This is a genomic window from Thermasporomyces composti, from assembly GCF_003386795.1.
GTDB classification, from domain to species: domain Bacteria; phylum Actinomycetota; class Actinomycetes; order Propionibacteriales; family Actinopolymorphaceae; genus Thermasporomyces; species Thermasporomyces composti.
Map to the genome: position 1 here is coordinate 3,909,556 of NZ_QTUC01000001.1, position 57,671 is coordinate 3,967,226.

General features: G+C 69.5%; 48 protein-coding genes, 1 tRNA gene, 2 rRNA genes, 1 other RNA gene and 1 pseudogene (2 of these 53 only partly in view). 42 read left to right on the forward strand and 11 right to left on the reverse strand.

The genetic code is table 11. From position 1 onward, the window contains the following. The 4 genes from DFJ64_RS16980 to DFJ64_RS16995 form a co-directional block, all read left to right on the forward strand. Positions 1–31, forward strand: the end of a protein-coding gene (locus tag DFJ64_RS16980; RefSeq protein WP_115852189.1) for a secondary thiamine-phosphate synthase enzyme YjbQ. 383 nt of this gene lie to the left of the window's left edge; only the last 31 of its 414 coding nucleotides appear in the window; its start codon lies off the left edge, out of view; it ends in the stop codon at positions 29–31. A gap of 413 nt (positions 32–444) precedes the next feature. Further along, the gene (locus tag DFJ64_RS16985; RefSeq protein ID WP_115852190.1) at positions 445–879 is read left to right on the forward strand and encodes a DUF3052 domain-containing protein; all 435 of its coding nucleotides are present in this window, start codon (positions 445–447) and stop codon (positions 877–879) included. A gap of 85 nt (positions 880–964) precedes the next feature. Beyond that, on the forward strand, positions 965–1,417 hold the full coding sequence (locus DFJ64_RS16990; protein WP_245941191.1) for a peroxiredoxin: 453 nt from the start codon (positions 965–967) through the stop codon (positions 1,415–1,417). Between the two features lie 72 nt (positions 1,418–1,489). Continuing rightward, positions 1,490–1,561 (forward strand) — tRNA-Val (locus tag DFJ64_RS16995). Positions 1,562–1,637: 76 nt separating this feature from the next. Here DFJ64_RS16995 and DFJ64_RS17000 read toward each other — a convergent pair. Further along, positions 1,638–2,666 (reverse strand): Gfo/Idh/MocA family protein, encoded by a 1,029-nt coding sequence (locus tag DFJ64_RS17000; RefSeq protein ID WP_115851336.1) that lies wholly within the window; start codon positions 2,664–2,666, stop codon positions 1,638–1,640. Between the two features lie 300 nt (positions 2,667–2,966). Between DFJ64_RS17000 and DFJ64_RS17005 the strand changes: the two genes are divergently transcribed. Both DFJ64_RS17005 and DFJ64_RS19565 read left to right on the forward strand, forming a co-directional pair. Then, complete coding sequence (locus tag DFJ64_RS17005) at positions 2,967–4,109, forward strand: Gfo/Idh/MocA family protein (RefSeq protein ID WP_115851337.1); 1,143 nt, start codon at positions 2,967–2,969, stop codon at positions 4,107–4,109. A 136-nt stretch (positions 4,110–4,245) separates the two neighbouring features. Continuing rightward, entirely contained in the window at positions 4,246–4,407 is a 162-nt protein-coding gene (locus DFJ64_RS19565) for a hypothetical protein (RefSeq protein WP_170152653.1), read from the forward strand. Between the two features lie 71 nt (positions 4,408–4,478). Here the strand turns inward: DFJ64_RS19565 and DFJ64_RS17010 are convergent, their stop codons facing one another. From DFJ64_RS17010 to DFJ64_RS17025, 4 genes are all read right to left on the reverse strand, one after another. Then, positions 4,479–5,846 carry a mannitol dehydrogenase family protein gene (locus DFJ64_RS17010; protein ID WP_115851338.1) on the reverse strand — a complete coding sequence of 456 codons (1,368 nt, stop codon included), beginning with the start codon at positions 5,844–5,846 and terminating at the stop codon, positions 4,479–4,481. Then, a complete protein-coding gene (gene uxaC, locus DFJ64_RS17015; RefSeq protein WP_115851339.1) occupies positions 5,843–7,261 on the reverse strand; it encodes a glucuronate isomerase in 1,419 nt (472 codons plus the stop codon). Before uxaC ends, DFJ64_RS17010 begins: the two co-directional genes overlap by 4 nt. Positions 7,262–7,362: 101 nt before the next feature. Continuing rightward, positions 7,363–8,196 carry a sugar phosphate isomerase/epimerase family protein gene (locus DFJ64_RS17020; protein WP_170152654.1) on the reverse strand — a complete coding sequence of 278 codons (834 nt, stop codon included), beginning with the start codon at positions 8,194–8,196 and terminating at the stop codon, positions 7,363–7,365. Between the two features lie 74 nt (positions 8,197–8,270). Then, positions 8,271–9,377 carry a LacI family DNA-binding transcriptional regulator gene (locus DFJ64_RS17025; RefSeq protein WP_245941192.1) on the reverse strand — a complete coding sequence of 369 codons (1,107 nt, stop codon included), beginning with the start codon at positions 9,375–9,377 and terminating at the stop codon, positions 8,271–8,273. Between the two features lie 328 nt (positions 9,378–9,705). Here DFJ64_RS17025 and DFJ64_RS17030 point away from each other — a divergent pair, with 328 nt between their 5' ends. From DFJ64_RS17030 to DFJ64_RS17040, 3 genes are all read left to right on the forward strand, one after another. After that, a complete protein-coding gene (locus tag DFJ64_RS17030) occupies positions 9,706–10,533 on the forward strand; it encodes a sugar phosphate isomerase/epimerase family protein (RefSeq protein ID WP_115851341.1) in 828 nt (275 codons plus the stop codon). Positions 10,534–10,601: 68 nt separating this feature from the next. Then, positions 10,602–11,690 (forward strand): Gfo/Idh/MocA family protein, encoded by a 1,089-nt coding sequence (locus DFJ64_RS17035; RefSeq protein ID WP_115851342.1) that lies wholly within the window; start codon positions 10,602–10,604, stop codon positions 11,688–11,690. Then, positions 11,687–12,532: a sugar phosphate isomerase/epimerase family protein gene (locus DFJ64_RS17040; protein WP_115851343.1), complete on the forward strand. Its 846-nt coding sequence runs from the start codon at positions 11,687–11,689 to the stop codon at positions 12,530–12,532. The genes DFJ64_RS17035 and DFJ64_RS17040 overlap by 4 nt, the downstream gene beginning before the upstream one ends. Before the next feature lie 11 nt (positions 12,533–12,543). Here DFJ64_RS17040 and DFJ64_RS17045 read toward each other — a convergent pair whose 3' ends face one another. Further along, positions 12,544–12,894, reverse strand: a complete 351-nt coding sequence (locus DFJ64_RS17045) for an alpha/beta fold hydrolase (RefSeq protein WP_115851344.1) — start codon at positions 12,892–12,894, stop codon at positions 12,544–12,546. Between the two features lie 35 nt (positions 12,895–12,929). Between DFJ64_RS17045 and DFJ64_RS17050 the strand changes: the two genes are divergently transcribed. From DFJ64_RS17050 to DFJ64_RS19290, 8 genes are all read left to right on the forward strand, one after another. Beyond that, the gene (locus DFJ64_RS17050; RefSeq protein WP_115851345.1) at positions 12,930–14,261 is read left to right on the forward strand and encodes a lactate racemase domain-containing protein; all 1,332 of its coding nucleotides are present in this window, start codon (positions 12,930–12,932) and stop codon (positions 14,259–14,261) included. Positions 14,262–14,270: 9 nt separating this feature from the next. Continuing rightward, positions 14,271–15,203, forward strand: a complete 933-nt coding sequence (locus tag DFJ64_RS17055) for a Nif3-like dinuclear metal center hexameric protein (RefSeq protein WP_115851346.1) — start codon at positions 14,271–14,273, stop codon at positions 15,201–15,203. Between the two features lie 26 nt (positions 15,204–15,229). After that, positions 15,230–15,943 carry a zinc ribbon domain-containing protein gene (locus DFJ64_RS17060; RefSeq protein WP_211310849.1) on the forward strand — a complete coding sequence of 238 codons (714 nt, stop codon included), beginning with the start codon at positions 15,230–15,232 and terminating at the stop codon, positions 15,941–15,943. A gap of 7 nt (positions 15,944–15,950) precedes the next feature. Further along, positions 15,951–17,072, forward strand: coding sequence for a bifunctional RNase H/acid phosphatase (locus DFJ64_RS17065; RefSeq protein ID WP_115851348.1), 1,122 nt, complete (start codon positions 15,951–15,953; stop codon positions 17,070–17,072). Between the two features lie 60 nt (positions 17,073–17,132). After that, on the forward strand, positions 17,133–17,909 hold the full coding sequence (locus DFJ64_RS17070; protein WP_115851349.1) for an NAD-dependent epimerase/dehydratase family protein: 777 nt from the start codon (positions 17,133–17,135) through the stop codon (positions 17,907–17,909). Positions 17,910–18,105: 196 nt separating this feature from the next. Next, an RNA gene (rnpB, locus tag DFJ64_RS17075) (RNase P RNA component class A) lies at positions 18,106–18,515 on the forward strand. 470 nt (positions 18,516–18,985) lie between these two features. Then, the gene (locus DFJ64_RS20120) at positions 18,986–19,336 is read left to right on the forward strand and encodes a thermonuclease family protein (protein WP_115851351.1); all 351 of its coding nucleotides are present in this window, start codon (positions 18,986–18,988) and stop codon (positions 19,334–19,336) included. A gap of 11 nt (positions 19,337–19,347) precedes the next feature. After that, on the forward strand, positions 19,348–19,470 hold the full coding sequence (locus DFJ64_RS19290) for an excalibur calcium-binding domain-containing protein (protein ID WP_147304746.1): 123 nt from the start codon (positions 19,348–19,350) through the stop codon (positions 19,468–19,470). Positions 19,471–19,576: 106 nt separating this feature from the next. Here DFJ64_RS19290 and DFJ64_RS17090 read toward each other — a convergent pair whose 3' ends face one another. Then, complete coding sequence (locus DFJ64_RS17090) at positions 19,577–20,212, reverse strand: DoxX family membrane protein (protein ID WP_245941195.1); 636 nt, start codon at positions 20,210–20,212, stop codon at positions 19,577–19,579. A 326-nt stretch (positions 20,213–20,538) separates the two neighbouring features. Here DFJ64_RS17090 and DFJ64_RS17095 point away from each other — a divergent pair, with 326 nt between their 5' ends. Both DFJ64_RS17095 and DFJ64_RS17100 read left to right on the forward strand, forming a co-directional pair. Beyond that, positions 20,539–21,213: a response regulator gene (locus DFJ64_RS17095; protein ID WP_115852193.1), complete on the forward strand. Its 675-nt coding sequence runs from the start codon at positions 20,539–20,541 to the stop codon at positions 21,211–21,213. Between the two features lie 183 nt (positions 21,214–21,396). Further along, entirely contained in the window at positions 21,397–23,109 is a 1,713-nt protein-coding gene (locus DFJ64_RS17100) for a sensor histidine kinase (protein WP_245941196.1), read from the forward strand. 6 nt (positions 23,110–23,115) lie between these two features. On the opposite strand, the gene DFJ64_RS17105 is transcribed toward DFJ64_RS17100, so the two are convergent. The 3 genes from DFJ64_RS17105 to DFJ64_RS17115 form a co-directional block, all read right to left on the reverse strand. Then, a complete protein-coding gene (locus DFJ64_RS17105) occupies positions 23,116–23,592 on the reverse strand; it encodes a pyridoxamine 5'-phosphate oxidase family protein (RefSeq protein WP_115851352.1) in 477 nt (158 codons plus the stop codon). A 123-nt stretch (positions 23,593–23,715) separates the two neighbouring features. Beyond that, complete coding sequence (locus DFJ64_RS17110; protein WP_115851353.1) at positions 23,716–25,500, reverse strand: ABC transporter ATP-binding protein; 1,785 nt, start codon at positions 25,498–25,500, stop codon at positions 23,716–23,718. Further along, on the reverse strand, positions 25,493–27,448 hold the full coding sequence (locus DFJ64_RS17115) for an ABC transporter ATP-binding protein (protein ID WP_245941197.1): 1,956 nt from the start codon (positions 27,446–27,448) through the stop codon (positions 25,493–25,495). The genes DFJ64_RS17110 and DFJ64_RS17115 overlap by 8 nt, the downstream gene beginning before the upstream one ends. 296 nt (positions 27,449–27,744) lie before the next feature. Between DFJ64_RS17115 and DFJ64_RS17120 the strand changes: the two genes are divergently transcribed. Then, entirely contained in the window at positions 27,745–28,857 is a 1,113-nt protein-coding gene (locus DFJ64_RS17120; protein ID WP_170152656.1) for a glycosyltransferase family 4 protein, read from the forward strand. Positions 28,858–28,904: 47 nt separating this feature from the next. On the opposite strand, the gene DFJ64_RS17125 is transcribed toward DFJ64_RS17120, so the two are convergent. Beyond that, entirely contained in the window at positions 28,905–29,633 is a 729-nt protein-coding gene (locus DFJ64_RS17125) for a nucleoside/nucleotide kinase family protein (RefSeq protein WP_211310647.1), read from the reverse strand. Positions 29,634–30,069: 436 nt separating this feature from the next. Between DFJ64_RS17125 and infC the strand changes: the two genes are divergently transcribed. From infC to DFJ64_RS17240, 22 genes and pseudogenes are all read left to right on the forward strand, one after another. Next, complete coding sequence (infC, locus tag DFJ64_RS17130; protein WP_115851355.1) at positions 30,070–30,720, forward strand: translation initiation factor IF-3; 651 nt, start codon at positions 30,070–30,072, stop codon at positions 30,718–30,720. Between the two features lie 127 nt (positions 30,721–30,847). Beyond that, complete coding sequence (gene rpmI / locus DFJ64_RS17135) at positions 30,848–31,042, forward strand: 50S ribosomal protein L35 (protein ID WP_115851356.1); 195 nt, start codon at positions 30,848–30,850, stop codon at positions 31,040–31,042. Positions 31,043–31,152: 110 nt separating this feature from the next. Further along, on the forward strand, positions 31,153–31,530 hold the full coding sequence (rplT, locus tag DFJ64_RS17140; protein WP_115851357.1) for a 50S ribosomal protein L20: 378 nt from the start codon (positions 31,153–31,155) through the stop codon (positions 31,528–31,530). A gap of 28 nt (positions 31,531–31,558) precedes the next feature. Continuing rightward, positions 31,559–32,422 (forward strand): TrmH family RNA methyltransferase, encoded by an 864-nt coding sequence (locus tag DFJ64_RS17145; RefSeq protein WP_245941198.1) that lies wholly within the window; start codon positions 31,559–31,561, stop codon positions 32,420–32,422. Between the two features lie 119 nt (positions 32,423–32,541). Next, positions 32,542–33,651, forward strand: coding sequence for a phenylalanine--tRNA ligase subunit alpha (gene pheS / locus DFJ64_RS17150; protein ID WP_115851359.1), 1,110 nt, complete (start codon positions 32,542–32,544; stop codon positions 33,649–33,651). Between the two features lie 4 nt (positions 33,652–33,655). Continuing rightward, entirely contained in the window at positions 33,656–36,142 is a 2,487-nt protein-coding gene (pheT, locus tag DFJ64_RS17155; RefSeq protein WP_115851360.1) for a phenylalanine--tRNA ligase subunit beta, read from the forward strand. Between the two features lie 325 nt (positions 36,143–36,467). Further along, positions 36,468–38,042 (forward strand): Rieske 2Fe-2S domain-containing protein, encoded by a 1,575-nt coding sequence (locus DFJ64_RS17160; protein ID WP_115851361.1) that lies wholly within the window; start codon positions 36,468–36,470, stop codon positions 38,040–38,042. A 1,135-nt stretch (positions 38,043–39,177) separates the two neighbouring features. Further along, a complete protein-coding gene (locus tag DFJ64_RS17170) occupies positions 39,178–40,170 on the forward strand; it encodes an ABC transporter permease (protein ID WP_115851363.1) in 993 nt (330 codons plus the stop codon). Positions 40,171–40,182: 12 nt separating this feature from the next. Continuing rightward, complete coding sequence (locus DFJ64_RS17175) at positions 40,183–41,349, forward strand: ABC transporter permease (RefSeq protein WP_115851364.1); 1,167 nt, start codon at positions 40,183–40,185, stop codon at positions 41,347–41,349. Between the two features lie 22 nt (positions 41,350–41,371). Continuing rightward, positions 41,372–43,660, forward strand: coding sequence for an ABC transporter ATP-binding protein (locus DFJ64_RS17180; protein WP_115851365.1), 2,289 nt, complete (start codon positions 41,372–41,374; stop codon positions 43,658–43,660). Positions 43,661–43,748: 88 nt separating this feature from the next. Further along, positions 43,749–44,780 (forward strand): N-acetyl-gamma-glutamyl-phosphate reductase, encoded by a 1,032-nt coding sequence (argC, locus tag DFJ64_RS17185; RefSeq protein ID WP_115851366.1) that lies wholly within the window; start codon positions 43,749–43,751, stop codon positions 44,778–44,780. A gap of 99 nt (positions 44,781–44,879) precedes the next feature. After that, on the forward strand, positions 44,880–46,037 hold the full coding sequence (argJ, locus tag DFJ64_RS17190) for a bifunctional glutamate N-acetyltransferase/amino-acid acetyltransferase ArgJ (RefSeq protein ID WP_115851367.1): 1,158 nt from the start codon (positions 44,880–44,882) through the stop codon (positions 46,035–46,037). Positions 46,038–46,055: 18 nt separating this feature from the next. After that, positions 46,056–46,976, forward strand: a complete 921-nt coding sequence (gene argB, locus DFJ64_RS17195) for an acetylglutamate kinase (protein WP_115851368.1) — start codon at positions 46,056–46,058, stop codon at positions 46,974–46,976. Beyond that, positions 46,973–48,181 carry an acetylornithine transaminase gene (locus tag DFJ64_RS17200; RefSeq protein ID WP_115851369.1) on the forward strand — a complete coding sequence of 403 codons (1,209 nt, stop codon included), beginning with the start codon at positions 46,973–46,975 and terminating at the stop codon, positions 48,179–48,181. The genes argB and DFJ64_RS17200 overlap by 4 nt, the downstream gene beginning before the upstream one ends. Continuing rightward, positions 48,181–49,125, forward strand: coding sequence for an ornithine carbamoyltransferase (gene argF / locus DFJ64_RS17205; protein WP_115851370.1), 945 nt, complete (start codon positions 48,181–48,183; stop codon positions 49,123–49,125). The genes DFJ64_RS17200 and argF overlap by 1 nt, the downstream gene beginning before the upstream one ends. Beyond that, on the forward strand, positions 49,122–49,832 hold the full coding sequence (locus DFJ64_RS17210; protein ID WP_115851371.1) for an arginine repressor: 711 nt from the start codon (positions 49,122–49,124) through the stop codon (positions 49,830–49,832). Before argF ends, DFJ64_RS17210 begins: the two co-directional genes overlap by 4 nt. 24 nt (positions 49,833–49,856) lie before the next feature. Beyond that, entirely contained in the window at positions 49,857–51,053 is a 1,197-nt protein-coding gene (locus tag DFJ64_RS17215) for an argininosuccinate synthase (protein WP_115851372.1), read from the forward strand. 65 nt (positions 51,054–51,118) lie between these two features. Then, on the forward strand, positions 51,119–52,540 hold the full coding sequence (gene argH / locus DFJ64_RS17220) for an argininosuccinate lyase (protein WP_211310648.1): 1,422 nt from the start codon (positions 51,119–51,121) through the stop codon (positions 52,538–52,540). After that, positions 52,537–53,112, forward strand: a pseudogene (locus DFJ64_RS17225) (DNA-3-methyladenine glycosylase); the annotation flags it as partial. The gene argH and the pseudogene DFJ64_RS17225, both read left to right, overlap by 4 nt. A 173-nt stretch (positions 53,113–53,285) precedes the next feature. Beyond that, positions 53,286–54,554 (forward strand): tyrosine--tRNA ligase, encoded by a 1,269-nt coding sequence (gene tyrS / locus DFJ64_RS17230; RefSeq protein ID WP_115852197.1) that lies wholly within the window; start codon positions 53,286–53,288, stop codon positions 54,552–54,554. 787 nt (positions 54,555–55,341) lie between these two features. Beyond that, positions 55,342–56,866: ribosomal RNA gene (locus DFJ64_RS17235) — 16S ribosomal RNA — on the forward strand. A 367-nt stretch (positions 56,867–57,233) separates the two neighbouring features. Beyond that, positions 57,234–57,671, forward strand: a 23S ribosomal RNA gene (locus DFJ64_RS17240); it runs 2,708 nt beyond the window's last position. The 16S and 23S rRNA genes sit together here, the layout of an rRNA operon.

The window sequence follows — 57,671 nt, forward strand, 5'->3', positions numbered from 1 at the left end:
GAAGGTACGGCTGTCGTTCCTGTCGGGTTGACCTGGGTGAACCGGTCTCGCAGCGGCTGTCCCGGCGGAGCGCCCTCTGCGGCGAGGGCTCCGCGACACGATCGCCGCGACGCGCGCGTGCGACACTCCGTGGGCACTTGCCTTCGACGCGCTCGGCACGCTGAACTACGGGCCAGCAGATGGCGTGATCCAGCGGATGTGTGGGAGGACCAGGTCTGACCTGCGTTCCGCGAGGTCCGGGTGCCTCGACGGGCCGACGCGGCGGCGCGGGTGCGGAAGGATCGAGACGTCCGGGGTACCACATCTCCCGGGGGATCTCCCGGGGACGGGTACTCGGGACAGACGCGAGGAGCCGTCCTGGGCCGGAGGTGCCAGGCGGTGGCGGAGGGTCCAGACGGGACCGACGAGCACGAAAGCATGATGGGAGAACAGGAGGACGGCGTCGTGAGTGCGACCGCAGGCCAGGCCGAGGGCCAGTCCGGCGGGCCGGCAGAGCGGCTTGGTTTGCAGCCGGGCATGGTGGTGCAGGAGCTCGGCTGGGACGAGGACGTCGACGAGGACCTGCGCCGGTCGATCGAGGAACACACCGGGAACGAGCTGGTCGACGAGGACTACGACGACGTCGTCGACGCGGTCATCTTGTGGTGGCGCGAGGACGACGGTGACCTGGTGGATGCGCTCGTCGACACCAAGACCGACCTGACTGATGGTGGTGTGATCTGGCTGCTGACGCCGAAGGTCGGTCGCCCTGGCTACGTCGACGCCAGCGAGATCGGTGAGGCCGCGCCGACCGCCGGTCTGTCGACCACGACGACACTTTCGGTGGCGCCGGATTGGCTGGCGACGAAGTTGGTGACACCACGCGCCCGCCAGCGCTGACGTCGCGTGCGTCGACGCCGAGCGCGAGGGTGACTCCGCGACAGTGAGAGGCCGCAGGGACGTGTCCAGGGCCACGCCCGTGGGTGTGGGAGAGCAGGCGCCGGACTTCGTGCGCGCCGACCACCACGGAACGCAGGTACGCCTCCGGGACGTGTGGTCGGCCAGCACGGTCGTGTTGGTCTTCTATCCTTTCGCCTTCACTGGCGTCTGCACCGGAGAGCTGCGGGCTCTCGCGGGCGCGTTGCCGAGGTTCGAGGTGGCGGAGGCGCGCGTGCTGGCGGTCTCCTGTGACTCGATGTTCACTCTCCGCGCCTTCGCCGATCAAGAGGGGCTGGCGTTCCCGCTCGTGAGCGACTTCTGGCCGCATGGGGAGGTGGCTCGGTCCTACGGTGTCTTCGACGAGGAGCGGGGCTGCGCCCGTCGCGGCACCTTCGTCATCGACCGGTCAGGCGTCGTGCGGTGGAGTGTCGTCAACGACATTTTCGACGCCCGTGATGTCGACGACTACCTCGAGGCGGTGGAGCGGCTGCGCACGTGAGACGTGGGTACCGGTAGCCTGTCGCCTCAGCTCCTGCGGAAGCCCTGCTGGTTTGGGAGGGCTTGGAGGTCCGGGGCCGTAGCTCAGTGGTAGAGCATCGCGTTTACACCGCGAGTGTCGGCGGTTCGATCCCGTCCGGCCCCACAACTCTCTCGCCTAGCCGGACGCCGCTCCGGGGACCACGTCAGCTGTGGGTTGTGAGGCATGGCTCGCGACCCGGTTAGGCGGGTAGTCGGGCCGGCTCCACAGGCTTGCCCACGGCGCAGGAGCGGTAGAACGCCTCGCAGATGGCGAGGTTCTCCCAGGCGTCCTCGACGCTCGCCAACGGCTCGCCCTCGCCCCGCACCGTTGCGATCACGTCGTCCACGCTGGAGGGGTGGCTCGGCGGAGCCGCCACCTGGACCCAGCCGCCGTAGTCGGGGTCGGTGATGGCGAGCTTGCCCGTGAGGGTGTCGTGGTAGAGCGCCCCGTCGCTGCCCTGCAGCGTCGTCGTCTGCCGTGACCCACCAGCCGGCGCCGTCCAGGTGTCCTCGACCGTGGCGACGAGTCCGGAGTCGAACTCGATCGTGGCGTGGCCGTAGTCCTCGACGCCGAGCGAGTGGCGCAGGTTACCGCTGACTCCGAAGACCTTGGTGACCCTGGCGCCGGTGAGCCAGCGCAGCAGGTCGATGTGGTAGATGCTGTGGTCGATCCAGCCGCCGCCGGGCGCCCGCTCGGGGTCGACCCACCAGCCCGGGTCGTCGGCGTCCGGCCAGGCGCGTGGAAGCCCGCTGAGGGTCTGGAAGTTCGCGGTGAGGATCCGACCGAACCGTCCTTCGTCGAGCCAGCGGCGCACCTGCTGAGCGAACGCCGAGGCGCGTGGACGCGACTCGCCAGGCAGGAACCGGACACCAGCACGGCGGACGGCGGTCAGGATCTGGGTCGCCTCGTCGAGCGTGCGTGCCATCGGCTTGATCGAGACGATGTGCTTGCCGTTCTCAGCCGCGGTCACGCAGACGGCGGGGTTCTTCTCACAGCTGCCGAAGGCCGCGATCGCCTGGACTCGCGGATCCTCGAGGAGCTCCTTCTCGGTGGCGATGGGGGCGTTGAGGCCTGTCCTGGCGAGGACGTCCATCGCTCGGTTCCGGTCGGCGTCGGCGATCCCGACGACCTCGATCTCGGGGTGCTCGGCGAAAGCTCGCGCGAGAGGCAGGGCGGTGTACCAGTGATCGAAGCCGATCATCGCGACTCGGACGGGCGTCGAGCCCATGGGGGCCTCCTTGTGTCGTGGCCGTACGCCCGCGGTGGTGTGGGCGTCCTTGTGCGTCGTCTGTCCGGACAAGCGCGAGGGCGGGCTGGATCGCCGCCGACGATCGTCGACCGTATCTGGCAGGGACGTTAACAATTACGTCGGAGCGTGACAAGGTTGCACCAGCCGCACCAGACGGGACGAGAGGTCACCGGGTCGCGGGTGCCCCGGGGACGAGGTGACCGGCCCCCGGGCCGGATCGCGAGGCCTGGGTCACACGTCGGATCACGAGAGTGGAGAGCCGAGAGTGGAGAGCAAGGCATGACAGCGCAGGCCACCGCGGAGAGCGAAGCGCCGCTACGGATCGGCATCTTGGGCGCGGGCATGATCGCGACGACGTCGTACGGCGTCCTTCCCAACCTGCACTGGATACGAGACAAGGCGACGGTCGTGGCGATCGCGGACCCGGTGAGCGAACGGGCGAAGGAGGCGGCGCAGGAGTTCGACATCCCCGAGGTCTACGACTCCCTGGACGCCATGCTCGAGCGAGCGGACATCCAGGCCGTGGTCAACCTGACGCCCATCGGGGTGCACGGCCAGACCTGTCGCCGCATCCTCGAGGCGGGCAAGCACCTGGCGACTGAGAAGCCGATCGCGACGTCGATGGAGGACGCCGACGCGATCGTCGAAACCGCTGCCGCACGCGGGCTGACGGTCGTCTGCGCTCCCCCCGACGCGCTGTTCCCCGCCTACCAAGAGGCTCGGCGTCTGATCGACGAGGGCACGATCGGCAAGGTGGCGTTCGCTCGGGTCCGAAGCTCGCACGCTGGTCCCGGTGGTAGCGCGTGGGGATGGCCCACCGACCCGTCCTGGTTCTACCAGCGAGGGTCGGGTCCGCTGCTGGACATGGGCGTCTACGGCATCCACGAGATCACCGCGCTGCTCGGCCCGGCCCGGCGAGTCGTGGCGTTCTCGGGCATCACCGAGCCGACCCGCGTCGTCCGAGGCGGTCCGTTCGCGGGCACGGTGATGGAGGTCACCGCCGACGACAACACGTTGTTCATGTTGGACTTCGGCGGCGCCACGTTCGCGGTGGTGGACGGGACCTTCAACGTGCACGCGGCGAAGAGCCCCAAGATCGAGATCTTCGGGCGGAAGGGCACGCTCAACATTCGCGACGGTCACACTGGTGGCGAGGCGCCGCTCGAGGTGTACCGCACCGACGTCTTGCCTGGTGTCGACGGATGGGTCGTCCCAGAGGTGTGGCCCACGCTGCGCGGGCAGCAGGAGTGGCTGGACAAGCTGAAGCGCGCTGTCTTGGTCGACCACCTCGTCGACTGCGTACGGTCGAACCGGCAGCCCGTGCTGAGTGCGCACCATGCCCGCCACGCGCTGGAGATCATGTTGAAGGTCGCGGAGTCAGCGCGCACGGGGCGCGCGCTCGACCTCACGACGACCTTCTGAGCGCCGCCACTCGTCTCACGAGCCGGGTGAGCGCGCGGCCGAGACGGACAGGACTCCGCCGCGTCGCCGCGACGAGCACGCGTCCGCCGGAGGCGAGGGCCGCCAGCGGCGGCCGCACGGAAGACTGCGGCAGGCGATGACGACCGGGTCGCGCGACGCCACGGTCAGCCTGGCCAGCGGCATGTGGCTGGTGCGGTCGTGGAACGACGAAGGGCGAGGACGTCACTTCCAGCTCCTGGCTGTCTTGAGACACTGCGACGGCATCGCCGGGAACCAGGGCAACACCAGCGGAAGGTAGCTGGGATATTACCTTTCGTGACGGGTGTTGTACGCCGAAGTGACAACTCGCCCTTCGTCGTCCCTCCGCCTTCAGGCTCCGAGCTCTCGCGCCGTCTCCGTGACGGCGTGCACGAGCTCGACGTCCTCTCCGAGATTGGCGTCCAGTGCGAGCAGCACCCGACGCACCGCGGTGGGCAGACTCGTGTCCACGGCCGCGGTGAGCTCACTGGCTCGTGGGTCCCGCACCGCCGTCCCCTCCCGGAGATGACGGATCCAACCGGAGAGCGCCCGGATCCCACCCTCAGGAAGGAGCCCGTTCGCCCGTTCGCGCGCCACGACCGGCACCACGCGAATCGGCAGCTTCTGTGAGCCGTCCATCGCGATCTGGTTGAGCGCGTGCCGGATGCGGGGGTTGGCGAAGCGTTCCATGAGCTCGGCGCGGTAGCGAGCGACGTCGGCGGCGTCCAAGGGCAAGTGCCGCGTCGCCTCGTCCCACCATGCCTCGACCCAGCCTCGACAGACCGGATCGGCCACGGCCTCCGCCACCGTGCTGTGTCCACGCGCCGGCGCGGCGTACGCCAGGAGGGAGTGGGCTCCGTTGAGCAACCACAGCTTGCGCTGCTCGAACGGCTTCACATCGGTGACGAGGCGTGCCCCCGCGCGCTCCCAGTCGGGGCGGCCAGCTGGGAAGTCGCCCGCCAACACCCACTCGCTGAACGGCTCGGTCACCACGGGCGCGGCGTCGGCGTAGCCGGTCAGCTCCGCGACCACTGCCCTGTCGTCGTCCGTCGTCGCCGGTGTGATCCGGTCGATCGTCGTCGACACGAACGACACCGAGCTCGCGATCCAGTCCGCGAGGTCGCGGTCGACGGCGGCGGCGAAGTCGGTGACCACACGCGCCACCGTCGGCCCGTTGTCGACCAGGTTGTCGCAGGGGACGACGGCGAGGGGCCCCGCGTCGGCGGCCCGGCGCGCCACGAGCCCACTCACGATGCGGCCTGGGGCTGTGGTGACGTGAGGGTCGCCCGCCCGCAGCCGAGCGACGTCCGCGGCGACGTCCGGGTCGTCCAGGTCGAGCCCGCCGTCCGCCGCTCGGCGGTATCCCGCTTCCGTCACGGTCAGGGTGAGGACACCGACGTCGGGGGAGGCGAGGGTGGCCCGCCACGTCCCGGCGTCCGCGCCGTCGTGCGCACCGACGAGGCACGTGACGAGCTCGGTCCGGTCGCCGCCAGCGTCGCGCACCAGGACGTGGTAGAGGCCGTCCTGGTTCCGCAAGGGGATGGCGGCGTCCGGTCGTCGACCGGTGAACGCGGCGATCCCGGTCGGCTGGTCCGATTCCGCGTTGGCGGCCTGCGTGTACCACGCCTGGTGCGCCCGAAAGAACGCACCGAGTCCGAGGTGGGCGGCGCGGATCGGAGCGGGATCGGCGGCGACCGCCGCTCGCGTCAACGGCTTCATGACGCGATCCTGAAGGTCGAGGCGGGCAGGTGGTAGGCGAGGTCACGAGCGGTCTCGATGGCCTCGTCCTCAGGCAGTCGGTGCTCCGCGACGAGTCGCGCCAGGAAGGCGCAGTCCAGACGGCGGGCCATGTCGTGACGCGCCGGGATCGAGCAGTACGCCCGGGTGTCGTCGACGAAGCCGGCGGTCTTGTGGAATCCCACGGTGTCGGTCACCGCCGCGCGGAAGCGCAGGATCGCGTCCGGCGTGTCGATGAACCACCACGGCGCCCCGACGAAGACCGAGGGGTAGAAGCCCGCCAACGGTGCGATCTCGCGCGAGAAGACGTCCTCGTCGGTGGTGAACAGCACGATCCGGAAGTTGGGGTGGGTGCCGTACCGCTCCAGCAGCGGGCGCAGCGCCCGGGTGTACTCCGCGGCGGTCGGGATGTCGCACCCCACGTCCGGACCGAACCGTTCGTACGTCGCCGTGTGGTGGTTCCGAAGGACCGCGGGGTGGAGCTGCATGACCAGGCCGTCGTCGCACGCCATCCGCGCCATCTCGGTGAGCATGTGGCGGCGGAACGCCGTCGCCTCCTCAGGTGTCGCGGTTCCCTTCAACGCGGCGGCGAAGATGCGGCTCGCCTCGGAGGGCGTGAGCGGCTCGCTCCCGGCGTCGGGTGCCCCATGGTCCGAGGCGGTCGCGCCATGGGCCTTGAAGTACGCGCGGCGCTTCTCCAACGCCTCGATGTAGCCCGCATACGACGTGGTGTCCACGTCGCTCACCGCACCCAGTCGCTCGATGGCTCGGGGCCAGTCTGGCCGGGTGGGATCCACGTAGGCGTCAGGTCGGAAGGTCGGGATGACGCGACCCTTCCAGGTGGGATCCTCGGCGAGCGCCTTGTGGTCGGCGAGGTCCGAGGCCGGGTCGTCCGTGGTCGCCAGCACCTCGATGCCGAACCGCTCGTACAGCGCGCGTGGCCGGAACTCCGGCCGGGCGAGGCGTTCGGACAACTCGTCGAACAACCTGTCGGCGTTCTCAGCGCTCGGACGGAGTCGGATGCCGAACACCTCGACGAGCTCGCTCTCAAGCCAGTAGCGCGACGGGGTGCCGCGGAACGCCCACCAGTGCTCGCACAGGGTGCGCCAGATCTCGCGAGGCTCGACGGGGGTGACGGGATTTCCGGGCGGGACCCCCAACCGGTCCAGGGGAACACCGTGAGCATGCAGGAGACGGGTGACGTAGTGGTCGGGGACCACGAAGAGGCTCGCCGGATCGGGGAAGGGTTCGTCCCGGGCCAAGATGCCGGGGTCGACGTGGCCATGAGGCGAAATGATCGGCAGCCGGGCCACCGCGTCGTACAGCCGACGGGCGATCGACCGCTGCCGTGGGTCGGTCGGCAGCAATCGGTCGGGGTGCAGCTCGATCTCGCTCATTGCTCTCCTGTCGTGCGTGTCCTCGGTCTCGCGGTGACGTGACCGGCGTGACGGCCGGGTGAGATGCCGCCACCGCGAGTCGTCAGGTCTCGGTCTCGCTGTCAGCTGGCCGGTCGGTTGAGAAGCGGCCGGAGGTAGTCCGCGAACTGTGGGATGGCCACCTCAGGCTCCTCGATCTCGGGGTGCCAGGCCTTCTCCCACTCGAAGCTCACATAGCCCTGGTAGTCGACGCGTCGGAGCAGGTCGACGACCTCGCCGAGCGGCACGGCGCCCTGTCCGGCCAGCCGGGGCTGGAACGAGGTGGGGGAGAGGTTGTCCGCGTCCTTGAGGTGGACGTGCCGGATACGCGGCCCCAACCCGCGCCACGTCTCCTCGAACGACTCGCCAGTGCGGTAGGAGTGCAGGACGTCCCACAGGATGCCGAGGTCATCGCTCGACGCGTACGAGAAGAGCTCACGGATCTGCGCCGCGGTGCAGAAGCTGTCGTGGGTTTCGAGCACCGCCGTGACGCCTTCGGAGGCAGCGATGGCGGCCGCCTCGGCGAGACCTTCGGCGATTCGCCGGGTCGTCTCTTCGCGTTCCGGCGAGGCTTCCGGGACGGCGCCACCGAAGAGCCGGATGTACGGCGCGCCCAGCTCGGCGGCGATCCGCGCGTACGTCTTGGTCTGCTCCAGCTGCGTGGTCCGCTCCGCCGGATCCGGTGAGGTGAACCGCACGCTGGTGTCGACACAGGACACCGCGACGCCATGGCGTTCGAACAGCTCGCGGGTGCGGCGGATACCCGACGGGCTGAACTCCTCCAGCGTCTCCAAGGCGACCTGACCGCGCAGGAACCGCAGCTCGACCCCGTCGTAGCCGTGCCTCGTGGCGGTCGAGATCACCTGGTCGAGGGTGTACTGGGGGCAGCCCAGAGTGCTGAAGCTGAGCTTGATCACGTGCTCCTCCGCGAGGTGCTTGGATCGGATCGGGTCGCTGTGCTGGCCGACTGCTGGACGCGGCTCTCGGCAGGTCAGGACGTGGCGGTGACCTGGGTCGGCTCGTTCCTCCTCTCATCTCGACGTCGTACGGGTGCGGGACCAGTCGAGTCGCGGACGGTCAGCGTGGCCGGGAGGACCACGTCGCGGTGCCGCCCGCCGGACGGGCCGGAGTCGAGTCTGCGGAGCAGGAGGTCGACTGCGGCTCGTCCAGCCCGCTCGATGGGCGCCGCGAGGGTGGTCAGGGGAGGGTCGCAGAAGTCGGCGCCGAAGATGTCGTCACACCCGAGCACGCTGACCTCGCCCGGAACGGAGACGCCCAGCTCCCGCAGCCGGCGGAGGACACCGATCGCCAGCAAGTCGTTGAACGCCACCACCGCGGTCACGCCCTCGGCCAGCACGGCGTCGGCGGCGGCGACACCACCGTCGACCGTCGGAGGCAGCGGGCCGAGTCGCACGACGTCCAAGTCTCCCCGGCGGGCGACGGACTGCAGGGCTCGCCAGCGTCGGGCGTCCGACCACGACGCGCGCGGGCCCGACAGGTAGGCGAATCGCGTGTGTCCGAGGGAGGCCAGGTGCTCGACGGCTCGCTTGGTGGCGGGCGCCGAGTCGATGAGGACGCTCGGCACGGGAGGCACGCGTCGGTTGACGACGACGAGGGGAACGGCGCTGTCGGCCTCCCGCAACCGCGCGTCCGACAGCCGGGAGGAGGCGAGGACGAAACCGTCGACCGCACGGGTCAGCCGGTCGAGGGCGGTCAGCTCCGTCTCGTCGCACTCGTCGCTGTCGGCGAGGACGATGGTGTAACCGGCCGCGGCGGCCGCGCGCTGGGCGCCACGGATCAGCCCGAGGAAGAACGGGTTGGTGATGTCCGGGACGAGCAGGCCGAGCATGCGCGTCTGACCCGATGGGAGAGCGCGGGCGAGGGGATGCGGGCGGTATCCCATCTCCGCCGCGGTGGCCAGGATGCGTTCCCGCGTCGCCGCGTTGACGCGCTCGGGATGGCTGAAGGCCCGCGACACCGTGGAGGCGGCGACCGCGCAGCGCGCGGCGACGTCGTGGATGGTCGGAGCGCGCGCGGGACGACCCTCGCGGGCACGCCTCGCGGACCGGTTGGCGCGGTCCGGCTCCTGCGCGGCCACTCCGTGAGCCCTCCCTTCGTTCGATGTCCGGGTGCGTTGAGACCCGGCGTGCGTCAACCCGGTGTGCCCGTGCCTCGACGCGTCGTGGCGGCGGCAGCCGGTGTCGGACGCCTCAGTGTCGTCCCCTTGACAACCTTTGGCAACCGGTTGCCATAGTGGCCAGCACCGGATCTGTGCCTCTGGCACGCGAGCTGGCTGGCCGGTCGAGCCGGCTGGGGTGGCCAGTGGCGATCCGTCGGCCAGGTGAACCAACGTGACGACACAGCCGAGAGGCGGTGACCGAACCCGGTCGCCGGCAGCGCGAGCAGATGAGGAGCCGAGCACCCCGATGTGGACCCTCTCCGGATTCGCTGACGAGATCGACCCCGATCCCCACATCCAGTTCCAGACGTTGAACGAGCTCGGCATCCGGTACGTCGAGTTCCGCAGCGCGTGGGGCACCAACGTTCTCGACCTCAGCGATGAGCAGATCGCCGAGATCAAGCGTCTCCTCGCGCGCTACGGCATCAGCGTCTCGGCTGTCGGCTCGCCGATCGGGAAGGTCGGTATCCACGACGACTTCGACGAGCACCTCGCACGCTTCGACCGAGCGCTGTGGGTCGCCCGGGAGCTGAGCGCGCCGTACATCCGGCTCTTCTCGTTCTGGATCCCCGAGGGAGACGACCCGGCCAAGCACCGCGATGAGGTGCTGCGTCGCATGTCGGCATTGGCCGAGCGAGCCCGGGGTCACGACGTCGTCCTCGCGCACGAGAACGAGCGGAAGATCTACGGCGACATCCCGTCCCGCTGCCTCGACATCGTCGAGTCGGTTGGCTCCGACAACCTTCGGCTGGTGTGGGACGCCGCGAACTTCGTGCTGTGTGACGTGGCTCCGTTCACCGACGGGTACGCCAGCCTCCGTCCCTACATCGAGTACCTCCAGATCAAGGACGCGGTCGCGGCGGACGGGCGCATCGTCCCAGCGGGCGAGGGCGACGGTGAGATCCCGGAGACCATCCGCGCCTTGCGTGACGACGGCTTCGACGGCTTCTTCTCGATGGAGCCCCACCTGGCGACCGCGGGACACGCCGGCGGCTTCTCCGGCCCTGAGCTGTTCGCCAAGGCGACGCGAGCGTTCACCGGTTTGTTGGAAGCCGAGGGCATCTCCTACCAGTAGGGCGAGCCAGGAGTGTCGGTCCGCCAGGAGGCCGCTGGACCACCGAGTACGCAACAGAAGGGGCAACGATGCGATTCGCAGTGATCGGGGCTGGTGTGATCGGCCGCCTCCACGCGCAGACGATCCAGTCCTTCAAGCCGCGAGCCGAGGTCGCTGTGGTGGTCGACACCGTCGCTGAGCGAGCTCAGAGCGTCGCGCGCGAGGTGGGAGCCGAGGCGACCACCTCGCTGGCCGAGGCGCTGGCCCGCTCCGACGTGGACGCGGTGACCATCGGCACGCCGAGCGGTCTGCACGCCGACGCCGCTGTCGCGGCGATCGAGGCGGGCAAGCACGTCATCATCGAGAAGCCGATCGACATCCGACTCGACGCGGCGCGTCGCATCCTCGAGGCCGAGAAGCGGTCTGACCGCACGGTCATGGTGGTGAGCCAGCACCGGCACGACCCGGCGAGCCTGATCATCCACGACGCGGTCAAGAACGGGAAGTTCGGCAAGCTCACCTCGGGCAACGCGATCATCTCGTGGTGGCGGAGCCAGAGCTACTACGACTCCGGCGACTGGCGGGGTACCTGGGCGCTCGACGGCGGCGGCGCGCTGATGAACCAGGGCATCCACACCATCGACCTGTTCACCTGGTTCCTGGGCGAGCCGCTCGAGGTCTACGCCTGGACCGGTTGCCTGGCGCACGAGCGGATCGAGGTCGAGGACACCGCGGTGGCCACGGTTCGCTTCGCCAACGGCGCGCTCGGGGTGATCCACGGCACCACGGCCGCCTACCCCGGCATCGCCACACGCGTTCAGGTGCACGGGGACCGCGGCTCGGCGATCATCGACCGCAACAAGCTCGTCTACTACCACGCGGCCAAGGACAGCGGCGAGGACTACCCGTACGGCGCCGGCCCGGAGGCGAACCAGGCGGCGGAGGTGCTCGCCGAATACGGCTACAGCGAACCCTCCGAGGAGGCCAAGCCAACGGTCGCCGGCCTGACCGCCACCTCGCACACCACCCAGTTCCAGGACTTCCTCGACGCGGTCGAGCAGGGACGCCCGCCGCTGGTGACCGCCGAGGAGGCGACCCGGACCCTCGCGGTCATCCGGGGCATCTACGAGTCGGCCCGTCTGCAGAGGCCGGTGTCCATCAAGGAGCTGACCTCATGAAGTTCGCCGTGTTCACCGCCAGCCTGCCGGAGTGGACACCGGAGGAGGCGGTCAGCAAGCTCGCCGAGCAGGGCTGGGACGGGATCGAGTGGCGGGTGGTGGACCAACCGCCCGCGCCTGGCGGCGTCGCCAGCTTCTGGCAGGGCAACAGGTGCACCTGGCCGCTGTCCACCTTCGAGCAGGACGTCCCTCGCATCAGGGAGCTCACCGGGAAGGCCGGCCTCGGCATGCCGTCGCTGGGCGCCTACGCCAGCTCCGACCAGCTCGAGGATGTCGAGCGACTCATGCGGGGCGCGGCGGCGCTGGGTGTGCCGCAGATGCGGGTCACGGTCGGCAAGCCAGGTCCGGAGGGGTACCGCGCCGCCTTCGAACGACGCCGTCGGGAGTACCGAGAGGTGGCGAAGCTCGCGCGCCACTACGGCGTGAAGGCGCTCATCGAGCTGCACCACCAGTCGCTGATCTCGAGCGCCTCGGCGGCGGCGCGGTTCGTCGAAGGTCTCGACCCCGACTGCGTGGGCGTGATCCACGACATCGGCAACATGCTGCACGAGGGGTACGAGTACGACCCGTGGAGCCTCGAGATCCTCGGTGAGTACCTCGCCCACGTCCACGTGAAGAACGCCGCGCCGGTCCCCCAGCGGGTCGAGGGTGCCAACCGCACGGACTGGACGTGGCGGTGGGCACCGTTGCGGCACGGTGTGGCGAACCTGCCGCGACTGTTCGAGCACCTCAAGAAGATCGGCTACGACGGCTGGGTATCCGTCGAGGACTTCAGCACCGAGGTCCCGTTGGAGGAGCGCGTACGTGACAACCTCGCGTACCTGAGGGAGATCGCCGGCTGACCCGGCGAGACTCACGATCGCGCGCGAAGGTCACGCACCGCGGAGACGAACGCGTCCGGTCGCTCCAGGACGAGGAAATGACCGGCACCTCGCTCGATACGCAGCTCCGCGTGCGGTAACGCTGCCGTCAGCTCACGGGCGTCCGACACCGACGTCTGGCGGTCGTGGTCGCCCACGAGCACGATCACCGGTATGTCGATCGTGCTGAGCGTCGGCGAGAGGTGGAAGTCGAGGACCGAGATCGGTGCAGTGCGCTTCGCGATCGACGGTGCCGAGGCGATCGTCCGGCGTGCCTCCTCGAGATGTCGGGCGTTGCGTCGGGTCCGATGAGCGAGCGGACGAAGCGGCGGCGGAACCCCCATGACCGCGGGCGAGAACGCGTCGGCACACTGTCGGCATGGGGAGTGCCGTGACAGGTGCTGGGCTCGACGCCGGCCAGGTCGGCGGGCCCGGTGTCGAGCTGTCGTCAGAGGAGGCGCGGCGGTTCGTCCGAGAACGCCTGCGCTCGGTGCCGCTGGAGGGACGCAGCCTCTGCGTCGTCGTGCCGGACTCCACGCGATCCTGTCCGCTTCCCCTCCTGCTACGGGGCGTCCACGAGGCGGTGCACGGCCGCGTCAGCAGACTCACCGTGCTCATCGCGCTCGGCACCCATCCGCCGATGAGCGACGCCCAGCTCGCGACGCACCTCGGGTACGCCGAGAGCGGGCTCGCGGCGACGTACCCGGGCACCAGCGTCGTCAATCACGAGTGGTGGGACCCCGACGCCCTGGTCGAGGTGGGTGTGATCCCCGCGGCGGAGGTGGCCGAGCTGTCCGGCGGACGTCTGACCGAGTCCGTCGTCGTGCGGGTCAACCGACACGTCGTGGAGCACGACGTCGTCCTCGTGGTCGGGCCGGTCTTCCCCCACGAGGTGGTCGGGTTCTCCGGCGGCAACAAGTACTTCTTCCCCGGTGTGGCGGGTCGGGAGGTCATCGACACGTCCCACTGGCTCGGCGCGCTCATCGGGAGTGCCCGGATCATCGGGACGCTGGGGGTCACGCCGGTGCGGGCCCTGATCGACCGTGCCGCCAGCCTCATTCCCTCCGAGCGGCTGTGTCTGGCCGCCGTCGTGGCGTCGGGGACGGCGACGCTGCACGCGCTGACGTTCGGCACCCCCGAGGAGGCCTGGGCCCGCGCGGCGGAGGTCTCCGCCCGGACCCACGTCCGATACCTCGACCGCCCCGTCCGGCGGGTGCTGTCGCTGGTCTCGGAGCGCTACGACGAGCTGTGGACCGCCGCGAAGGGCATGTACAAGGTCGAGCCGGTCGTCGCCGACGGCGGCGAGGTCGTCCTCTACGCCCCGCACGTGCGTGAGGTCAGCCGCACCCACGGCGCGGCCATCGAGAAGGTCGGCTACCACTGCCAGGAGTACTTCACCGGTCAGTGGGAGAGGTTCCGCGACGTCCCCCGATCGGTCCTCGCGCACTCGTCACACCTGCGCGGAGCCGGCAGCTATGACCCGGAGCACGGAGAGCGCTGCCGGATCACGGTGACTCTCGCGACCGGCCTGGACGAGGCGACGACCCGAGCGTTGGGGCTTGAGTACCGCGACCCCGCGAGCATCGACGTCGACGAGTGGGCGGGCGACCCAGACACCCTCGTCGTGCCGGACGCGGGCGAGGTCCTGTTCCGGCTCGGCGGTCCCACGGTCGGGGCGTCCTCCGCACACGTCGCCCCGTCGGCACGCTAGCCTGACCGCGTGCCGACGCTCGCACAGGTTGTCGACGTCCTCGACGAGCTCTACAACCCCCAATGGGCCGCTGACTGGGACGCGGTAGGGCTCGTCTGCGGTGATCCCGACGCGGAGGTCCGTCGTGTCCTGTTCGCGGTCGATCCGGTCTCCGACGTGGTGGACGAGGCGATCGAATGGGGAGCCGACCTCGTCGTCGCCCACCATCCGCTCTTTCTCCGCGGTGTGCACGGTGTCGCCGCGACGACCCCCAAGGGCCGGGTCGTCCATCGGCTGCTCACCCACGGGATCGGCCTCCACGTCTGCCACACCAACGCCGATGCGGCCGCCCCTGGCGTCTCCGACGCCTTGGCCGCCGCTCTCGGACTCACCGAGCTTCGCCCCTTGGATCCCCACCCGGACGTGCCCGGACTCGGCACCGGTCGGCTCGGGCGGTTGCCCACGCCGGAGCCGCTGCGCGACTTCGGCCGTCGTGTCGCCGGAGCACTACCGGCGACCGCGCACGGCGTGCGCGTCGCGGGAGACCCGGACCGCGTGATCACGACCGTGGCGGTGTGTGGGGGTGCGGGTGACTCCTACCTGGATGTCGTACGGGCCGCCGGTGCCGACGCCTACGTCACCGCTGACCTGCGACACCACCCGGCCTCCGAGGCGAGCGAGCACGGTGACGCCCCGGCCTTGGTCGACGTCGCGCACTGGGCGAGCGAGTGGCCGTGGCTGTCCGACGCGGCGGATCGGCTGCGCCGTAGGCTCGCCGAGCGGGGCACGACGGTGGAGACCCGTGTGTCGACGATCCGCACGGACCCGTGGCGACTCCATATCCCCGGTGAGATTGCCGATATCACCGGTGAGATTCCTGGTAGCGCCATGCCCGGTGACGTCGTCCCCGACAGCGTCGTCTCCAGTGAAGTCCGGTCCGACCAGGGAGGGAGCCCGCTCTGAACGCCGACCCGTCCATCCAGCTACGGCTGCTCGAGGTCCAGGCCCTCGACCTTCGCCTCGACCAGCTCGCCCACCGGCGTCGTACGCTTCCCGAGGCCGCCGAGGTGGAGCGGTTGCAGAGCGAACGCAAGGAGCTCGAGGCGGCCGTGGTCGCGGCCGCGACCAAGGTCGAGGACCTGACCCGTGAGCAGAGCAAGGCCGAGCGTGACGTCGAGCAGGTGCGGGCCCGCCGGGAGCGGGACGAGCAGCGCCTGCAGGCCGGCCAGGTCGCCTCGCCGAAGGACCTGGAGAACCTCCAGCACGAGATCGAGTCACTGACCAAGCGACAGTCCGACCTGGAGGATGTCCAGCTCGAGATCATGGAGCGGCTGGAAGCCGCGACCGCCGAGCACGACGAGCTGCGCCAGAAGCTGTCGGAGGTGGAGAGCCGGCTGGAGGCCACCGAGCGGACGCGCGACGAGGCGTACGCGGCGATCGACGCCGAGGCCGAGAACGTCCGACGTGACCGCGCCGAGGCCGCCGCGGACGTCACGGACGAGCTGCTCGCGCTGTACGAGAAGATCCGCTCCCAGCAAGGCGGCATCGGGGCGGCGGCGCTTCGGCAGCGTCGCTGCGAGGGCTGCCGGATGGAGCTCGACACCAGCTACCTCCTCAAGGTCGCCGCCGCGCCCCCGGACGAGGTGCTGCGCTGCGAGGAGTGCCGGCGGATCCTGGTTCGTACAGCCGACTCGGGCGTGTGAGTCTGCCTTGTCGGGAGGAGAGAGCCGCCGGCTGATCGTCGAGGTGGACGGCGGGGCGCGCGGAAACCCCGGCCCGGCCGCGTTCGGCGTCGTGATTCGCGACCCGGACTCCGGCGACGTGCTGGCTCGCGCCGCCGAGCCGATCGGGGTCGCCACCAACAACGTCGCCGAGTACGAGGGGCTGATCGCCGGCCTGCGCCTCGCTCGCGAGGTCGACCCCGGCGCCGCGCTCGAGGTCCGCATGGACAGCCGGCTGGTCATCGAGCAGATGGCCGGCCGGTGGAAGATCAAGCATGCCGACATGCGCCGGCTGGCCCTGCGCGCACGGGAGCTCGCGCCGGCGGACACCACCTGGACGTGGGTGCCCCGCGAGCGCAACGTCGCCGCTGACGCGTTGCTCAACACCGTACTCGACGGTGGCGCCCCTGTCCGGTGGATCTCGCCGCGGGTGACACGCGATCACGCCGCCACGGCGAGGGCTGACCAGACGGTGGCGGCTGACAGTCGGGCGTTGGGTGAGGCGACGACAGTTCTCCTGCTTCGGCACGGCGAGACCGAGCGCGACCAGGTGGGGCGGTTGGCCGGGCGAGAGGCCGGTGCTGTCCCGCTCACCGAGCGGGGACGCGAACAGGCGGCGTCCGTGGCGAGCGCGGTCGCGCGACGTGGCGGGGCCGCGGTTGTCGTCACCTCACCCCTCCAGCCGGCCCAGGAGACCGCTGAGGTGGTCGCCGCGGAGCTCGGCGTGCCCGTGCGTGTCGAGCCTGACCTGGCGGAGGTGTCGCTCGGCGCGTGGGAGGGGCACTCCGTCGCGGAGGTCCGCCGACGGTGGCCGGAGGAGTGGGCGGCCTGGCGCTCGTCGTCCGCCGTAGCACCGCCGGGCGGCGAGTCACTCGACCACGCGCTCAGCCGTGTTCGAGGCGTCCACGAGCGTCTGCTGGCGTCGTACGCCGGCCAACCGGTCGTCGTGGTCACCCACACCGTGGTGATCGGACTCCTGATCTGCGAGGCGCTCGGCGTCCCTCCGCACGCGGCCCACCGGCTCGACGTGGCGCCTGGCTCCTTGAGCGAGGTCCGCTGGTACGACGCCGAACGGGCGTCACTGCGCACCTTTGGCGTCACCGGCCTCTAGACCACGGTTCCGCTCGAGGCGTGCCTCGCCGCTCGCGGGCACGAGCGGGATCATGGTCGCGTGTCTTCTCCTCGTGTCCTTGTCACCGGCGCCGCGGGTGGCGTCGCCTCGATGCTGCTGCCGGGCTTGCGAGACTCCTGGCGCCTCGTCCTGACCGATCGTGTGCCGGTGCCCGGCGGCCTCGTGGGCGACCTCACCGACCCGGACTTCGTCGCGCGGATCACCGAGGGCGTCGACGCAGTCGTCCACCTTGCCGCCTGTCCCGATCCGAACGCGAGCTGGGATGAGCTGCGGACCGCCAACGTCGAGGTCGTCGCGACGCTCCTCGCGGCCGGTGTCCCGCGGGTCGTCCTCGCGAGCTCGGCGCATGTGATGGGGCAATACGCCAGGACCGGCCGCGTACCCATCGACCCAGACTCGCCGGTCGCACCGTGCTGTCCCTACGGCGCGACGAAGGCGTTCGCCGAGGCGCTCGGACGGGTGTTCGCCTACCGCACCGGCGCGTCGGTGATCGTCCTCCGGCTGGGTGCGACCACTCCGGAGCCGCCGGCGTCGAGCGCGCTGAGCGGCTGGCTGGGCCCAGCTGACCTCCACCAGCTCGTGTCTCGCGCCCTCGTCGCCGACGTTGGCTACGCGGTGTGTGCCGGTGTCTCCGCCAACACCCGGACCATCTGGGACACCCGCAACACCATCGGTTACGAGCCTGTCCTCGACTCCGAGGCGTACGCGCACCAGGTACCGGACGACGACGGCTGGGGACTGTGCGCGCCAAGAGGCGATGTGGGGCGACGCGGTGTCCGCTCACCCAAGGCCACCGACAGCGGTCCACGCGGCTAGGGGGTCGCGAGCTCTTGCTCGTCCAAGCAAGGTGTCCTTGACAGGCGTCGTCGGCCCTTCGCCGGCGGTCGCGGACCGACTCGACGAGCCACCGTCTGAGCCCGCTCCCGCCCGGAGGTTTCACCCCCGGCCAGTGCGAGCGCTTCCGATCGGCCTGCCGGAGACGCCAGCGGGTTCGCTACGCTGATGGCTGGGACGAGTCGGCCGGGCGGTCGCGTCGGGCGAGGAGGCGACTCCTCGACCCGCCGAGGAAAGTCCGGACTCCACAGGGCAGGGTGGTGGATAACGTCCACCCGGGGTGACCCGCGGGAAAGTGCCACAGAGAGCAGACCGCCAGCGGCTCCCGGCGCGAGACGCGTCGGGGGTGCGGGCAAGGGTGAAAGGGTGGTGTAAGAGACCACCAGCGTCTGGGGTGACCCAGGCGGCTCGGTAAACCCCACCCGGAGCAAGGCCAAGAGGGCCCGGGGCGTCGCGTCCCGGGTCTGCGCAGGCGCTTGAGGGTGGCCCGCCCGAGCCTGCGGGTAGGCCGCTAGAGGTCGTCGGTAACGGCGACCCGAGATGGATGACCGCCCTCGACAGAATCCGGCTTACAGGCCGGCTCGTCCTTTTCTTTTTGCCCCTCTTGTTCCCCTGACCTCTCGCGCTCACCGAACGCCCACCACCCCGGGGCCACACCGGTGTCCTGGAGCCTTCTCCGCTCACGGAACGCCGTGCGCGCAAACCGCCAGTCGGCGGTGTCGGCGGAGCTTGACCCCGACCTGCGGGTTCCGCGGAGCATGCCAGGGTCGAAGAGGTGCGAGGAGTCGTGCCGCGCCGGGAGGGCGCCCTCGTCTCCTCGATCGTCGGGGCGGTCGACGCGCACGGCGGCGAGAGGAGAAGCGTGGGCGTGCGGTGGCCGCGGGGACGGCGACACCGACCCTGCGTCGCGTCGCCGGCCGGGACCGGGCCGGTCGCGGCCGGCCGGGGGCGAAGGGACCTCCACCCGGCGGTGGTTTCCGTCGTCGATGTCGTCGACGGCGACACGATCAAGGTCCGCCGCGGCACCGGGACGCTCCGGCTGATCGGTAGGGACGGCCCTGAGACGAAGAACCCTCCGACCCACCGAGTGCTACGGGCAGGAGGTGTCCGTGCGGGCGCGTGACTTGTTCGCCGGAGCGTCGGTTCGGCTCGAGTCTCGACCCGTCGCAAGCCGGCTCGGCAGCTGCGGCCGCACCTTCGCGTATGTGTGGAGGCGCGATGGGCGCATGTTCAGCGAGGTCATGGTCAAGGAAGGCTTCGCGGCGAAGTACACCTGCGGTGCGGCGTCCACGTGCCGGGCGAGGTTCCAGCCGCAGAGCGTGCGGCTCGCCCGGCCCACGCCGGCCCGTGGGGGAGTGCGGCGCGGACGAGCCGGCGGTGTCCGCACCGGACTCGACGTCCGGCCGTGACGCTCGCGGCCTTGATCCACACCTCGGCGTGTCGCGAGGCGACGTCGAACGGCGACGGCCCGTCCTACCAGGGGAGGGATCCGGAGTCCGACTGGTACGTCGACCGTGACAAGGACGGCGTGGTGTGGGAGTGAGCGAGCACACGAACGAGGGCCCCGCCTCGCGGGGAGGCGGGGCCCTTTCCTGAGACCAGCCCAGCTTCGTTCCGGTCGGCCCTCGTCCCATCGAGCGGTGTGGTGACTAGCGCAGCCAGGCGGTCTCACGGACGACCGGGAGCTTGGCCCACACGCGACCGAATCCCCACGTGTTCCCCGCGTGTGTCACCGCCAGGGCGATCAGAACCAGCGCGTAGATGATGTGGTAGTCGACGAGGGGGTTGGTCGACATGCTGGGCTCTCCTGTCGAGAGCGTCCGCGCCAGGGGCCACTCGGCCGCCCACATGAGGAGCATCATGATCGTGCCGGAGATCGCGGCGATGCGCAGTGCGACACCGGCGATGACTGCGACGCCGATGCCCAGCAGGCCCAGCATGAACAGCCAGTCGGCCCAGGCCGCGCCGGCCCAGCTGTTGAACATCGACTCGAACGGCCCGACGGACACGTTGCTGAGGAAGCCGTACGTCGGCGAGCCACCGTTGAGCCATGCCCGCTCGCTCGTCGTCGCGTAACCCAGCCCGAACGTCTTGTCCAGGAAGGCCCAGAGGAACGTGAACCCGATCGCCACACGGAGGACAGCGAGTGCCCTGGCGCCGAGGGTGACGGGTCGAGTTGCGTCAGCGGTGGTTGACGCGTTGGCGGTGCGTTGCCGGGGCATGAGGGACGCCTCCTTGGTTGCCGCGTGCCGCTGAATCGTCGGTGCCTTCCGCTGGGTCGTCATGGTGCGTCCTCACCTTTGACTGCGGGGGATCGGTTTGTCGTGACTCACGGTATGGATCAGCCCGTCTCGGCCGCTGCGGTCCGCGGGCGCATCGTGCCGGGGTCGCAGGTCACCGCCGATGGGACCTGCGACCCACATGGAGTCGCGCGCCAGGTGGGACCTGCGGCCCTGTCACCGGTGACGGGTGTGAGATGCGTCGAAAACACCGCCGCGCCATGGCGCGTGGCAGGCCACGTGGCGCATGCTGTGTACGACACATGCTGTGTACGGCGCATGCTGTGTGCGGCACAGTGCTCGCCCCGTCGGACGCGTTCCGGGAGCAGACGATGGCTGAGAGTCACTCGACGACTAGGAGCGGGCAGATTCGGGTGTTCGTGCTCGACGACCACGAGGTCGTCCGGCGTGGAGTGCGGGATCTCTTGGACGCGGAGCCGGACATCACCGTGGTCGGCGAAGCGGAAACCGCCCAGCAGGCGCTGGCCCGGATTCCGGCGCTACGCCCGAACGTCGCGGTCCTCGATGTCAGACTCCCCGACGGTGACGGGGTGAGTGTCTGCCGGGATCTGCGGTCCACCATGCCGGAGCTGGCGTGCCTCATGCTCACGTCGTTCGACGACGAGGACGCGCTGTTGGACGCGATCATGGCAGGAGCCGCGGGCTATGTGCTGAAGCAGATCAAGGGCGCGGACCTCGTCACCGCCGTGCGCACGGTGGCGTCTGGCCAGTCGATGCTCGACCCGAGCGCGACCGCGAGGGTCATGGCGAGGCTGCGCGGTGAGAAGCCGGACGAACCGGAGCCGGACGCGCTCGCGCAGCTCACCACGCGCGAACGCGAGATTCTCGAGCTCATTGGAGAGGGTCTGACGAACCGGGAGATCGGCCAGCGTCTCTTCCTCGCCGAGAAGACGGTGAAGAACTACGTCTCGCGGCTGCTCGCCAAGCTCGGTGTCGAGCGTCGGATCCAGGCGGCGCTCCTGGCTACCGAGCTCAGCGGACGTTGACGTGTGGAGGCACCGCTCGTGACGCACCGTCGCGATGGTGTGACGCGCAGCGTTGGGCAGCTCGCAGCGCACTCATGTGGATTGCTTCACACGTGTCTCGGGCTGGTCCGACGTCGAGGTAGCGACTCGGTACCGTGAGGCTGGAGTCCGCGCGGCGACGACCAGCACCCCCAAGGAGGCGGTGTGAAGAGCGACATCGGTGTCAGCGAGCGGTTGCGCCACCTGCGGCTCGACCAGCTGCTGGACGAACTCCGCGTCCGGATCGACGCCGCTCGTGGCACCCGCGACCGGATGCGCGGCCTGCTCGAAGCAGTCCTGTCCGTCGGTCGCGACCTGGAGCTGAACGACGTCCTCCACCGCATCGTCGAAGCGGCGGCGGAGCTCGTGGACGCGCAGTACGGAGCCCTGGGTGTCCTCGACCCGGCCGGCGACCGCATCGTGTCCTTCGTGTTCACCGGCCTGTCCGACGAGGAGGCCGCCGCGATCGGCCGGTACCCCTCAGGACACGGCGTCTTGGGCGAGCTGATCCGCCAGCAGGTGCCACTGCGGCTCGACGACGTCCGCAGCCATCCCGCCTCGTCCGGCTTCCCGCCTGGTCATCCGCCCATGCGGAGCTTCCTCGGTGTGCCCGTCCGGGTGCACGGCAAGGCGTTCGGCAACCTCTACCTCGCTGAGAAGCGCGGGGGCGTGCCGTTTGACGAGGAGGACGAGGCGGTCCTCAGCACGCTCGCGGTGGCGGCGGGGGTCGCGATCGACAACGCACGGCTCTACGAGACCGTCACCATGCGCGAGAGGTGGCTCGCCGCGAGTGGTGAGGTGACGAGGAGCCTGCTCTCCGGCGCTCCTCGCGCGGAGGTGCTGGAGCTGATCGCGGAACGCGCGCTCGGCATCACGACCGCGGACCTGGCACTCGTCGCCATGCCGATGGGCGAGGCCGACGCCTTGACGGTGGAGCTCGCGATCGGCCGGGATGCGGACGAGCTGCGTGGTCGAGTGGTTCCGATCGGTGACGGGCTGTTGGGTGAGGCGTACTCGAGTAAGGCGCCCGTCACAGTGGACGATCTCCAGCAGGAGTCGGGTGCGACGACGGAAGGGCTCCCGCTCGACGGGTTCGGCCCCGCGCTGGCGGTGCCGATCGGAACGGGGGAGCGCGTCGACGGTGTGCTCCTGCTGGCCCGAGACACGGCCGCACAGCCCTTCCTCGTCGAGCACATCGAGCCGCTCGAGCACTTCGCGGGGCAAGCGGCCGTCGCCCTGGAGCTCGCCGAACGGCGCCGGGACAGCGAGCAGATCGCGATCCTGGAGGACCGGGATCGAATCGCGAGGGACCTCCACGACTTGGCGATTCAGCGTCTCTTCGCGACCGGAATGACGCTGCAGAGCGCGGCCCGCCTCATCGACCACCCCGGGGCGGTGGAGCGTGTGCAGCGGGCGGTCGACGACCTCGATGAGACGATCAAGATCATTCGTTCCACCATCTTCGGCTTGCGTGCGCGTGAGCAGGGCGGCGACCAAGGGCTGCGCGCTCGCGCGGTCCGTGCCGTCCAGGACGCGTCGAGCGTCCTCGGGTTCGCGCCCTCGCTGCGGTTGGAAGGACTGCTGGATACCCAGGTGTCCCGGGCGGTGGCCGACCACACGCTCGCCGTGTTGGGCGAGGCGCTGACCAACGTCGCCCGGCACGCGAAGGCGAGCCACGTCGACGTGAGCCTGCGGGCGACCGCCGAGGAGGTCGTCCTCACCGTCGCCGATGACGGCGTGGGCATGTCACCGAACGGTCGCCGCAGCGGCCTGCGCAACATCGCCCAGCGAGCCGAGGAGCTGGGTGGGACGCTGGAGCTGGACAGCGCGCCTGGTCAAGGCACTCGGCTCACCTGGCGGGTGCCGATCGGCGGCTGAAAGGGGTCAGAGGCGAGACGGTGTGAGCGGGTTCCCGCCCTCGAGTCGCTCGCGGGCGCCCTCACGTGGCGGCTCGAGGGGGTAGATCTCTCGGCCGCTGACCAGCTCAGCCTCGATCCGCACGAACATGTCGTCGGGCGTCGGGGCCCAGGACGTGGGGCCCGTGCGGCGAAGACGCTCCTGCTCGACAGGGTCGGTGACGATGAAGGCGCGCCCCGTCACGACCACGCTCCAACCGCAGTGGCGGTGCGTGTCGAACGCGTCGGCCTCGAACGCCACGACCACCCCGTCGACAGCCCGGGCGAAGCGGGAGGTCCCGGCGGTGCGAATGACGACGGCGAAGTCGTCGTCGAGCGAGAAGTTGACGGGCAGGACGGCCGGGAGCGCCCGGTGGGTGTAGACGATCCGGCCGATGGGCACGCTGGGGAGTCGACGCAGGCACTCGTGCCGATCCAACTCGCGGATACCGTTGCGATGGCGCATTGCTCCATCGTCGACGGCCCGGACCGGCATCGCCTAGGGCCGGTGGTCCCATCGTGGGACTGCTCGATCTGGCGGTCGGCTCGGACCTGGCGACGCGAAGCGTCGCCAGGTGCCTCGTCCCGGTCAGCGGTAGGAGTTGGCCTGCAGGGAGTACAGCTCGGCGTAGAGGCCGGATCGGGCCATGAGCTCGTCGTGCCGACCCCACTCCCTGACCCGTCCGTCATCGACGACGACGATGAGGTCGGCGGACCGCACTGTCGAGAACCGATGCGACACCAAGACGGTGATGCGCCCGTCCTCCGTGCCCGATCGGCTGGCCTCGGCGTAGCGCTCGAACAGCGCGTGCTCGGTCGGCGCGTCAAGGCTCGCCGTCGGTTCGTCGAAGAACACCACGAGCGGTCGGTCGCGCATGAGCGCTCGGCCGAGTGCGAGCTTCTGCCACTGGCCTGTGGACAGGTCCACCCCGTCCGGCCAGCTGGCGCCGAGCTGGGTGTCCCCACCCGTGGGCAGGGCTGGCAGGACGTCGGTCGCGCCGGCCCGCTCGAGCGCGGCCTCGACCGCGGAGACGTCATCCAGGCGGGGAAGGTCTCCCACGCCGACGGTCTGCCTGGCGAGGAACTCGAAGCGGGTGAAGTCCTGGAACGCCGCGGACAAACGCGCTCGCCAGGCAAGGGGGTCGATGTCGCGCAGGTCGACACCGTCGACGAGGATGCGGCCCTCCGTGGGCTCGTACATGCGGCTGAGCAGTTTGACGAGCGTCGTCTTCCCCGCGCCGTTCTCTCCCACGAGCGCGACCACGCTGCCCGCGGGGATGTGGAGCGTCACGTCCCGGAGGGCCCAGGAGCCGGTTCCGGGATACCGGAACGACACCCCCTCGAACCGTATCCCGTCGGACAGCCGCTCCGGCGCGGGCTGATCGCCCCGACGGCGAGCTGTGACCTCCCTCGCGTAGTCCTTCAGCCACAGCAGGCGTCCAGCGGCGCGGAGGACGCGACCGAGGCCCGCGATGCTGTAGGCGGGTCCAAGGACTTGGTTCTGGACACGCTGGCACACGATGACGGCGGTGATCACCTCCCCCGCGCTCGCCGCGCCTCGCGTCGCCTGCCACAGGACGAATCCCACCGCGAGCGCGAACCCGATCGCGAAGGACAAGGAGCGCAGGGTCCCCGTCAAGGTCTCCTTGGCGGTCGCTCGGTGGAGCGGCCGGCGCGCTGTGGCCCACGCCGCGTCGAGGCGCGACAAGATCTCGCGCTGCAAGCCGAAGACACGCATCTCCATGGCGGCCTCGCGGTCAGTCGTCAGGTGACGCAGGTGTCGTGCCAGCCGGGCGGGTGCGGCTGACTCGGCTTCGGCCGCGGCCTGCCAGCGCTGCTGGATGGACGCGATCGGGAAGGCCGGCAGCGCGAACAAGACGAGCAGCAGGACGAACGGGTGGAGGAGCGCCAAGACGACACCGGTGCCGAGGGCACCCACCAGCGCGGTACTCGCCGAGACGATGCTGTTGAGGGCTTGGCCGAGGATGCCTTGATGCTGCCGCAGGAGCTCGAGGCGCTCCTGGTAGTCGGCGCGCTCGTGATGCTCGAGGCCTGGGAGCGTCGCGGTGAGCTCGGCGATCTCGCGATCGAGGGCGAAACCCACCTGCTCCGCCAACCGGACCCTGATGCCGGTGGCCACGAAACTTGAGACGTAGTGGAGGGCGACGGTGACGAGCAAACCGAGCCCGCCGGCGACGAGTCTGGTGGTGTCGCCTTCGAGCACGCCGTTGGCGACGACGCCGAGGAACCACCCGAAGAGCGGATACATGAGGGCACCGAGTGGTTCGAGGACGGTGCCGAGCGAGCGCCACGGGTCGACGCGGATCGCGGTGCGCACGAGGAACGTGAGCTCCCGCCACCAGCGCCTAGGCATGGCTGGCCTGCCTCCCGTCCGAGATCGCTCCCGGGCTGCCGACGCGCACGCGGGTCGGCTCGTCGCGACGTGCGGTCACACTGGGACGCTTGGTGTGGGTGTCGTCGAAGCGCTCGGCTTGGAGCCGGAACATGCGCGCGTAGCGACCTTCGAGCGCCATGAGCGTCTCGTGGTCGCCGTCCTCGACGACGTGACCGTCGGCGAGCACGACGATCCTGTCGGCGTGCCGCACGCTCCACAGCCGGTGCGAGACGAGGATGGTCGTGATGTCGCGAGTGAGGTCCAAGAACCGCTCGAAGAGGTCCACCTCAGCTCGCACGTCGAGGTTGGCGGTCGGCTCGTCGAGGATGAGCAGACCAGCGCCACCGCGGACCGCGGTCAGCGCTCGGGCGAGCGCGACCTTCTGCCATTGCCCGCCCGACAGATCCACACCGCCCGGATATCCCCGGGCGAGCACGGTGTCCCATCCTCGCGGCAAGTCCGCAAGGAGGTCCGCGGCGCCCGCTGCTCGCAGCGCGGCTGCGAGCTGGTCCTCCTGGGCGAGAAGCGGCAGGCTGCCGAACCCGACGTTCTCCCGAAGGGGCAGCTCGTAGCGGACGAAGTTCTGGAAGATCACTCCGAGCCTGGCCGAGAGGGTCGCGGCATCGAGGGTGCGCATGTCGCGACCGTCGAGGAGGACCCGTCCGGCTGTGGGCTCGTAGAGTCCGCAGATGAGCTTGATCAGCGTCGTCTTACCGGCGCCGTTCGCGCCCACGATGGCGATCGACTGCCCCGCGGGGATGTGCACGTCGAGATTCGACAGCACCGGTGGTCCGCCGGCCCGGTAGCCGAAGGTCACGCCCTCCAGTCGTATGTCGACAGGACCTGTCGCGACGTCGGGTGCGCGAGGGTCGCGTTCGGCACAGTGGACGACGCGGGCCCTCGCGCGGGCGGCGGGCACTGACGGACGAGCGCCCAGACGCTTTTCCAGGTCGAGCAGCTGGTGGGCGAGCGACGCCGACCGCGCCACCCGCCAGTGGGGCTCACCCAGGAAGCCGAGCTCGCTCGTCCCCAAGGCAGCGAGCCCGTAGATCGTCAGGGCACCGACGCTCAGCCGGCCGTGCACCGCCTCCCAGGTGAGAGCACCGAGGACCACGGCGTGGGAGGTGACGATGGCGCCGGTGCCGAGCGCGAGCGCGCGGACGTTCGTCTTCCGAGCTCGCCAGATCGCCGACATCGCCTGGAGCCAGGTGGCGGTGTACTGACCGTTGATCCAGTCGGCGAGCCCGAAGACGCGCAGCTCCTTGGCGGCGTCGGGTCGAAGTGCGAGGCCACGAAGGTACTCAGCACGGCGAAGCCGTCCTCCCCCTTCGGTCCGGGCGGTGGCGAAGCCGCGTTCGAGCCATCTGCTGGACCCGCGGTTCGCCACGAGCCACCCGCAGACGAGGACGACGGGGGCCCACCAGGCGAAGGGGAGGAGGATCAGGGCGGCGCCGGCTCCCGCGATGCGCATCGATACGACGATGCGCAGCGCCCACGACGTTTGCAGGAACAGGCCGGTGCGTTCGAAGTCGCGGACGGCGTCGAGCTCGCCCATCACCGTGGGATCGTCGAGTTCGCTGACCAGCCGAGGCGTGAGACAGGCGCGCCCCGCGGTATGGGAGACGACCTGCATGAGTCGGGTGTTCATGAGCTCGCAGAGCAAACGTGCGACCGCGAGTCCCACGCCGCTGGCGAAGAACCCCATCGTGACGAGCGTGAGTCCGATGAGGGCGTCACGACCGGCCGGCGAGTCGAGACCGTCGCGGACGGCGTCCGGCAGGGCCGTCACGAGGACGCCGGTGGCGAGCACCGTGGCGTTCGGCAGAAGTCCGAGAACCACGGTGAGCAAGGCCATCCAGATGACGAGGTGGCGGTCCGCTCGCCACAAGAGGATGAGCAATGCCTTCGCGTGGCGCAGACGCTCCACCAACGGCCCCCATGATCAACGACGAACACGTCAGCCGCAGGTTAGCGAGATAAGAACAGGCGATGAAGGAGCACAAGCTGAAAAACGAAGGGGTCAAGGAAAAAATCGACTACGGACCGCGACAGGCTGACGCTGCGTCACCTCTTGACCGTGCGTGACGATGTTGCGCTGCGTCATCGTCCGCCGGTTACGGTCATTTTCCTCGGCTATTCAAAGAATTCTCGATCACTAAGCTGGTTTCGGGTGTCGCCTTATCGCGAGGAATGCTGCCGCATTCCACCACGAGGGAGCGAGACATGCGTGTGGCCTTGGTGGCGACGACGGGGTTCACGGTGCCGCCACCCCGCTACGGGGGGATCAACAGAGTGGTGAAGGCTCTCGCCGATGGCTTGGTCGACCGGGGCGTGGACGTCACCTTGTTCGCGGCGGGCGGTTCCCGGACCCGGGCACGGCTGCGAGCGGTGCCCGAGCGACCAGTGAGCGAGCTACCGCTCGCCGAACGGTCGCGGTATCAGCGCTACCAACAGCAGCAGCTCCTCGCCGTGGCGCGGGCGGCCGGCGAGTTCGACCTCATCCACTCGCACGTCGAGCACCTTCTTCCGCTCGCCCGGCGCGACCTGCCGGCGCCGCTCCTCACCACCATGCACAACCCGCTCGACGATCCCGGCAAGCGTGCGCTTCTCGCGACGCTGCCGGAGGTGCTGGCAGTCTCGTTGAGCTACGACCAGCGGCGGCCCGTCGCAGACCTTCCACAGGTGCGCTGGATGGGCAACGCCTATGAAGGAGTGGAAGGCGCTCACCTTCATCTCGGTACCGGCGAGGGCGACGAACGTGGCCCGTACTTCTGCTACTTGGGCCGCGTCGAAAGGCGCCGTGACGTGGCTGGCGTCATCGACATCGCCGTGCGCGCGGGCGTTCGGTTGAAGGTCGCAGGCTCTGTCTATCCGGCGGATCTCGACTACTGGAAGACGGAGGTGGAACCGAGGCTGCGCCGGTACTCAGACCAGGTTGAGTGGTTGGGGGAGCTGGACGACGCGGAGAAGGGTGAGCTCCTGCGTGGTGCCCAGGCGCTGTTGATGCCGAGCCGGCTGCGTGAGGCCTTCGGACTCGTGTTCGTGGAGTCGTTGGCATGCGGGACACCCGTCATCGCCCGGCCGCGAGGATCGCTCCCGGAGATCGTCCGCGACGGCGTCCACGGGTATCTTCGCGAGGACGTCGACGATCTCGTCGCCGCGTGCCGACGCTTGGCTCGCGACCCGTCCGTCATCGACCGCCGAGCCTGTCACGCCTGGGCCCGTCGACACTTCTCCGTCGAAGCGATGGTGGACACGTACCTCCGCATCTACGAACGCACCATCGCCTACGCACGTACGCGGTCGGCGACCGCAGCCGTGAAGACCCGGGCGTAGTCAGTCGAACGGGCCGCCCGGTCGCCGGGCCGGTGAGGCGCTGAGACCTAGGCCGCGAGCAGACCCGGCAGGCGCACCGACGTGGCGACGACGGCGCGCTCGACGTCATAGGGCACCTCGGGTGCGCCGTCGAGCACGACATCGGCCCGGTCCCGCGTCCGCTCGAGCGTGAAGTGGCGCCGTTCGGCGTCCGCCCAGGAACGCCAGTACGGGTCGAAGCCGCCGGCGTCACGAACGCGTGCCCGCTCGAGCCGGACCTGCTCCGGCGCCTCCATCCAGATCCGCAGCGTGGCGTGGCCGTCGACCAGGCGAGCGGCCGACCCGACGCCTTCGATGACGAGCGCGCGGTGGAGTGGCACTTCGTGCCACTCCGCATAGGCGCCGCGGGTCCAGTCGTAGCGGCGGTAGCGTCCCGGCCGGCCGGCGCGGATCGGTGCGAGGATCCATTCCTCGAGCCGGTCTCCCACCGTGGGCAGGCCGTCCCATCCCTCGTAGAGGTCGTCCATATGGACGATCGGGCACCCCTCGAGAGCGGTGGCGAGCCGAGCGGCAAGCGTCGTCTTCCCCGAACACGCTGGACCGTCGACGCAGACTAGGCGGACCGGCCCGAGGCGAGGCCGCGCCTCGAGCACGTAGGCGGCCAGGTGGTCGAGCGACAGCACCCGCGGCGCGGCGGGCTGGTCGGGATCCGTCAGATCCCGGAGGGGACCGGAGCGGGCGCGATCGGCGGGAAACGGATCGGCCGGTCCACTGAGCCGGGTGTCACGAAGCACCACGTTGGTCACCCTATGGGTGTGGCGGTTGCGGGTGTGGAGGGTTCTCCGGCCGTGGCCGGGTGCCTTTCAGCACGCCCCTCGCTGCGGTGACGGGGCGATCGTGACGGAGGCGATTAGGTGCGACGCACGCGGTAGCTGGCACACGTCCTGTCCTGGTACGCTGAATATGCGGCCGACCCGGCCCACCGTGCGTGGACCGGGTCACCACAAGCGGAGGTCGTCTCCCACCCGCATCGGTCTCAAGATCGTCGGGTTCCGGCCGGCCGGAGGGGCGTCTGTGGACGTCACCGACGGTTAGGATGGTGCGTGGTCGGCACCGACCACCACGTATGGGACGACGGCTTCCGGGCACGAGCGCGGAAGCCTTTTTCGTGCTCGGGCACCAGGGTGTCCCGCCCGGGGCACAGGAGACGGCATACCACTCAGGAGGGTTCTCATCGCCACAGAGCTTCGCGTCAACGAGCGGATCCGAGTTCCCGAGGTTCGACTCGTCGGACCGGAAGGGGAGCAGGTCGGCATCGTGCGCATCGAGGATGCGCTGCGGCTGGCCCAAGAGGCCGACCTCGACCTCGTCGAGGTGGCGCCGACCGCGCGGCCGCCGGTCTGCAAGCTGATGGACTTCGGGAAGTTCAAGTACGAAACCGCCCAAAAGGCCCGGGATGCGCGGCGTCACCAGGCGCAGACCGTGATCAAGGAGATGAAGCTCCGGCCGAAGATCGATCCGCACGACTACGAGACCAAGAAGGGTCACGTGGTGCGGTTCCTTCGCCAGGGCGACAAGGTCAAGATCACGATCATGTTCCGTGGACGCGAGCAGTCTCGGCCGGAGCTTGGTTATCGGCTCTTGCAGAAGCTGGCCGAGGACGTCGCGGATCTGGGGTATGTCGAATCCCAGCCTCGGCAGGATGGCCGCAACATGATCATGGTCATCACGCCTCACAAGCGGAAGGCGGAGGCTCGGGCTGAGGTCCAGGCCGACAAGGCCAGGCGGGCCGCTGAGCGTCGTGCTCTCCGCGAGGCTGAGCGCGCCGAGCGCGCGGCTGCTCAGCGGAAGGACCGCGCGCCGCAGACCGCGGACGCTGAGTAGCGCACCGCCGGGCAGGGGAACCCCCCAGGGGTCCTGGTGCGAGCGACTGCCCAATGATTGGTGAACCGGTCCACCCGACCGGGCTGGGCACAGGCGTGCCCCCGACAGGCCGAACCAGGGGACGAGTATGCCGAAGATGAAGACCCACAGCGGGACGAAGAAGCGGGTGCGCGTGACGGGCACCGGCCGGCTCATGCACAAGTGCGCCGGCCGCAGCGCCAAGATGGTCAAGAAGTCGTCGAGGGTCACCCGCCGACTCGCCCCGCGCCGCGAGGTGTCTCGTGCGGACGCCAAGCTGATCCGGAAGCTCCTCGCGATCTGAGCCCCTCGCGTTCCGTGCGAGGAGTTCCGAGAAGGCGCTGAAGACCCCGTAAGCATCCAGGAAGCACCCGCGCCCGGGCATCCGGGCGCGGCCGAGCAAGGAGTTCGCAAGTGGCACGCGTGAAGCGGGCAGTCAACGCCCACAAGAAGCGTCGCGAGATCCTCGAGAAGGCCAAGGGATACCGCGGCCAGCGCTCGCGGCTGTACCGGAAGGCGAAAGAGCAGGTCACCCACTCCCTGGTCTACGCCTACCGTGACCGTCGCGCGCGTAAGGGCGACTTTCGGCGGCTGTGGATCACGCGTATCAACGCGGCAGCTCGTCAGAACGGCATGACCTACAACCGCTTCGTGCAGGGCCTCAAGGCGGCTGGTGTCGAGGTGGACCGGAAGATCCTGGCCGACCTCGCGGTCACCGACGCGGCGGCGTTCGCCAAGCTGGTCGAGATCTCCCGCCGCGCGCTGCCGTCCGACTCGAAGGCGGCCGCCTGACGGCCTGCCCACTGGAGCTGTCCTGACAGTGGCGGCCAGTCGAGTGGCGGGCGCCGAGCTCACCGACCCCCGTGCGAGCCGAGTCACCGCGGCGCGACGCCTGGTCAAGCGCGCGTTCCGAGCGCGTGGCCGGCAGTTCCTCGCGGAGGGCCCCCAGGCGGTCGGTGAAGCGCTGGAACAGCCTGGCGTAGTCCGGGAGCTGTTCGCCACCAGGCCGGCGGCTGAGCGACACGCTCACCTCATCACGGCCGCCGAACGCTCCGGGATTCCGATCCACTTGGTGTCCGGCGAGGTGTTCGACACCCTCGCGCAAACGGTGACTCCACAAGGGGTCCTGGCGGTGTGCCGCTTCGTCGACGTGCCGTTCGACGAGGTGGTCGCGTCAGGGCCCCTCCTGGTGGCTCTGCTGGCGTACGTTCGGGATCCCGGCAATGCCGGCACCGTCCTGCGGTGCGCCGACGCGGCCGGCTCCGACGCGGTGATCTTCACCGACGCGTCCGTCGACGTCTACAACCCCAAGTGCGTGCGAGCGTCGGCAGGCAGCTTGTTCCACCTGCCGGTGTGTGTCGGTGTCCGCCCTGTCGAAGCGGCGAACGCCCTCCGGGCGGAAGGGCTGACGGTGCTGGCGGCTGATGGCTCGGGAGAAGTCGACCTTCCGACCGCGACCAGCCAGGGACTGTTGTCCGGTCCGACGGTGTGGATCTTCGGCAACGAGGCGTGGGGCCTACCGGGAGAGATCCGCGATCTCGCGCACGCCGTCGTCCGGGTTCCTGTCTTCGGCCGAGCGGAGAGCCTCAACCTCGCCACCGCGGCAGCCGTCTGTCTCTACTCCTCGGCCAACGCGCAGCGTGCGGCAGGCGGGTGCCGGGCCGCCGAGTCGACGGTGGGATGATCACCTGGGCGATTCGTCGCGGATGAGCCCGTTGCTCGGCGAGGCGGCGGTGGCACGGCCGCGTCGACCACTACCTAGACTTCCCGCGTAGGACTTGATGAGGGGAACTCCTCGAGACGATGTCGGGCCCGAACACGAACTATGACCCCGTTGAGGTGACGTCGCTGCACCCCAACGAGGTGGCGCGGATGCGCGACGAGGCGCTCGCCGCGATCGCGGCGGCGAAGGACTTGGACGAGCTGCGCTCGGTCCGCCTGGCGCACGTCGGCGACCGGAGCCCGCTCGCGCTGGCCAACCGGGAGATCGGCGCGCTGCCGCCGCACGCGCGCAAGGAGGCGGGCATCCGGGTAGGAGCCGCTCGCAAGGCGGTCGCGGAGGCGCTCGCCGCGCGTCAAACCGAGCTCGAGGCCGAGCGAGAGGCTCGCATCCTCGTCGAGGAGACCGTCGACGTCACGCTCCCTTGGGACATCGAGCCGCGTGGCGCCCGGCATCCACTCACCACGATCGCCGAGCGCATCGCCGACGTCTTCGTCGCGATGGGGTGGGAGGTCGTCGACGGCCCCGAGGTGGAGGCCGAGTGGCTCAACTTCGACGCCCTCAACATCCCGCCGGATCACCCGGCGCGCACGACGATGGATACCTTCTTCGTCGCGCCGGAGGACCGGAACGTCGTGTTGCGGACGCACACGTCCCCGGCCCAGGCGCGCACGATGCTCACCCGTGAGCCGCCGATCTACATCGTCTGCCCGGGACGCGTCTACCGCACCGACGAGCTCGACGCCACCCACACGCCGGTCTTCCACCAGGTCGAAGGACTGGTCGTCGACGAGGGCATCACGCTGGCCCACCTCAAGGGCACGCTCGACCACTTCGCGCGGGCGATGTTCGGCGACGAGGTGCGGACCCGGCTGCGTCCGTCCTACTTCCCCTTCACCGAGCCCAGCGCCGAGGTCGACCTGCTGTGCTTCGTCTGCCGGGGCGAGTCGGTCGGCGACCCCACCCGGCCGTGCCGCACGTGTTCGAGTGAAGGCTGGATCGAGTGGGGCGGCTGCGGGGTCGTGAACCCTCGCGTCCTGCGGGCCTGCGGCGTCGACACCGACCGTTACTCGGGCTTCGCGTTCGGCATGGGCCTGGAGCGGACGCTGATGTTCCGCCACGGCATCCAGGACATGCGCGACATGATCGAGGGTGACACCCGGTTCACCCGGCGGTTCGGATGGGAGAGCTGAGCTGATGCGGGTCCCGATGTCCTGGTTGCGGGAGTACGTCGACCTGCCCGAGCAGGTGACGGCCCGCGAGGTGGCCGACCGGCTCATCCGTGTCGGCCTGGAGGTCGAGACCGTCGAGGAGGCGGGCGCGGACGTCACCGGGCCGCTCGTGGTGGGCCGGGTCCTGTCGTTCACCGAGGAGACCCACAAGAACGGCAAGACCATCCGCTGGTGCAGCGTCGACGTCGGTGAGGCCGAGCCACGCGGCATCGTCTGCGGAGCCCGCAATTTCGCCGAGGGGGACCTCGTCGTCGTCGCGCTGCCGGGCTCGGTCCTGCCCGGTGACTTCGCGATCACCGCGCGCAAGACCTACGGGCACATCTCCGACGGGATGATCTGCTCGGCCCGAGAGCTGGGGGTCGGTGACGACCACACCGGGATCCTCGTGCTCGGTCCACACGAGGGTAAGCCCGGCGACGACGCCATTCCCATCCTGCATCTGCGCGAGGACGTCCTCGACATCGCGGTCACGCCCGACCGGGGCTACACGATGTCGATTCGGGGCGTCGCCCGCGAGGCCGCCACGGCGTTCGGTGTGCCGTTCAAGGATCCGGTCGACGTCGGCTTCGATCAGTTCAGCTCGCCGCCGCTGTCCGACGACGGCTACCCCTTGCGCGTGGACGACCCGGTCGGCTGCCCGGCGTTCGCGTCCGTCACGGTGGTCGGTTTCGACCCGACGGTGCCGAGTCCACGGTGGCTGGCGCGCCGTGTCCAGCTCGCCGGCATGCGACCGATCTCGCTCGCCGTCGACGTCACCAACTACGTCATGCTCGAGCTCGGTCAGCCGATCCACGGGTACGACCGGGCTCGTCTGCGGGGCCCCATCGTGGTGCGGCGTGCCGAGCCGGGGGAGAAGATCCAGACCTTGGACGGCGTGACCCGTGAGCTCGACCCCGAGGACCTCGTCGTCACGGACGACTCCGGGCCCATCGCCTTGGGCGGCGTCATGGGCGGCGAGTCGACCGAGCTCTCCGACACGACGACCGAGGTCGTCGTGGAGGCGGCGTACTGGGATCCGATCACGACCGCGCGCACGTCGCGTCGCCACAAGCTGTCCACCGAGGCGTCCCGCCGCTTCGAGCGTGGTGCCGACCCGACGATCCAGGCGTACGCCGCTCGCCGGGTCGCCGAGATGCTCGTCGAGCTCGGCGGCGGACGCATCGCGGGGTCGACGTTCGTCGGCACGGCGCCGACGTCGCGCACGATCACGATCCGGGCCGACCATCCCGCCCGGGTGGCCGGCTCCTCGATCGACGCCGACACGACCGTCCGGTGGCTGCGGTCGGTGGGCTGCGACGTGCGAGTCGAGGACGACCTCCTCACCGTCACCCCACCCTCGTGGCGACCGGACCTCACCGACCCCAACGACCTCGCGGAGGAGGTCATTCGGCTCGAGGGGTACGACACGGTGCCGAGTGTGCTGCCGGTGGCACCTCCTGGCCGAGGCCTCACCGCCGAGCAGCGGTTGCGTCGCACCATCGGCCGGATGCTTGCCGGCGCCGGCTATGTCGAGGTGCTCGCGTATCCCTTCATCGGTCCGGCCGACTTCGACCGGCTCCGGCTACCGGAGGACGACCCACGCCGGCGGGCGTTGCGGTTGGCCAACCCGCTCTCGGAGGAGGAGCCGTTCCTGCGGACCACGCTCCTTCCCGGGCTGCTCGGCGTCGCCCGGCGCAATGTCGGCCGCGGCATGACCGACCTCGCGCTCTTCGAGATGGGCTTGGTCTTCCATCCCGATCCGGACGCGCCTCCGGCACCGCGCCCGAGCGTGGACCGACGACCGACGGACGAGGAGGTCGCGGCGCTCGACAAAGCGCTGCCACGGCAGCCGCGCCGGGTGGCCGTTGTCCTCACCGGCGATCGACAGCCAGCGAGCTGGTGGGGTCCAGGCCGCGCGGCCATCTGGGCGGACGCCGTGCAGGCCGCGCGGGTGGTCGCCGAGGCGGCCGGTGTGGAACTGACGGTGCGAGCTGGGGACACCGCCCCGTGGCATCCGGGTCGGTGCGCCGAGCTGGTGGTCGACGATCGAGTCGTCGGGTACGCCGGGGAGCTCCACCCGAAGGTCGTGGAAGCGTACGGGCTCCCCGCGCGGGCGTGCGCGATGGAGCTGGACCTCGACCTCCTCGGCTTGGTCACCACACCGGTCCCCGCGCCCCGCATCTCGCCGTACCCACCGGCGAAGGAAGACGTCGCTCTCGTCGTCGACGCGAAGGTTCCGGTGGCCGAGGTCGAGGCGGCGCTCCGCGACGGCGCTGGCGACCTGCTGGAGTCGGTGCGGCTGTTCGACATCTACACGGGTGAGCAGATTCCGAAGGGCACCAGGTCGCTCGCCTTCGCGCTGCGCTTCCGGGCGCCCGACCGCACGCTCACCGACTCGGAGGTGCAGGCGGCGAAGCAGGCTGCCGTCGACGAGGCCGCCCGCCGCACGGGCGCGGTGCAACGCGGCGCCTGAGCGCCTGCTCGTGAGCCGACCCTCGGTCACCTGAGCCACGGTCCAGCCCCTGGGCGGGGGATCGTCTCCCGCCCAGGCAGCCGTCCGTCCAGCGACGCACGTCGCACTTCTCTTGGGCGTTCCTTGTGGTCGCGCACTCGCTCCCGGCCGTGCACGCGTGCCGGTTGATGGACGAAGGTCCCTCCTTGTCGAAAGGCGGACCGATCACCCCCGCGATGGGTTCAGGATAAGGGCGAGCCGGACCGATCGTCGTCGCCTCAATGCACGACGCCGGTTTTGGCGACACGCTTTTTCGAGAAACCCGCGGAAGGTGTCTTCGATCGCGATGCAGGTGACCTCCGTCGGCCACGCCGGCTTATTCATCGAAAGCAAGGGTGGAACCATTCTGTGCGACCCGTGGGTCAACCCGGCCTACTTCGCGTCCTGGTTCCCGTTTCCCGACAACAGTCAGCTCGACTGGGCCGCGTACCGAGAGCCCGACTATCTGTACGTGTCGCACCTGCACCGCGACCACTACGACCCCGACTTCCTCCGCGACGGCGTCTCGCACGACACGACCGTGTTGTTGCCGGACTACCGCACGCCTGACCTGGAGAACGCGCTTCGCGCCCTCGGTTTCCGGTCCTTCGTGCACGTGCCGAACTCGCAGCCGATCACCCTCGACCGGGGCCTTCGCGTCATGATCGTGGCGTTGGTCTCACCCAGTGACGGCCCGATCGGCGACTCCGCTCTCGCGGTGGACGACGGTGAGGCGGCGATCCTCAACCAGAACGACGCCAAGCCCATCGACCTGGAACCCCTGAAGTCCTTCGGCCGTTTCGACGCGCACTTCCTGCAGTTCTCGGGGGCGAACTGGTGGCCCATGGTGTACGACCTTCCCGAGAACGCCAAGACCGCGTTCGGCACCAGCAAACGCGCCAACGGCTTGGCTCGCGCGTACCGCTACGTCGAAGAGATCGACGCGCGCTACGTCGTCCCCTCGGCGGGGCCGCCCGCGTTCTTGGACGACGACCTCATCGGCTTCAACGACGTCGACAACTCACCCGCGAATCCGTTCCCGGACCACACCGTCTTCGTGGAGTACCTCCGCTCCCACGGTCGCTCCAACGCTCTGCTCATGGTGCCGGGAAGCACGCTCCGGGTCGCCAACGGCGAAGCCATCGTGCGCCATCCCAGCGAGGACGCGCTGAAGGTCTACGAGGACAAGCGCTCCTACCTCAAGGCGTACGCACAGCGTGTGCGCAGCAGGATCGCGATGGAACGAGCGTCGTGGCCGGCGCCAGGTATCGACATCCTCGGTGAGCTGAAGCGACGCATGGAGCCGCTGCTCCGGATGGCCGACCGCGTCTGCACCGGCGTCGGCGCGCCTTTGCTGCTCGAGATCGGCGATGAGGACAGGATCGTGATCGACTTCATCGACCGAGAGGTGCGCCCGTGGAATGGTGAGAAGTGCCGGTATCGGTTCCGGTTCGAGCGGCCACTCGTGGAGCGGCTTCTCGCCGACGGTGAGGTCGACTGGGTGAACAGTCTCTTCCTCAGCATGCGGTTCCGCGCCTCGCGAATCGGCCCGTACAACGAGTTCGTCTACACGTTCTTCAAGTGCTTGTCACCGGAGCGCATGGCCTACGCCGAGCGCTGGTACGCCGAGCAGGAGGACTCCCCGGAGGAGATCCGGCTCGGCGACTGGATGGTCCAGCGCAAGTGTCCGCACCGGGGGGCAGACCTGGGCCACTTCGGCGAGCTCCATGGGGACCGCCTGCGGTGCACGATGCACGGCTACGAGTTCGACCTGAGCACTGGCCGCTGCCTGACCGCGAGTGACCGGCCGATTCGTGCCAGGCGCGCCGAGGGGGACGCGGAGGGCACCCGAGAAGAGCAGCACGAGGTGCCCGAGGACTGAGGCGCACGCGGCGGAGCGCGGCGAGCCAGGGCCGCGTGCCGCGGGTGAGACCGGTCGGCGGGAGACGAGCCTGGCGGGCGCGTCCAGGCCGCGTCGACGTTCCTCCGGGGCCGGCGGTTGGCGCTGCGAAGCCGTCGGACCAAGCGACGCCGCCCACCGGTGCCACGTCAGTCTTCCCCGACGACGTGCTGTGGGGCCGGCGGTCTGATCGGCGTCGGGAGCCCGCCGAGCCACTCGTCGATGGCGGGTGACCGGTGTTCGCCTCGAGGGACACGTGGGCTCCCGCTGAGCACGTCATCGAGAGCGTCACCTGAAACGCGCTGGAGGCGATGCGACCCGAACTCGCCGGTGCCGATGAGGCGAGGATCGCGAGACATCCGCCAGCGCCAGGGCGCGCGGATGCCTCGCGATCGCGGCAATGCCCCGACCCATTCCGCAGCATAGATTAGGTTCCGCGGGCCGCGGTGTCCATTGGAGGTAAGGGGTCTCGGAGATACGGGCCCCTCGGAGGCAAGCTCGCCGGGCTCAGTTCGGTAGGTCACCCCGCGGAGGAGAGCGAGCCTGGGCTTCGCCACGGCGCGCGCCTTGGCGCTTTCCCCGGCACTTGTCCGGTTACGGACCCGTGTTCGTCAAGCGGTCGTCACGCAGTTGTTCGCTTGGTGATCGTCCCTTATCGTCGGCCCACAACCATGCGCGCGGACGCGTGACAAGGCGGTGTCGCCCGCCTGGTCAGGTGTCCGTCGCTGCTGGCAGCTGGCCATACCACCTATGTCGGCTGGGGCGTCGGGAGAGCGCTTACCGCAGCTGTGTGGATGCGCGGCCGCCCGGAGAGGGGGTGCACGATGACGGCGACAGACGATGACCGGCCGCTGCCGGGCCACCCAGTCGGCTGGAGCGGTGCGTCAGCGTCCGTTCCCTCCGGACACCGCCGAGGAGGGCCCTCGTCGGCGTACGCCGTCGTCGGGGCCCGCGCCGCCGTCAAGGACGGCCTGCGGCCGCACCAGCTCAGCGGACCACGGCCACGCTCGCCCGAGCCGATCGCCTGGAGAGCGTCCGGCGTCCGACGACCTGGAGCGGTGGTGCGTCCAGTCGACCGAGGCAGGCCCTGTCACCGGGGAGCGAGGAGGTAGGGGTCGTGCTGTCCTATGTCGGCCGGCGGGTCCTGCTGATGATCCCGACGGTGTTCGTCATCTCGGTGGTCGCGTTCGCCATCATCCAGCTACCGCCCGGTGACTACCTGACGACCATCGTGTCGCAGCTGCAGGCACAGGGCGACCAGATCGACCAGGCGCAGCTGGAGGCCCTGTCCAAGCGCTACGGGCTCGACCAGCCCATCTACGTGCAGTACCTGAAGTGGATGGGCGCGATCATCATGGATCTGGACTTCGGGCAGTCGTTCGCCTGGAACAAGCCGGTCACCGACCTGCTCGCCGAGCGATTACCGTTCACCGTCATCCTCGCCGTGTCGACGCTGCTGTTCACGTGGGTGGTGGCGTTCCCGATCGGCGTCTACTCCGCGGTGCGGCAGTACTCGGTGGGCGACTACCTGGCCACCACGTTCGGCTTCCTGGGCCTGGCGATCCCGAACTTCCTCATCGCCTTGGTGCTGATGTACATCGGCATGACCTACTTCAACCAGAGCGTGGGTGGCCTGTTCTCCGAAGAGTTTCAGGACGCCGCCTGGAACCTGGGCAAGGTGCTCGACCTGCTGGCTCACCTCTGGGTGCCGATTGTCGTGCTGGGGACCGCCGGCACCGCCGGTCTCATCCGGGTGCTGCGGGCCAACCTGCTCGACGAGCTCCACAAGCCGTACGTCATCGCGGCCCGAGCGCGCGGCCTGCCTGAGCGGCGGCTCACGGTCAAGTACCCCCTGCGGACCGCGTTGATCCCGTTCGTCTCTACGGTCGGCTGGGTCCTCCCCGGCTTGTTCTCCGGCGAGGTCATCGTGTCGCAGGTGCTCAACTTGCCGACCACCGGTCCGCTGCTCCTGGACGCGCTGAAGAGCCAGGACATGTACCTCGCCGGCTCGATCATCCTCATCGTGAGCGTGCTCACGGTGATCGGGACGTTGATCTCGGACCTCCTGCTGGCCTGGCTCGATCCCCGGGTCCGACTCGGCTACCGGTAGGTGGGAGCAGACATGACACAGCTACTGTCCCCTCGGGAGCAGCCCGAGGCTCGGCCGCCGGTCGAGGATGACGCCGTCGCGACGAGCACGAGCGAGAGCGCCGTCGCGGTCGCGCCGCAGTGGAAGCTGGTCTGGTGGGGGTTCAAGCGGCACCGGCTCGCGGTGACCGGGGGTATCGTCACCCTCCTGGTCTACTTCATGGCCATCTTCGCGGAGTTCCTCGCTCCGTACTCCAGCAGCCACTACGACCCCGAGTACGCCTACGCACCACCACAGCGGCTGCACTTCGTCGACGACGGCGACTGGGGGCTCTACGTCTACGGCTACACGTCCGAGCAGGACCCGGAGACGCTCGAGCTGACCTGGAGCGTCGACGAGAGCCAGAAGGTGCCGGTCAAGCTCTTCGCGAGGGGTGAGGAGTACAAGCTCTTCGGTCTCATCCCGAGCGACATTCACCTGATCGGACCGGCGGACCCCGACGGCCCGCCGATGTACCTCCTGGGCGCCGACCGGAACGGACACGACCTCCTGTCGCGCATCATCCACGGGGCGCGCGTCTCCATGTCGATCGGCTTGGTCGGCGTGGCGGTGGCGTTCGTCCTCGGCATCGTGCTGGGTGGCATCTCCGGGTACTTCGGTGGTGTCGTCGACCTGGTCATCCAGCGGGCGGTCGAGTTCTTCATGTCGATCCCGACGCTGCCGTTGTGGCTCGGACTGGCGGCGGCGGTCCCGCCCGGTTGGGGTCCGTTGCGGCGTTACTTCGCGGTCACGGTCATCCTGTCGCTGATCGCGTGGACGGACCTGGCACGGGTGGTGCGGGGTCGCTTCCTCTCACTGCGAGAGGAGGACTTCGTCACGGCGGCCGAGGTCGACGGTGCCAGCCAGCCGCGCATCATCTTCCGTCACATGTTGCCGTCGTTCACCAGCCACCTCATCGCCTCGCTCACCCTGTCCATCCCCGGCATGATCCTGGCGGAGACGTCGCTGTCGTTCCTCGGCCTCGGGCTCCAGGCGCCGGTGGTGAGCTGGGGAGTGCTGCTCCAAGAGGCTCAGCAGATTCGGGTCGTGGCCACCGCGCCGTGGCTGATGCTTCCAGGCGTCATGGTCGTGGTGACCGTCTTGTCGTTGAACTTCCTGGGCGACGGGCTTCGTGACGCGGCCGACCCGTACAAGCACTAGCGACCCGCTTGCGAGGAGACCCATGAATCAGATCCAGCGATCTCGGGAGATCATCGAAGGCGGCGGTCGCACGCGCGAGGAGTCGCGGCCGAGTCACCAGGCGTCGGCGTCGTCCGACGTCGATGACACCGACGTGCTGCTGCGCATCAGGAACCTCCACACCCACTTCAGCACCCACGAGGGTCTGGTGAAGGCGGTCGACGGGGTCAGCTTGGAGGTGCCCCAAGGCAAGACGGTGTGTGTGGTGGGTGAGTCTGGCTGCGGCAAGTCGGTCACCGCCCGGTCCATCCTGCAGCTGGTGGAGCGTCCAGGCCGGATCGTCGACGGAAGCATCGAGTGGCGTCCCGACTTGGACAGCGAGTGGGTGGACCTCGCCAAGCTCGACCCGCGTGGTGATCGGATGCGGAGGATTCGCGGGTCCGAGATCGGCATGGTCTTCCAGGAGCCGATGGCCTCGCTGTCGCCCATGTACACCGTCGGCGCCCAGCTGACCGAGGCGATCCTGCTGCACGAGAAGGTGTCGCAGGAGGAGGCTCGTGAACGGGCGATCAACCAGCTGCGCCGCGTCGGCATCCCGCAGCCGGAACGTCGCATCGACGCCTACCCGTTCCAGCTCTCCGGCGGCATGTGCCAGCGGGTGATGATCGCGATCGCGCTGGCGTGCGACCCGGCGCTGTTGATCGCCGACGAGCCCACGACGGCACTGGACGTGACGACCCAGGCGCGCATCCTCGACCTGCTCCAGGACCTGCAGGACCAGACGGGCATGTCGATGGTCTTCATCACCCACGACCTCGGCGTCGTCGCCGAGATCGCGGACGAGGTCACGGTGATGTACCTCGGTCGGGTCGCCGAGCACGGAACCGTGGAGCAGATCTTCGAAGACCCCAAGCACCCGTACACCCAGGCCTTGCTGCGGTCGATCCCGACGATGCGCGGGTCGAACAAGCGTCGTCGACTGTCCACGATCCGCGGCATGGTCCCGCATCCGCAGAACCGGCCGGAAGGCTGCCCGTTCCACACCCGGTGCGACCACGCCATCCCCGGTCTGTGCGAGCAGACGAGCCCGCCGCTCATCGACTTCGGGGCCAACCACCAGGCCCAGTGCCACCTCTACGACGCCGATGGCGCGTTGAGAAGCGACGTCGCGGTCGCCACAGGGCGTGCGGCGGACGTGCCGGCGGACGCCGCCGCGGTCGATGGGGGCGCGGCGCGGTCGAGCACCACCGTCACACCTCGGGAACGTCCGGAGCGTGTCTTTGACGACGACACACCACCTCTGGTCGAGGTGCGCGACCTCGCGATGCACTTCCCCATCCGACGCAGCGCGTTCGGCCGGACGACGGGTGTGATCCGCGCTGTCGACGGGGTGAGCTTCGCCATCCGGGAAGGGGAGACGCTCGGCCTGGTGGGGGAGTCTGGCTGCGGCAAGACGACCGTGGGCCGCTGTCTGGCCCGCGTGCTGCAGCCGACGTCCGGGCACATCTACTACCGCACCAAGGACGGACGGGTCGTGGATCTCGCCGGGATGCGCAAGCGCGAGCTGGCGCCGTTCCGCCGGGAGATCCGGGTGGTGTTCCAGGACCCCTACTCGTCGCTGAACCCGCGTATGACGCTGCTCCAGCTGGTCGGCGAGCCGCTGAAGACGAACGAGCTGGCGTCCGGCTCGGAGATCGAGGACCGGGTGGCCGAGATGCTGCGCCGGGTCGGCCTGCGCCCGGAGTACATGCACCGGTATCCGCACGCGTTCTCCGGAGGCGAGCGTCAGCGAATCAACATCGCGCGGGCGCTCATCACCGAGCCGCGTCTGGTGATCGCGGACGAGGCCGTCTCAGCTCTCGACGTGTCGGTGCGGGCGCAGATCCTCAACCTCTTGGCGGATCTGCAGGACGAGTACAACCTGACGTACTTGTTCATCTCGCACGACCTGTCGGTGGTGGAGCACCTGTGTGACCGCGTGACGGTCATGTACCTCGGCTCGATCGTGGAGACGGCCGAGACCGGCGCGCTGTACTCGGCGCCGCGCCACCCGTACACCGAGGCGCTCCTCAACGCGGTGCCGCTGCCGGACCCGAGAAATCGCCGCAACCGGCACGAGCACAGCCTTCCCGACGATCTTCCCGATCCCGCCAATCCGCCCGCCGGCTGCCTGTTCCACACGCGGTGCCCGCATGTCCAGCCGGAGACGTGTGAGGCGACGAGGCCCGAGCTGCGGCGCGTTGGCGTCGACCGGCTGGCGGCGTGCCACTTCTCCGAGCAGCTGACGCTGGCCGGGGCGAAGATCGTCACCCGGGAGAGCTCGCCGACCTGAGCCGGAGCGCGTGACACGACGCCACCCTCAGTTTGCATGAGATTGCGATGTACGGCATACTCATGCAAGTCTTGAGGGAGGACGTGCCATGGGACTGACGGCCGCGGTGGCCGGTGCCAGCGGATACGCCGGCGGGGAGCTCCTGCGGATCCTGCTCCAGCATCCTGAGGTTGAGGTGGGTGCGCTCACCGCTGGGAGCAACGCGGGAACCCGACTGGGCGAGCACCATCCGCACCTGGTGCCCCTCGCCGACCGAGTGCTCGCGGACACCAGCGTCGAGTCCCTCGCCGGGCACGACGTGGTGTTCCTGGCGCTCCCGCACGGCCAGTCCGCGGCTCTGGCGGCCGGCCTCCCCGAGACCACGCTGGTCATCGACTGCGGCGCGGACTTTCGGCTGGAAGACCCAGCCGCGTGGCAGAAGTGGTACGGCGGGGAACACGCCGGCACGTGGCCGTACGGGCTTCCGGAGCTTCCGGGCCAGCGCGCGGCACTGCGTGGCGCGCGTCGCATCGCCGTGCCGGGCTGCTACCCGACCGTGGTCAGCCTCGCGTTGGTGCCGGCCCTGGCTGCTGACCTCGTCGAGCCGGATGACCTCGTCGTCGTCGCGGCGTCCGGCACCTCGGGAGCGGGAAGGAGCCTCAAACCCCACCTGCTTGCCAGCGAGGTGATGGGGTCGACGTCCGCCTACTCCGTGGGTGGCGTGCACCGCCACGTCCCGGAGATCGAGCAGAACCTCCGACGCGTGGCCTCCGGACCCCTCCGCGTGTCGTTCACCCCGCTGTTGGTTCCCATGCCGCGCGGCATCTTGGCCACCTGCACGGCACGGGTGAAGCCAGGAGTCGACGCGGCACGCGCGCGCGCCGCGTACGCCGAGGCCTGGGCGGACGAGCCGTTCCTCCAGCTCCTCCCGGAAGGCACCTGGCCGACCACAGCGTCGACGATCGGCTCCAACTCGGTGCACGCGCAGGTCGCGGTCGACGAGCGCGCCGGCCGGTTGGTCGTCGTCGCGGCGATCGACAACCTCACCAAGGGGACAGCTGGTGGAGCCGTCCAGTGCATGAACCTCGCGCTGGGGCTGCCGGAGCAGACCGGCCTCACCGCGACCGGGCTCGCACCGTGAGTGGGCCGGCGTCGTGACCACCCCCGACTGTGCGCTGTCCCATCGTCCACCTGGCGCCTGGCGCCTCCCACGTCCCGACCACCTCGCAGGGGAGAGATCGTGAGTGTCACGACTCCGAAGGGCTTCCGCGCCACGGGTGTCGCCGCGGGCCTGAAGTCCGACGGTCAGCTCGACCTCGCCTTGGTCGTCAACGACGGCCCGAGCGACGTCGCCGCGGCGGTCTTCACCACCAACCGGTGCAAGGCGAACCCCGTCCTGTGGAGCGAGCGGGTCTGCGCTGACGGCCGGGCGCGCGCGGTCGTGCTCAACTCCGGCGGCGCCAACTGCTACACCGGTCCCGAGGGATTCCAGACCACGCACGCGACCGCTGAGGAGGTCGCCACCAAGCTCGGGATCGGCGCCATCGACGTCGTGGTCTGCTCGACCGGGTTGATCGGCGAGCAGCTCCCGCGTGACGCGGTGCTCGCCGGTGTGGCGAAGGCGGTCGACCAGCTGTCGCCTGACGGCGGAGACCTCGCGGCGACCGCGATCATGACCACCGACACCCGGTCGAAGCAAGCGGCCTACGTGGGCGACGGCTGGTCCGTGGGCGGCATGGCCAAGGGTGCCGGCATGCTCGCCCCCGCGCTCGCGACGATGCTCGTGGTGCTCACCACCGACGCGGCGGTCGACCACGAGACCGCCGACCAGGCGCTGCGCGCCGCGACGAGGGTCACCTTCGACCGGCTGGACTCCGACGGGTGCATGTCCACCAACGACACGGTGGTGCTGATGGCCAGCGGGGCGTCCGGGGTCACACCGTCAACGGAGGATTTCGCCGCCGCCGTCCGCCAGGTCTGCCACGATCTCGCCCAGCAGCTTCTCGCCGACGCCGAGGGCTCCGAGCACGACATCGCGATCGAGGTCATCCACGCGGCCAGTGAGGACGACGCGGTCGAGGTCGGTCGCGCGATCGCGCGCAGCAACCTGTTCAAGACCGCCGTCTTCGGCAAGGACCCCAACTGGGGACGCATCCTGGCCGCGGTCGGCACCACGAAGGCCGCCTTCGACCCGACCACTCTCGACGTGGCGTTCAACGGCGTGTGGGTCTGCCGCGACGGCGGCAGTGGCGAGGCGGAGCCTCGCGAACGGGTCGACCTCTCCGACCGCAAGGTGACCGTGACGGTCGACCTCAAGGCGGGAGAGAGCTCGGCGACCATCTGGACCAACGACCTCACGCACGCCTACGTCCACGAGAACTCCGCCTACTCGACCTGAGCCGAAAGCGTCCGATCCATGAGCACCGTGAACAGACCAGACCACGCGGTCGCGCAGGAGAAGGCCGCCACCCTCATCGAGGCGCTGCCGTGGCTGGAGCGCTTCCACAACGCGATCGTGGTCATCAAGTACGGCGGCAACGCGATGACCGACAAGGAGCTCCAGCGCGCGTTCGCCGAGGACATCGTCTTCTTGCGGTACGCGGGTCTGCGCCCGGTCGTCGTGCACGGAGGCGGTCCCCAGATCAACGAGATGCTCTCCCGCCTCGGCATCCCGACCGAGTTCCGTGGCGGCTTGCGGGTGACGACACCCGAGGCGATGGAGGTCGTCCGGATGGTGCTGGTCGGCCAGGTCGGACGGGAGCTCGTCGGTCTCGTCAACTCGCACGGACCTTTCGCGGTCGGGCTCTCCGGCGAGGACGCGGGGCTGTTCACGGCCGAGCGTCGAACCGCGACGGTCGAGGGAACCCCGGTCGACATCGGCTTGGTCGGCGACGTGGTGTCGGTACGGCCGGAGGCTGTGCGCGACCTCATCGACGCTGGCCGCATTCCCGTGGTGTCGAGTGTCGCGCCGGACGCCGAGGGTCTAGTGCACAACGTCAACGCGGACACCGCGGCGGCCGCGCTCGCCGTCGCGCTCGGCGCGCGCAAGCTCGTCATCCTCACCGATGTCGAAGGGCTCTACCGCGACTGGCCGAACAGCACCGAGGTGATCAGCTCGCTCACCGCGGACGAGCTGCGTGAGATGCTCCCGACGCTGAGCTCCGGCATGGTGCCCAAGATGGAGGCGTGCCTGCGGGCGGTGGATGGCGGCGTCCCGCAAGCGCACGTGATCGACGGGCGAGTGGCGCACTCACTGCTGCTGGAGATCTTCACCGACGCTGGTATCGGCACGATGGTGCTGCCCGCGCGGCAGGAAGCGGAAAAGGAGAACTCGTGAGCCTGTGGCCGCAGTACGACAAGTGGGCCGACCGGTTCACCCGGGCGCTCATGCCGACCTACGGCGTTCCACCGGTGGCCTTGGCCCGCGGCGAGGGCTGCACCGTGTGGGACGTCGACGGCAACGCCTACCTCGACTTCATCGCCGGGATCGCGGTGTCCTCGCTCGGGCACGCCCATCCCGCGGTGGTCCGGGCGGTCTCGGAGCAGGTGGCGACGATCGCCCACACCTCGAACCTGTTCATCCACCAGCCGGAGGTCCTGCTCGCGGAGAGGCTCCTCGACCTGCTTGGCCACGACGGCCGGGTCTTCTTCACCAACAGCGGGACGGAGGCGAACGAAGCGGCGCTCAAGCTGGTCCGCCGACACGCCGCGAGCAGGGGAGCAACCTACGTGGTCGCCGCCGAGCACGGCTTCCACGGCCGCACGATGGGGGCGCTGGCGCTCACCGGGAAGGCGGCGATCCGCGAGCCGTTCGGGCCGTTCGGGATCGACGTGCGCTTCGTGCCGTACGGTGACGTCGCCGCCCTGCGCGACGCGGTGACCGACACCTGCGCGGCCGTGTTCCTCGAGCCCGTCCAAGGGGAGGCGGGCGTCGTGCCGCCGCCACCTGGCTACCTCGCCGCGGCAAGGGAGGTCTGCGACGCCACGGGCGCGGTGCTGGTCCTGGACGAGGTGCAAAGCGGGATCGGACGCACGGGTGCGTGGTTCGCGCACCAACGAGAGGGCGTGGTCCCCGACGTCCTCACCCTCGCCAAAGGCCTTGGCGGCGGCCTACCGATCGGCGCGTGCATCGGGCTCGGGAGGTTCGGTCAGGTCTTCGGGACCGGCGACCACGGCTCCACGTTCGGCGGCAACCCCGTCGCCTGCGCTGCCGCGCTCGCCGTCCTCGACACCATCGACAAGGAGGACTTGCTCGCGCATGTGACGAAGGTCGGGGAGCAGCTCGCCGACGGGATCGCCGCGATCCAGCACCCTCTCCTCGCGGGAGTCCGCGGCGTCGGCCTGTGGCGAGCCGTGCAGCTCACCCAGCCGGTGGCCGCGCGAGTGCAGGCCGCCGCGAAGGACGCCGGTTTCCTCGTCAACGCCGTGCAACCGGACGCCGTCCGGCTCGCTCCTCCGCTCATCGTCACAGCCGACGAGGTGCGGCGCCTCGTGGAAGCCCTGCCCGCCATTCTCGACGGCGCACTGGTGAAGGAGTCCTGATGGTCCGGCACTTCCTGCGTGATGACGACCTGACTCCCGAGGAGCAGGCGCGGATCCTCAACCTGGCGGATCAGCTGAAGAAGGACCGCTTCGCCGCGCGCCCGCTGGAGGGTCCCCGAGTCGTGGCGATCCTGTTCGACAAGCCGACCTTGCGGACGCAGACGTCGTTCGCGGTGGGGATCGCCGAGCTGGGTGGGCACCCGATGGTCGTCGACGCCAGGCTCGCCCAGGTGGGGGTGCGGGAGTCGATCGCCGACACCGCGCGCGTGCTCGGACGGCAGGTCGCCGCGATCGTGTGGCGGACCTACGGCCAGGAGCGGATCGAGGAGATGGCGGCGCACGCGGGTGTTCCCGTGGTCAACGCGCTGACCGATCAGTTCCACCCCTGCCAGGTGCTGGCCGACCTGCAGACGATCCGGGAGCACAAGGGTCGCCTCGCGGGTCTGCGCTTCTGCTACCTCGGCGACGGCGCCAACAACATGGCGCACTCCTACCTGCTGGGCGGAGCGCTCGCGGGCATGCACGTGCGGATCGGGACGCCCGAGGGCTATGACCCGGATCCCGCCGTGGTCGCGCGGGCGACGGAGATCGCCGCGACGACAGGCGGCTCGATCGAGGTGCTGCGCGATCCCCACCGGGCGGTCGCCGACGCCGACGTGGTCTCGACCGACACGTGGGTGTCGATGGGACTGGAGGACGAGGCCAGCGAGCGGGAGCAACGGTTCGTCCCCTACGCGGTGACCGAGGAGATGCTGGCGGAGGCGGACTCCGACGCGATCGTGTTGCACTGCCTTCCCGCGTACCGAGGCAAGGAGATCGCCGCCGAGGTGATCGACGGCCCGCGCAGCGTCGTCTGGGACGAGGCGGAGAACCGCTTGCACGCCCAGAAGGCTCTGCTGACTTGGCTGCTGGAGCAGTCCGAGGCGGAGGTGACCCGACCATGACACGTGGGCAGGCGATGACACGTGGTCAGGCGGGACCGCGGCTGCCGGCCACCAAGACGGCCCGTCAGCAGTACATCGTCGAGGTCCTGTCGCGGCACGCCGTGCGCAGCCAGTCCGAGCTGGCGGAGCGGCTCGCCGAGGCGGGCATCGCGGTGACCCAGGCGACGTTGTCCCGCGACCTCGACGAGCTGGGCGCCGTGCGGGTCCGCAACGCCGAGGGTGTCCTGGTCTACGCGCTGCCGGGCGAGGGTGGCGACCGCACCCCACGCGCGGTGCCCCACGAGCCGACCGCCGTGGAGAGCCGGCTCGCAAAGGTGTGCGGCGAGCTGCTGGTGTCGGCCGTGGCGTCGGCGAACCTCGTCGTGGTCCGCACCCCACCGGGGGCGGCGCAGTTCTTCGCCTCGGCCCTCGACCACGCCGAGCTGGCCGACGTTCTCGGTACCGTGGCCGGGGACGACACCGTGTTGGTCGTGGCCCGGGACCCCGCCGGCGGCGACGCGGTGGCCGACCAGCTGCTCAGCCTGGCTCGCCGGAACCGACCCAAGACGCGGCTGGCCGACACCCCGGAGCCGCGAACCGCGCGAGCTGGGCGCTCGCCAGCAACCGGCGACGACACGTCCGCCCCTGACGAGGCCGCCCCCAACGAATCCGGCAGCCCGCACGATTCCAGCGCTAACGAACCCAGCACCGACAGCCCTACCGCCTGACCGACGTACGAAGGAGTCACAACCATGACCGAGCGCGTGGTGCTCGCCTATTCGGGAGGTCTCGACACCTCCGTGGCCATCGGCTGGATCGCCGACCAGACCGGAGCAGAGGTGATCGCCTGCGCGGTCGACGTCGGCCAGGGTGGTGAGGATCTCGAGACGATCCGCAAGCGGGCGCTGGCCTGCGGTGCCGTCGAGGCGGTCGTCGTCGACGCCAAGGACGAGTTCGCCGAGGACTACTGCATGCCCGCCCTCGCGGCCAACGCCCTCTACATGGATCGCTACCCCCTCGTGTCGGCGCTGTCCCGGCCGCTGATCGTCAAGCACCTCGTGGCCACCGCGAAGGAGCACGGCGCGAGCGTCGTGGCGCACGGCTGCACGGGCAAGGGCAACGACCAGGTGCGCTTCGAGGTGGGCGTCGGCGCGTTGGCCCCCGACTTGAAGGTGCTCGCGCCCGTCCGTGACTTCGCCTGGACGAGGGAGAAGGCGATCGCCTACGCCGAGGAGCACGGCCTGCCGATCGACGTCACGAAGAAGTCGCCGTTCTCCATCGACCAGAACGTGTGGGGTCGCGCGATCGAGACCGGCTTCCTCGAGGACTTGTGGAACGCGCCGACCGAGGAGATCTACTCCTACACGCAGGATCCGAGCGTCCCGCGGGAGCCGGACGAGGTGATCGTGACGTTCGAACGTGGCCGCCCGGTCAAGATCGACGGCCACCCGGTCACTCCGCTCCAGGCCATCCAGCAGCTCAACCGGCGCGCCGGAGCGCAGGGAGTCGGTCGGCTCGACATGGTCGAGGACCGGCTGGTCGGCATCAAGAGCCGGGAAGTCTACGAGGCTCCGGGGGCGATCGCGCTGATCACGGCGCACCAGGAGCTGGAGAACGTCACGGTGGAGCGGGACCTCGCGCGCTTCAAGCGGCAGGTCGAGCAGCGCTGGGCCGAGCTGGTCTACGACGGCTTGTGGTACTCGCCGCTCAAGCGGGCGCTCGACAGCTTCATCACCACCTCGCAGGAGCACGTCACGGGCGATATCCGGATGGTGCTGCACGGCGGCCGTGCGGTGGTGACCGGCCGGCGGTCGGAGTCGTCGCTGTACGACTTCAACCTCGCCACGTACGACGAGGGCGACGCGTTCGACCAGTCCCTGGCGCGTGGCTTCGTCGAGCTGTGGGGCTTGCCCAGCAAGATCGCCGCCAAGCGTGACCTGCGGGCCTGACCCTTGGCGCGGGCGAGGGAACGGCGCAGCCGGACGACAGTGGTCGACGCGACGGAAGGACCAGGGTGAGCGACGAGCAGCAGCCGGCGACCCGCCTGTGGGGTGGTCGCTTCGCCAGCGGCCCGGCTGAGGCCGTGGCGGCGTTGTCGAGGTCAGTGCAGTTCGACTGGCGATTGGCGCCGTACGACATCAGGCAGACCGGCGCGCACGCGCGGGTGCTCCACCGCGCCGGTCTGCTCACCGACGACGAGCTGGCCCGCGTCGAGCAGGCCCTGGAGGAGCTCGCGCGGGCGGTCGTCGCGGGCGAGGTCGTGCCCGCGCCGGAGGACGAGGACGTCCACACCGCCGTCGAGCGTGAGCTGCTGGCCAGGCTCGGCCCGCTCGGTGGCAAGCTGCGCGCCGGCCGTAGCCGCAACGACCAGGTGGCCACCGACTTCCGTCTTTACCTGCGCGACCAAGCCCGCGGGATCGCCGCCGACGTCGTCGCGTTGCAGCTGGCGTTGCTCGACCAAGCCGAACGCCACGTCGACACCCCGGCGCCGGGGTTCACCCACCTCCAGCACGCCCAGCCGGTGTCGTTCGGCCACGAGCTGGCCAAGCACGTCCACGCCCTGGCCCGTGACCTCGACCGGTTTCGCGACTGGGACGCCCGCGCCGCCGTCTCGCCGCTCGGCGCCGGAGCGCTGGCGGGGTCGTCGCTGCCGCTCGACCCGGAGGCGGTGGCCGTGGAGCTCGGGTTCGACCGGGCCGCGGCCAACTCGATCGATGCGGTGTCCGACCGGGACTTCGTGGCCGAGTTCCTGTTCTGCGCGGCGATGCTCGGCGTGCACCTGTCCCGGCTGGGGGAGGAGTACTGCCTGTGGGCGTCGACGGAGTTCGGCTGGGTGCGGCTGGATGACGCCTACGCCACCGGCTCCTCGATCATGCCGCAGAAGAAGAACCCCGACGTGGCGGAGTTGGTGCGCGGCAAGGCGGGGCGGCTCATCGGGCACTTGACGGGTCTGCTCGCCACGTTGAAAGGACTGCCGTTCGCCTACAACCGCGATCTGCAGGAAGACAAGGAGCCTGTCTTCGACGCGGTGGAACAGCTCCGCCTCGTCCTGCCCGCCTTGACAGGGATGGTGGCGACCAGCACCTTCGACGTCGAGCGCATGGCGGCCGCCGCACCGTTGGGCTTCGCCCTCGCGACCGACGTCGCGGAGTGGCTCGTCCGGCGGGGGGTGCCGTTCCGCGAGGCGCACGAGATCGCCGGCGTCTGCGTCCAGGAGTGCGAGAAGCGCGGGATCGACCTTGCCGAGCTCTCGGACGATGACCTTCGGGCGATCTCCCCGCACCTCTCTCCGGAGGTACGCGCCGTGCTCTCGGTCTCGGGAGCCCTGGCCTCGCGGTCAGCGCTGGGCGGCACCGCGCCGGAGCGGGTCCGGGAGCAGCTGCGGGCCCTCCGCGAGCGAGTCCGGGAGGACCAGGAGTGGGCCAGCGCGCGATGACCGACCCTCGGGAGCTCCTCGACCGGCCGGTGCTCGAGGCCGCGCCGCTCCTGCTCGGTCAGATCATCGAACGCGAGACGCCGGAGGGAATCGTCGCCGTCCGCCTCACCGAGGTCGAGGCGTATGACGGCGAGAGCGACCCCGGCTCCCACGCCTACCGGGGACGGACGCCTCGGAACGAGGTCATGTTCGGCCCACCGGGGCACGTCTACGTCTACTTCACCTACGGCATGCACTGGTGCATGAACCTCGTCTGTGGGGTCGAAGGCCGAGCGAGTGCGGTGCTCCTGCGCGCCGGCGAAGTCATCGCTGGCGTGGAGCTCGCCCGGGCTCGTCGTCCCACCGCTCGGTCGCTGCGTGACCTCGCCCGCGGACCGGCCCGGCTGGCCCAGGCGCTCGCCGCCGACCGAAGCTGCAACGGGCTCGACGCGTGTGATCCCGCGTCTCCTCTGCGGCTGCGGCTTGGGACGCGGCCACCTCGCTCCCGCATCATGCGCGGGCCGCGGGTAGGACTCGCCAATGGCGCGGATCGGCCGTGGCGATTCTGGATCGACGGCGAGCCAACCGTCTCGCCCTACCGGCCGTACACCCCACGACGACGGGCTTCCTCGAGGAAGGCCTCCTCGACCGAGGCTGGTCCGGTTTCGAGATCCGATGGCGGCTCGGGCACTCTTGGGGAAGGATCCGCTGGCTGACCGGCTGGACTGTCCCGGTCGGCCGCCGATGTCATGGGAAGGAACCTGTGGTGATCGACATCCTGGACGAGTTGCACTGGCGGGGCATGGTCGCCCACTCCACGGACGAGGCCGCCCTCCGATCCGCGCTCACCTCCGGATCGATCACCTATTACGCCGGGTTCGACCCGTCCGCCCCGAGTCTGCAGCTCGGCAACCTCGTGCTCTTGGTGACCGCACGCCGGCTCCAGCTCGCCGGCCACCGGCCCATCATCCTGGTGGGTGGTTCGACCGGGCTCATCGGCGATCCGAAGCCGGACGCCGAGCGCACGTTGCGCGACCCCGAGGTGGTGGCGGGCTGGGTCGAGAAGATCAAGGAGCAGGTCCGCCCCTTCGTGTCGTTCGAGGGGAAGAACAGCGCGATCGTCGTCAACAACCTGGACTGGACCGCGCCGCTCAGCGCGTTGGAGTTCCTGCGTGACATCGGGCGGCACTTCCGGGTCAACAAGATGATCCAGAAGGAGGCGGTCAGCGCCCGGCTGAACTCCGAGATCGGTATCGGTTACACCGAGTTCAGCTACCAGATCCTGCAGGCCTACGACTACCTCGAGCTCTACCGCCGGTACGGCTGTGTGCTCCAGATCGGCGGCTCCGACCAGTGGGGCAACATCACCGGTGGCATCGAGCTCATCCGTCGGGTCACGGGTGCGACGGTGCACGGTCTGGCCACCCCTCTGCTGACCGACGCCGAGGGGCGCAAACTGGGGAAGACCGAGGGCGGCGCGGTGTACTTGTCGGCCGAGCTGACCTCGCCGTACGCCTTCTACCAGTACCTGTACAACGTCCCGGACGCGGACGTGGGCACCTACCTCCGCGCGTTCAGCTTCCGCTCCCGGGAAGAGATCGAGGAGCTGGAGAAGGCGACGGCCGAGCGACCCGCTGCCCGCGAGGCGCAGCGGGCGCTCGCGGAGGAGCTCACCACGCTGGTCCACGGCGCGGACGAGTGCGCGCGGGTGGTAGCGGCGTCGCGGGCGTTGTTCGGCCGCGCCGAGCTGCGGGACATCGACGAGCGCACGCTCGCCGCCGCGCTGCACGAGGCGCCCCACATCCAGGTGCCTGCCGGTGACGGGTTGCCTCCCGTGGTGGACCTGCTGACGAGCGTGGGGCTGACGCCGAGCAAGTCGGCTGCCCGGCGGGCCATCCAGGAGGGTGGGATCAGCCTCAACAACGTCCGGGTCACCGATGTCGAGGCGGTGCCGACGTCGGCTGACCTGCTCCACAACCGCTTCCTCGTCCTGCGTCGCGGGCGCCGACACGTGGCCGGTGTCGAGATCGTCTGAGCGGGAAGCGAGCCCGTCAGGGGAGGGCGGAGACCCTCGGGGGCGAGGGCTGTCGCGGGGCCGAGGCGGCGCCCGTCGGCGTCCCTCGAGACGGCGCCGTCACGACGGTGCCGATGACGGTCCTGAGGACGCCTTCGGTGCCGGGCGCCACGGACGCGGGGCCCACCAGCCGCGCGGGCTTGACTCCGGCAGGCGCCGTGCGTATGGTCCCAAGTCGCCTCGGGCGGCGGGCGCACGGCGCCACCGACCGCGGCGGCCCCGCCTCCGTGGTGTGCGGGTGACTCCGCCCTCATGGGGCGGGGGCGGGAGCCGGACCCACCCCCGGTTCGTCCGGACTGGAACGGGTCCGGTATGGTTGAAGCCGTCCGATGCGGGACGCCGCGAGGCGGCCGGCGGACGAATCCCGACGTGATCAGCCGATCTGGCTGGCTTGCGTCAAGCGTCGGGACGAAGCTCCACTGCAACCGTGTCAACCAGCTCGGTGGCTGATTGACGTGGTTGGGTGGGGTGGGTAGTGTTGGTGGTTGGCCCTGCTTCTGGGTGGCTGCTGTGTGTGGTGGTTGCCTGGGGGTGTGGGTTTGATTCTTGAGAACTCAACAGCGTGCCTGTTAGCCGATGTGTAGTTTTTGGCCCTCGCAGCGCCGCGGCCTCGTGTGGGGTTGTGGTGTTGTGGTGGTTCCTTTGGGTGGATGACCCTGTGTTGGGGTTGTTTGCCTGCTGGGATCGTTAGGGCTTTCTGTCTTGGGCTGCTGCCTGCCTTTGTGGTGGGTGGTGGTCTGTTGGTTTTTGGACGGAGAGTTTGATCCTGGCTCAGGACGAACGCTGGCGGCGTGCTTAACACATGCAAGTCGTGCGGAAAGGCCCCTTCGGGGGTACTCGAGCGGCGAACGGGTGAGTAACACGTGAGTAACCTGCCCCTAGCTCTGGGATAAGCCTGGGAAACTGGGTCTAATACCGGATATGACTTCTGCCCGCATGGGTGGGGGTGGAAAGGTCTTTGACCGGCTAGGGATGGGCTCGCGGCCTATCAGCTTGTTGGTGGGGTAATGGCCTACCAAGGCTGTGACGGGTAGCCGGCCTGAGAGGGCGACCGGCCACACTGGGACTGAGACACGGCCCAGACTCCTACGGGAGGCAGCAGTGGGGAATCTTGCGCAATGGGCGAAAGCCTGACGCAGCAACGCCGCGTGAGGGATGACGGCCTTCGGGTTGTAAACCTCTTTCAGCGGGGACGAAGCGAGAGTGACGGTACCCGCAGAAGAAGCGCCGGCCAACTACGTGCCAGCAGCCGCGGTAATACGTAGGGCGCGAGCGTTGTCCGGAATTATTGGGCGTAAAGGGCTCGTAGGCGGTGTGTCACGTCGAAAGTGAAAATCCGGAGCTTAACTCCGGACCTGCTTTCGATACGGGCACACTAGAGGTAGGCAGGGGAGAGTGGAATTCCTGGTGTAGCGGTGGAATGCGCAGATATCAGGAGGAACACCGGTGGCGAAGGCGGCTCTCTGGGCCTTACCTGACGCTGAGGAGCGAAAGCGTGGGGAGCGAACAGGATTAGATACCCTGGTAGTCCACGCCGTAAACGTTGGGCGCTAGGTGTGGGGGATTTTCCACGTCCTCCGTGCCGTAGCTAACGCATTAAGCGCCCCGCCTGGGGAGTACGGCCGCAAGGCTAAAACTCAAAGGAATTGACGGGGGCCCGCACAAGCGGCGGAGCATGTTGCTTAATTCGAGGCAACGCGAAGAACCTTACCTGGGCTTGACATGCAGGGAAAAGCCGTAGAGATACGGTGTCCTTCGGGGCCCTGCACAGGTGGTGCATGGCTGTCGTCAGCTCGTGTCGTGAGATGTTGGGTTAAGTCCCGCAACGAGCGCAACCCCCGTCCTATGTTGCCAGCGGGTAATGCCGGGTACTCATAGGAGACTGCCGGGGTCAACTCGGAGGAAGGTGGGGATGAGGTCAAGTCATCATGCCCCTTATGCCCAGGGCTGCAAACATGCTACAATGGCCGGTACAATGGGCTGCTAAACCGTGAGGTGGAGCGAATCCCAAAAAGCCGGCCTCAGTTCGGATCGGGGTCTGCAACTCGACCCCGTGAAGTCGGAGTCGCTAGTAATCGCGGATCAGCAACGCCGCGGTGAATACGTTCCCGGGCCTTGTACACACCGCCCGTCAAGTCATGAAAGTCGGCAACACCCGAAGCCGGTGACCCAACCCCTTTTTGGGGAGGGAGCCGTCGAAGGTGGGGCTGGCGATTAGGACTAAGTCGTAACAAGGTAGCCGTACCGGAAGGTGCGGCTGGATCACCTCCTTTCTAAGGAGCAGTTGTCCCGCCCCTGTGTTTGGTGTGGGGGTTGGGGCTCGCCCTGCCTGGTTGTGGGTGGGGTGGTGCTCGATGGTGTGGAACGTCGGCTGAAGGCGCTCGGCTGGTTTGGTGTCATGTCCTAGTACTGCCCTGCTGTGTGTGGGGTGTGGAACGGGTGGCGCTGGGCTGGTTGGGTGTCGTGGCACGCTGTTGGGTCCTGAGGGATCAAGCCCACGTGTGGGGTTTGGTTCTGCGGGCCGCTCTGGTTGCCGCGCGACCATTGCCGCTGTTGGTGGTGGTTGTGTGGTGGCGGGTGGGGTGGTTTCCGCTTGTGTTTTGAGAACTGCACAGTGGATGCGAGCATCGTGATCGCCGAGGACAAGTTAGTAAGGGCACTCGGTGGATGCCTTGGCACCAGAAGCCGATGAAGGACGTGGGAGCCTGCGATAAGCCCCGGGGAGCTGGCAACCGAGCGTTGATCCGGGGATGTCCGAATGGGGAAACCCGGCTGGGGTCATGCCCAGTCACCGGCGCCTGAACACATAGGGCGTTCGGAGGGAACGCGGGGAAGTGAAACATCTCAGTACCCGCAGGAAGAGAAAACAACCGTGATTCCGTGAGTAGTGGTGAGCGAAAGCGGAAGAGGCTAAACCGTGCAGGTGGTAAAGCTGGCAGGCGTTGCCTGTGCGGGGTTGTGGGGCCGTCCAGCTGGGGCTGCCAACCCGGCAGGGAGTGAGAAACCGTTGCTGAAGTCGAAAGGTCTGGAAAGGCCTGGCGGAGAGGGTGACACCCCCGTAGACGTAAGGCAGCGGCT

Excerpts from the sequence above, each read along its gene's own strand:
- pheT (WP_115851360.1), top strand. The coding sequence starts at position 33,656 with ATGCGGGTCCCGATGTCCTGGTTGCGGGAGTACGTCGACCTGCCCGAG.
- DFJ64_RS17045 (WP_115851344.1), bottom strand. The coding sequence starts at position 12,894 with ATGGGGGTTCCGCCGCCGCTTCGTCCGCTCGCTCATCGGACCCGACGC.
- DFJ64_RS17090 (WP_245941195.1), bottom strand. The coding sequence starts at position 20,212 with ATGACGACCCAGCGGAAGGCACCGACGATTCAGCGGCACGCGGCAACC.
- DFJ64_RS17010 (WP_115851338.1), bottom strand. The coding sequence starts at position 5,846 with ATGAAGCCGTTGACGCGAGCGGCGGTCGCCGCCGATCCCGCTCCGATC.
- DFJ64_RS17180 (WP_115851365.1), top strand. The coding sequence starts at position 41,372 with ATGAATCAGATCCAGCGATCTCGGGAGATCATCGAAGGCGGCGGTCGC.
- DFJ64_RS19565 (WP_170152653.1), top strand. The coding sequence starts at position 4,246 with ATGACGACCGGGTCGCGCGACGCCACGGTCAGCCTGGCCAGCGGCATG.
- DFJ64_RS17110 (WP_115851353.1), bottom strand. The coding sequence starts at position 25,500 with ATGCCTAGGCGCTGGTGGCGGGAGCTCACGTTCCTCGTGCGCACCGCG.
- pheS (WP_115851359.1), top strand. The coding sequence starts at position 32,542 with ATGTCGGGCCCGAACACGAACTATGACCCCGTTGAGGTGACGTCGCTG.
- DFJ64_RS17095 (WP_115852193.1), top strand. The coding sequence starts at position 20,539 with ATGGCTGAGAGTCACTCGACGACTAGGAGCGGGCAGATTCGGGTGTTC.
- argB (WP_115851368.1), top strand. The coding sequence starts at position 46,056 with ATGAGCACCGTGAACAGACCAGACCACGCGGTCGCGCAGGAGAAGGCC.
- uxaC (WP_115851339.1), bottom strand. The coding sequence starts at position 7,261 with ATGAGCGAGATCGAGCTGCACCCCGACCGATTGCTGCCGACCGACCCA.
- DFJ64_RS17050 (WP_115851345.1), top strand. The coding sequence starts at position 12,930 with ATGGGGAGTGCCGTGACAGGTGCTGGGCTCGACGCCGGCCAGGTCGGC.
- DFJ64_RS17215 (WP_115851372.1), top strand. The coding sequence starts at position 49,857 with ATGACCGAGCGCGTGGTGCTCGCCTATTCGGGAGGTCTCGACACCTCC.
- DFJ64_RS17160 (WP_115851361.1), top strand. The coding sequence starts at position 36,468 with ATGCAGGTGACCTCCGTCGGCCACGCCGGCTTATTCATCGAAAGCAAG.
- DFJ64_RS17035 (WP_115851342.1), top strand. The coding sequence starts at position 10,602 with ATGCGATTCGCAGTGATCGGGGCTGGTGTGATCGGCCGCCTCCACGCG.
- DFJ64_RS17000 (WP_115851336.1), bottom strand. The coding sequence starts at position 2,666 with ATGGGCTCGACGCCCGTCCGAGTCGCGATGATCGGCTTCGATCACTGG.
- DFJ64_RS17120 (WP_170152656.1), top strand. The coding sequence starts at position 27,745 with ATGCGTGTGGCCTTGGTGGCGACGACGGGGTTCACGGTGCCGCCACCC.
- DFJ64_RS17040 (WP_115851343.1), top strand. The coding sequence starts at position 11,687 with ATGAAGTTCGCCGTGTTCACCGCCAGCCTGCCGGAGTGGACACCGGAG.
- argC (WP_115851366.1), top strand. The coding sequence starts at position 43,749 with ATGGGACTGACGGCCGCGGTGGCCGGTGCCAGCGGATACGCCGGCGGG.
- argF (WP_115851370.1), top strand. The coding sequence starts at position 48,181 with ATGGTCCGGCACTTCCTGCGTGATGACGACCTGACTCCCGAGGAGCAG.
- rpmI (WP_115851356.1), top strand. The coding sequence starts at position 30,848 with ATGCCGAAGATGAAGACCCACAGCGGGACGAAGAAGCGGGTGCGCGTG.
- DFJ64_RS17005 (WP_115851337.1), top strand. The coding sequence starts at position 2,967 with ATGACAGCGCAGGCCACCGCGGAGAGCGAAGCGCCGCTACGGATCGGC.
- DFJ64_RS17175 (WP_115851364.1), top strand. The coding sequence starts at position 40,183 with ATGACACAGCTACTGTCCCCTCGGGAGCAGCCCGAGGCTCGGCCGCCG.
- DFJ64_RS17030 (WP_115851341.1), top strand. The coding sequence starts at position 9,706 with ATGTGGACCCTCTCCGGATTCGCTGACGAGATCGACCCCGATCCCCAC.
- DFJ64_RS17105 (WP_115851352.1), bottom strand. The coding sequence starts at position 23,592 with ATGCGCCATCGCAACGGTATCCGCGAGTTGGATCGGCACGAGTGCCTG.
- DFJ64_RS17210 (WP_115851371.1), top strand. The coding sequence starts at position 49,122 with ATGACACGTGGGCAGGCGATGACACGTGGTCAGGCGGGACCGCGGCTG.